Annotated in this window: 53 protein-coding genes (2 of these 53 cut by a window edge); 33 read left to right on the top strand and 20 right to left on the bottom strand. The window is 65.4% G+C overall.

Annotated features, from left to right (window positions below; all coding sequences use genetic code 11):
• The 8 genes from JN280_RS07595 to JN280_RS07560 form a co-directional block, all read left to right on the top strand.
• Window positions 1–289, top strand: the final stretch of a protein-coding gene (locus JN280_RS07595; RefSeq protein WP_202311173.1) for a nitrous oxide reductase family maturation protein NosD. Its footprint begins 1,097 nt before the window's first position; 289 of the gene's 1,386 nt are visible here — the last part of the coding sequence; the start codon falls outside the window, past its left edge; the stop codon is at window positions 287–289.
• A complete protein-coding gene (locus tag JN280_RS07590) occupies window positions 286–1,203 on the top strand; it encodes an ABC transporter ATP-binding protein (protein ID WP_202311171.1) in 918 nt (305 codons plus the stop codon). Before JN280_RS07595 ends, JN280_RS07590 begins: the two co-directional genes overlap by 4 nt.
• Window positions 1,200–2,027 (top strand): ABC transporter permease, encoded by an 828-nt coding sequence (locus JN280_RS07585; RefSeq protein WP_202311169.1) that lies wholly within the window; start codon window positions 1,200–1,202, stop codon window positions 2,025–2,027. The genes JN280_RS07590 and JN280_RS07585 overlap by 4 nt, the downstream gene beginning before the upstream one ends.
• Before the next feature lie 20 nt (window positions 2,028–2,047).
• Window positions 2,048–2,566: a nitrous oxide reductase accessory protein NosL gene (locus JN280_RS07580; RefSeq protein ID WP_202314608.1), complete on the top strand. Its 519-nt coding sequence runs from the start codon at window positions 2,048–2,050 to the stop codon at window positions 2,564–2,566.
• Between the two features lie 277 nt (window positions 2,567–2,843).
• Complete coding sequence (locus JN280_RS07575; protein ID WP_202311167.1) at window positions 2,844–3,836, top strand: FAD:protein FMN transferase; 993 nt, start codon at window positions 2,844–2,846, stop codon at window positions 3,834–3,836.
• Window positions 3,837–3,964: 128 nt separating this feature from the next.
• Entirely contained in the window at window positions 3,965–4,408 is a 444-nt protein-coding gene (locus JN280_RS07570; RefSeq protein WP_202311165.1) for a pseudoazurin, read from the top strand.
• 91 nt (window positions 4,409–4,499) lie between these two features.
• A complete protein-coding gene (locus tag JN280_RS07565; protein ID WP_202311163.1) occupies window positions 4,500–5,732 on the top strand; it encodes an NnrS family protein in 1,233 nt (410 codons plus the stop codon).
• Window positions 5,733–5,894: 162 nt separating this feature from the next.
• Window positions 5,895–6,599 carry a Crp/Fnr family transcriptional regulator gene (locus JN280_RS07560; protein ID WP_202311161.1) on the top strand — a complete coding sequence of 235 codons (705 nt, stop codon included), beginning with the start codon at window positions 5,895–5,897 and terminating at the stop codon, window positions 6,597–6,599.
• Between the two features lie 12 nt (window positions 6,600–6,611).
• Here the strand turns inward: JN280_RS07560 and JN280_RS07555 are convergent, their stop codons facing one another.
• Both JN280_RS07555 and JN280_RS07550 read right to left on the bottom strand, forming a co-directional pair.
• Entirely contained in the window at window positions 6,612–6,875 is a 264-nt protein-coding gene (locus JN280_RS07555; RefSeq protein ID WP_446720815.1) for a DUF1858 domain-containing protein, read from the bottom strand.
• Window positions 6,876–7,113: 238 nt separating this feature from the next.
• On the bottom strand, window positions 7,114–10,167 hold the full coding sequence (locus JN280_RS07550) for an aminotransferase class III-fold pyridoxal phosphate-dependent enzyme (RefSeq protein WP_202311159.1): 3,054 nt from the start codon (window positions 10,165–10,167) through the stop codon (window positions 7,114–7,116).
• Between the two features lie 132 nt (window positions 10,168–10,299).
• On the opposite strand from JN280_RS07550, the gene JN280_RS07545 reads away from it, so the two are divergent.
• Entirely contained in the window at window positions 10,300–10,737 is a 438-nt protein-coding gene (locus tag JN280_RS07545) for an Lrp/AsnC family transcriptional regulator (protein ID WP_202311157.1), read from the top strand.
• A 6-nt stretch (window positions 10,738–10,743) separates the two neighbouring features.
• Here JN280_RS07545 and JN280_RS07540 read toward each other — a convergent pair whose 3' ends face one another.
• The 3 genes from JN280_RS07540 to JN280_RS07530 all read right to left on the bottom strand — a co-directional run bounded on the left by JN280_RS07540 (window position 10,744) and on the right by JN280_RS07530 (window position 13,080).
• Complete coding sequence (locus JN280_RS07540) at window positions 10,744–11,130, bottom strand: RidA family protein (protein WP_202311156.1); 387 nt, start codon at window positions 11,128–11,130, stop codon at window positions 10,744–10,746.
• 351 nt (window positions 11,131–11,481) lie between these two features.
• A complete protein-coding gene (locus tag JN280_RS07535) occupies window positions 11,482–12,153 on the bottom strand; it encodes a glutathione S-transferase family protein (RefSeq protein WP_202311155.1) in 672 nt (223 codons plus the stop codon).
• 93 nt (window positions 12,154–12,246) lie between these two features.
• The gene (locus tag JN280_RS07530) at window positions 12,247–13,080 is read right to left on the bottom strand and encodes a MerR family transcriptional regulator (RefSeq protein WP_202311154.1); all 834 of its coding nucleotides are present in this window, start codon (window positions 13,078–13,080) and stop codon (window positions 12,247–12,249) included.
• A 223-nt stretch (window positions 13,081–13,303) separates the two neighbouring features.
• Between JN280_RS07530 and alr (JN280_RS07525) the strand changes: the two genes are divergently transcribed.
• Both alr (JN280_RS07525) and JN280_RS07520 read left to right on the top strand, forming a co-directional pair.
• Window positions 13,304–14,566, top strand: a complete 1,263-nt coding sequence (gene alr / locus JN280_RS07525; RefSeq protein WP_202311153.1) for an alanine racemase — start codon at window positions 13,304–13,306, stop codon at window positions 14,564–14,566.
• 24 nt (window positions 14,567–14,590) lie between these two features.
• Window positions 14,591–15,844, top strand: coding sequence for a D-amino acid dehydrogenase (locus tag JN280_RS07520; protein ID WP_202311152.1), 1,254 nt, complete (start codon window positions 14,591–14,593; stop codon window positions 15,842–15,844).
• A gap of 321 nt (window positions 15,845–16,165) precedes the next feature.
• Here JN280_RS07520 and JN280_RS07515 read toward each other — a convergent pair whose 3' ends face one another.
• Entirely contained in the window at window positions 16,166–16,921 is a 756-nt protein-coding gene (locus JN280_RS07515; RefSeq protein WP_202311151.1) for an SDR family oxidoreductase, read from the bottom strand.
• A gap of 277 nt (window positions 16,922–17,198) precedes the next feature.
• Here JN280_RS07515 and JN280_RS07510 point away from each other — a divergent pair, with 277 nt between their 5' ends.
• Window positions 17,199–17,570, top strand: a complete 372-nt coding sequence (locus JN280_RS07510; protein ID WP_202311150.1) for a RidA family protein — start codon at window positions 17,199–17,201, stop codon at window positions 17,568–17,570.
• 46 nt (window positions 17,571–17,616) lie between these two features.
• Window positions 17,617–18,855, top strand: a complete 1,239-nt coding sequence (locus JN280_RS07505; protein ID WP_202311148.1) for an amidohydrolase/deacetylase family metallohydrolase — start codon at window positions 17,617–17,619, stop codon at window positions 18,853–18,855.
• A 456-nt stretch (window positions 18,856–19,311) separates the two neighbouring features.
• On the opposite strand, the gene JN280_RS07500 is transcribed toward JN280_RS07505, so the two are convergent.
• Entirely contained in the window at window positions 19,312–21,078 is a 1,767-nt protein-coding gene (locus JN280_RS07500; RefSeq protein WP_202311147.1) for a flavin-containing monooxygenase, read from the bottom strand.
• 116 nt (window positions 21,079–21,194) lie between these two features.
• Entirely contained in the window at window positions 21,195–22,133 is a 939-nt protein-coding gene (locus tag JN280_RS07495; protein ID WP_202311146.1) for a MurR/RpiR family transcriptional regulator, read from the bottom strand.
• A gap of 310 nt (window positions 22,134–22,443) precedes the next feature.
• Between JN280_RS07495 and JN280_RS07490 the strand changes: the two genes are divergently transcribed.
• From JN280_RS07490 to JN280_RS07470, 5 genes are all read left to right on the top strand, one after another.
• Window positions 22,444–23,265, top strand: coding sequence for an ABC transporter ATP-binding protein (locus tag JN280_RS07490; protein ID WP_202311145.1), 822 nt, complete (start codon window positions 22,444–22,446; stop codon window positions 23,263–23,265).
• A 13-nt stretch (window positions 23,266–23,278) separates the two neighbouring features.
• Window positions 23,279–24,124 (top strand): ABC transporter permease, encoded by an 846-nt coding sequence (locus JN280_RS07485; protein ID WP_202311144.1) that lies wholly within the window; start codon window positions 23,279–23,281, stop codon window positions 24,122–24,124.
• An 89-nt stretch (window positions 24,125–24,213) separates the two neighbouring features.
• The gene (locus JN280_RS07480; RefSeq protein ID WP_202311143.1) at window positions 24,214–25,386 is read left to right on the top strand and encodes an ABC transporter substrate-binding protein; all 1,173 of its coding nucleotides are present in this window, start codon (window positions 24,214–24,216) and stop codon (window positions 25,384–25,386) included.
• A 151-nt stretch (window positions 25,387–25,537) separates the two neighbouring features.
• Complete coding sequence (locus JN280_RS07475) at window positions 25,538–26,626, top strand: Gfo/Idh/MocA family protein (RefSeq protein ID WP_202311142.1); 1,089 nt, start codon at window positions 25,538–25,540, stop codon at window positions 26,624–26,626.
• A 224-nt stretch (window positions 26,627–26,850) separates the two neighbouring features.
• A complete protein-coding gene (locus tag JN280_RS07470; protein ID WP_202311141.1) occupies window positions 26,851–28,293 on the top strand; it encodes an amidase in 1,443 nt (480 codons plus the stop codon).
• A gap of 315 nt (window positions 28,294–28,608) precedes the next feature.
• Here the strand turns inward: JN280_RS07470 and JN280_RS07465 are convergent, their stop codons facing one another.
• From JN280_RS07465 to JN280_RS07455, 3 genes are read right to left on the bottom strand one after another with little or no spacing between them, the layout of a single operon-like run.
• The gene (locus JN280_RS07465; protein ID WP_202311138.1) at window positions 28,609–28,998 is read right to left on the bottom strand and encodes a VOC family protein; all 390 of its coding nucleotides are present in this window, start codon (window positions 28,996–28,998) and stop codon (window positions 28,609–28,611) included.
• Window positions 28,999–29,026: 28 nt separating this feature from the next.
• Window positions 29,027–29,653, bottom strand: a complete 627-nt coding sequence (locus tag JN280_RS07460) for a transcriptional regulator (RefSeq protein WP_202311136.1) — start codon at window positions 29,651–29,653, stop codon at window positions 29,027–29,029.
• Entirely contained in the window at window positions 29,650–30,531 is an 882-nt protein-coding gene (locus JN280_RS07455; protein WP_202311134.1) for a LysR family transcriptional regulator, read from the bottom strand. Before JN280_RS07455 ends, JN280_RS07460 begins: the two co-directional genes overlap by 4 nt.
• 220 nt (window positions 30,532–30,751) lie before the next feature.
• Here JN280_RS07455 and JN280_RS07450 point away from each other — a divergent pair, with 220 nt between their 5' ends.
• The 3 genes from JN280_RS07450 (at window position 30,752) to JN280_RS07440 (ending at window position 33,569) form a co-directional block, all read left to right on the top strand.
• Complete coding sequence (locus JN280_RS07450) at window positions 30,752–32,248, top strand: CoA-acylating methylmalonate-semialdehyde dehydrogenase (RefSeq protein ID WP_202311133.1); 1,497 nt, start codon at window positions 30,752–30,754, stop codon at window positions 32,246–32,248.
• Window positions 32,249–32,743: 495 nt separating this feature from the next.
• Window positions 32,744–33,043 carry a hypothetical protein gene (locus JN280_RS07445; protein ID WP_202311132.1) on the top strand — a complete coding sequence of 100 codons (300 nt, stop codon included), beginning with the start codon at window positions 32,744–32,746 and terminating at the stop codon, window positions 33,041–33,043.
• A 220-nt stretch (window positions 33,044–33,263) separates the two neighbouring features.
• Window positions 33,264–33,569, top strand: a complete 306-nt coding sequence (locus JN280_RS07440; RefSeq protein ID WP_202311131.1) for a hypothetical protein — start codon at window positions 33,264–33,266, stop codon at window positions 33,567–33,569.
• Between the two features lie 61 nt (window positions 33,570–33,630).
• Here the strand turns inward: JN280_RS07440 and JN280_RS07435 are convergent, their stop codons facing one another.
• Window positions 33,631–34,290, bottom strand: coding sequence for a GntR family transcriptional regulator (locus JN280_RS07435; protein ID WP_244743074.1), 660 nt, complete (start codon window positions 34,288–34,290; stop codon window positions 33,631–33,633).
• Window positions 34,291–34,408: 118 nt separating this feature from the next.
• Between JN280_RS07435 and JN280_RS07430 the strand changes: the two genes are divergently transcribed.
• The 11 genes from JN280_RS07430 to JN280_RS07380 all read left to right on the top strand — a co-directional run bounded on the left by JN280_RS07430 (window position 34,409) and on the right by JN280_RS07380 (window position 49,711).
• Entirely contained in the window at window positions 34,409–35,302 is an 894-nt protein-coding gene (locus tag JN280_RS07430) for a dihydrodipicolinate synthase family protein (protein WP_202311130.1), read from the top strand.
• A gap of 129 nt (window positions 35,303–35,431) precedes the next feature.
• Window positions 35,432–36,694 carry an NAD(P)/FAD-dependent oxidoreductase gene (locus tag JN280_RS07425; protein WP_202311129.1) on the top strand — a complete coding sequence of 421 codons (1,263 nt, stop codon included), beginning with the start codon at window positions 35,432–35,434 and terminating at the stop codon, window positions 36,692–36,694.
• Window positions 36,695–36,872: 178 nt separating this feature from the next.
• Entirely contained in the window at window positions 36,873–37,874 is a 1,002-nt protein-coding gene (locus JN280_RS07420; RefSeq protein ID WP_202311128.1) for a 4-hydroxyproline epimerase, read from the top strand.
• A 439-nt stretch (window positions 37,875–38,313) separates the two neighbouring features.
• Entirely contained in the window at window positions 38,314–39,216 is a 903-nt protein-coding gene (locus tag JN280_RS07415) for a branched-chain amino acid ABC transporter permease (RefSeq protein ID WP_202311127.1), read from the top strand.
• 4 nt (window positions 39,217–39,220) lie between these two features.
• Entirely contained in the window at window positions 39,221–40,609 is a 1,389-nt protein-coding gene (gene livM, locus JN280_RS07410; RefSeq protein ID WP_202311125.1) for a high-affinity branched-chain amino acid ABC transporter permease LivM, read from the top strand.
• Window positions 40,609–42,258: an ATP-binding cassette domain-containing protein gene (locus tag JN280_RS07405; protein WP_202311123.1), complete on the top strand. Its 1,650-nt coding sequence runs from the start codon at window positions 40,609–40,611 to the stop codon at window positions 42,256–42,258. Before livM ends, JN280_RS07405 begins: the two co-directional genes overlap by 1 nt.
• Window positions 42,258–42,986, top strand: a complete 729-nt coding sequence (locus tag JN280_RS07400) for an ABC transporter ATP-binding protein (RefSeq protein WP_202311121.1) — start codon at window positions 42,258–42,260, stop codon at window positions 42,984–42,986. Before JN280_RS07405 ends, JN280_RS07400 begins: the two co-directional genes overlap by 1 nt.
• A gap of 18 nt (window positions 42,987–43,004) precedes the next feature.
• Window positions 43,005–43,352, top strand: a complete 348-nt coding sequence (locus JN280_RS07395) for a DUF6867 family protein (RefSeq protein WP_202311119.1) — start codon at window positions 43,005–43,007, stop codon at window positions 43,350–43,352.
• 151 nt (window positions 43,353–43,503) lie between these two features.
• Complete coding sequence (locus tag JN280_RS07390) at window positions 43,504–44,619, top strand: branched-chain amino acid ABC transporter substrate-binding protein (protein WP_202311117.1); 1,116 nt, start codon at window positions 43,504–43,506, stop codon at window positions 44,617–44,619.
• Between the two features lie 250 nt (window positions 44,620–44,869).
• Complete coding sequence (pyc, locus tag JN280_RS07385) at window positions 44,870–48,328, top strand: pyruvate carboxylase (RefSeq protein ID WP_202311116.1); 3,459 nt, start codon at window positions 44,870–44,872, stop codon at window positions 48,326–48,328.
• 216 nt (window positions 48,329–48,544) lie between these two features.
• Entirely contained in the window at window positions 48,545–49,711 is a 1,167-nt protein-coding gene (locus JN280_RS07380; protein ID WP_202311115.1) for an MFS transporter, read from the top strand.
• Window positions 49,712–49,758: 47 nt separating this feature from the next.
• On the opposite strand, the gene JN280_RS07375 is transcribed toward JN280_RS07380, so the two are convergent.
• The 7 genes from JN280_RS07375 to JN280_RS07345 all read right to left on the bottom strand — a co-directional run bounded on the left by JN280_RS07375 (window position 49,759) and on the right by JN280_RS07345 (window position 56,109).
• Window positions 49,759–50,598: a transporter substrate-binding domain-containing protein gene (locus JN280_RS07375; RefSeq protein ID WP_202311114.1), complete on the bottom strand. Its 840-nt coding sequence runs from the start codon at window positions 50,596–50,598 to the stop codon at window positions 49,759–49,761.
• A gap of 30 nt (window positions 50,599–50,628) precedes the next feature.
• Window positions 50,629–51,798 carry an alanine racemase gene (gene alr / locus JN280_RS07370; protein WP_202311113.1) on the bottom strand — a complete coding sequence of 390 codons (1,170 nt, stop codon included), beginning with the start codon at window positions 51,796–51,798 and terminating at the stop codon, window positions 50,629–50,631.
• Window positions 51,798–52,553 carry an ABC transporter permease gene (locus JN280_RS07365; RefSeq protein WP_202311112.1) on the bottom strand — a complete coding sequence of 252 codons (756 nt, stop codon included), beginning with the start codon at window positions 52,551–52,553 and terminating at the stop codon, window positions 51,798–51,800. The genes alr (JN280_RS07370) and JN280_RS07365 overlap by 1 nt, the downstream gene beginning before the upstream one ends.
• Before the next feature lie 11 nt (window positions 52,554–52,564).
• Window positions 52,565–53,242, bottom strand: a complete 678-nt coding sequence (locus tag JN280_RS07360; protein ID WP_202311111.1) for an ABC transporter permease — start codon at window positions 53,240–53,242, stop codon at window positions 52,565–52,567.
• Window positions 53,242–54,051 carry an ABC transporter ATP-binding protein gene (locus JN280_RS07355; protein WP_274609069.1) on the bottom strand — a complete coding sequence of 270 codons (810 nt, stop codon included), beginning with the start codon at window positions 54,049–54,051 and terminating at the stop codon, window positions 53,242–53,244. Before JN280_RS07355 ends, JN280_RS07360 begins: the two co-directional genes overlap by 1 nt.
• Before the next feature lie 89 nt (window positions 54,052–54,140).
• The gene (locus tag JN280_RS07350; RefSeq protein WP_202311110.1) at window positions 54,141–55,046 is read right to left on the bottom strand and encodes an AraC family transcriptional regulator; all 906 of its coding nucleotides are present in this window, start codon (window positions 55,044–55,046) and stop codon (window positions 54,141–54,143) included.
• Window positions 55,047–55,221: 175 nt separating this feature from the next.
• Entirely contained in the window at window positions 55,222–56,109 is an 888-nt protein-coding gene (locus JN280_RS07345) for a LysR family transcriptional regulator (RefSeq protein WP_202311108.1), read from the bottom strand.
• Between the two features lie 106 nt (window positions 56,110–56,215).
• Between JN280_RS07345 and JN280_RS07340 the strand changes: the two genes are divergently transcribed.
• Window positions 56,216–57,259 (top strand): NmrA family NAD(P)-binding protein, encoded by a 1,044-nt coding sequence (locus tag JN280_RS07340; protein ID WP_202311105.1) that lies wholly within the window; start codon window positions 56,216–56,218, stop codon window positions 57,257–57,259.
• Here the strand turns inward: JN280_RS07340 and JN280_RS07335 are convergent.
• Window positions 57,187–57,288: the 3' portion of a DUF3309 family protein gene (locus JN280_RS07335; RefSeq protein ID WP_202311103.1), read on the bottom strand. Its footprint extends 57 nt past the window's final position; 102 of the gene's 159 nt are visible here — the last part of the coding sequence; its start codon lies beyond the right edge, outside the window — the gene reads right to left on this strand; the stop codon is at window positions 57,187–57,189. The genes JN280_RS07340 and JN280_RS07335 overlap by 73 nt on opposite strands.

Below are 57,288 nucleotides of genomic sequence, written 5' to 3'. Positions count from 1 at the left end.
CGGCACGCGATCGCTCGACTGGTCGAGCGGCGGCCGCGGCAACTACTGGAGCGACAATCCCGCCTTCGACCTCGACGGCGACGGCGTCGCCGACAATCCGTACCGGCCCAACGACATGATCGACAAGGTGCTGTGGGAGGCGCCGGCGGCGAAGGTGCTGGTGAACAGCCCGGCGGTGCAGGTGATCCGCTGGGCGCAGGCGCGCTTCCCGGCGGTTTTCCCGGGCGGCGTGGTCGACAGTCATCCCCTGATGAAGCCCGCCGGCGCGCGGGCAACGGAGCGGCCATGAGCATCAATGTCGAACTGAAATCGGTCAGCCGGCACTTCGGCCAAGTCAAGGCGGTGGACGGCGTCTCCTTCTCCGCCGGCCCCGGCGAGGTGATCGCCCTCGTCGGGCACAACGGCGCCGGCAAGACCACGCTGATCAAGCTCATGCTCGGCCTGGCGCGACCCAGCGCCGGCTCCGTCTCGGTGCTCGGCGAGGATCCGGCCGCCGGCGACGCCGCCGTGCGCCGCCGCCTCGGCTACCTGCCCGAGAACGTATCCTTCAATCCGGCCCTGACGGGCCGCGAAGTGCTGCGATTCTACGTCCAGCTGAAGGGTGGGAAGAGGCGCGCCGAAGACGCCCTCCTGGAGCAACTCGGCCTCTCCCATGCAGCGGACCGGCGCGTCGGCACCTATTCGAAGGGCATGCGCCAGCGGCTGGGGCTCGCCCAGGCCATGATCGGCACGCCGGCGGTGCTGCTGCTGGACGAGCCGACGACGGGGCTCGATCCGGAACTGCGCCAGCAGTTCTACCGCATCCTGCGCGAGATGCAGTCATCGGGAGCAACCGTGCTCCTGTCGTCCCACGCGTTGAACGAGCTGGAAGGCAATGCCAGCCGCGTCGTCATCCTGAATGAGGGGCGCAAGATCGCCGACGGGTCGCTCGACGAGTTGCGTCACATCGCGCGGCTGCCGACCAGGATCCGCCTGAAGGCGGCGGATGGCGGCGCAGAGCGGCTGAGGGCGTGGATGGGGTCCTCTCCCCGGCTGCGGCAGATCAACGGCCACATCGTCGAGATCGACGCCACGCCGGAGGACAAGGCCGCCTTCCTCCGCCGCACCGCCGGCGAGGACGCTCCCTTCGAGGACCTCGACATGGTGCCGCCCGGTCTCGACGAACTCTATGCCCATTTCCTCGCGGGGAGAGCGTCGACATGAAGACGATCCTGTTGCTGGCGTCCAAGGAGATCCGCGAGGCCCTGCGCAACCGATGGGTGCTCGCCGCCACGGCGCTGCTGGCCGTTCTCGCGCTCACCCTCGCCTTCCTTGGCAGCGCACCCACCGGCACCGTGGGGGCCGGCGCCCTCGACGTGGTGGTGATCAGCCTCGCCAGCCTCACCATCTTCATAGTGCCGCTGATCGCGCTGCTCATCTCCCACGATGCCATCGTCGGCGAGATCGAGCGGGGCACCATGACGCTGCTTCTGAGCTATCCGGTCGGGCGGCGGCAGGTGCTCGTCGGCAAGTTCCTGGGCCATATCGCCATTTTGGCTTTCGCCACCTGCGTCGGCTACGGGCTCGCCGCGCTTGCCCTGCTGGCGGCCGGAAGGGCAGACGGCGGAGGGTGGAATGCCTTCGCGGTGATGACGGCTTCCTCCGTCCTGCTCGGCGCCGTCTTCGTGGCCATCGGCTACCTGGTCAGCGCGCGGGTGCGCAGCCGCGAGACCGCCGGCGGCATCGCCATCGGCATCTGGCTCGTCTTCGTCGTCATCTACGACATGGCGCTGCTCGGCGCGCTGGTCGCCGACCAGGGGCGCTTCGTCGCCGGAGGCGTGCTCGACGCATTGCTTCTGCTCAATCCCACCGACGCCTACCGGCTTCTCAATCTCACGGGCTCGGCCGACATCGCCGCCGCATCGGGCATGGCAGGCGTGGTCGAGCATGCCGCGCTGGGGCCGGGCGCACTGATTGCTGCGCTCGCGGCGTGGATTGCCGGGCCGATGGCGCTGGCGGCGCTCGTCTTTTCAAGGAGGGAGCTGTGAACCCACGATTTGCCATCACGATGCTGGCCGGGCTGCTTGCGCTCGGCGCATGCGGGCCGGAGACGGAGAACGCGCCGGCGCCATTCGCCATGACCGAGGATGCGATGGGCCGCTATTGCGGCATGAACGTGATCGAGCATCCCGGGCCGAAAGGCCAGATCATCCTCGCCAGATATGACGAGCCGATCTGGTTCTCCTCCGTCCGCGACACAATCGCCTTCACCCTCTTGCCGGAAGAACCCAAGGACATAAGAGCCATATACGTCTCCGACATGGCCAGGGCGGCAAGTTGGGAGGACCCGGGAGGGGACAACTGGGTCGACGCCAGGCGGGCCTTCTTCGTCGTCGGCAGCGACCGCATCGGTGGCATGGGAACCGTCGAGGCGGTGCCCTTCTCCGACGAGCGGAAGGCAGCCGATTTCGCGAGGGACCATGGCGGCGAGGTCGTCCGCTTCGACGAGGTCCCCCGCGATTACATATTGGAACCGCAGGCGGCGGGCGACGAGGTGTCCACGATCGCCGGCGGCGACGGCAATTGATACCAACAGTCGATGAGATCGACTGTTGGAGCGCGCGACCGCGCGCCGCGCCCGTTGGCGCGAAAGCCGCCGCATCGGCCCGAAAATCGTCCTCGATTTTCGGAAAGCACGATGCGCCGACGCAAAGTGTTAGAGCGTCCTTTGCGCGTCCAAAAGACGCGCGGCGCTCTAATCGGCCCGGAGGGGCCGCGCCGGCGATTGAGGCCGCGTGGATGCGTCAGCATCCACGCCCACTGGATGTGCCAACATCCAGTGCCACTAGTATGAGAGGATCGCCATGAACTCCTGCATCTCACGCCGCCGCTTCATCGGCATCAGCGCGGCCGCCGCCGGCATGGCATTGCTTCCGTTTCGCGGCATGGCGGCACCGCAGGCGGTGACCTGGCAGGGTCAGGCCATGGGCGCGAAGGCTTCGCTCGTGATCCACCATCGCGACCGTGGGATGGCGTCGAGGCTGGTGGATGCGGTGGTCGCCGAGGTCAGACGGCTGGAGCGGATATTCAGCCTCTACCGGGAGGATTCCGATCTGACGCTTCTCAACCGGCGGCGGTTTGCCGTCGCGCCGGCACCGGAACTCGTTGATATACTGCAGGCATGCCGCGAGGTCTGGGCTCTCACGCAAGGGGCGTTCGATCCCACCGTGCAGCCGCTCTGGGACGCCTATCGAGCCCACTTCTCCGAACCGGGCGCTTCCGCTTCCGGACCGGCCGCCGGGATCGTTCGCGAGCGCCTCGGCCTGGTCGGCCTCGACAGGCTGGCCTGGTCTCGGGACCGGATCGAACTGCCGGTTCCCGGGTCGGCGCTGACGCTCAATGGCATCGCGCAGGGCTATGTCACCGATCGCGTGGTCGAAATGCTGAGGGCCGCAGGCATCGAGCGCTCCATGGTTGATATGGGCGAAAGCCGCGCGATCGGCACCGCGCCGGGCGGCAGACCCTGGCGTGTCGGCATCGCCGATCCCGAGCGCCCGGATACCGTCATCGACGTGCTGGACGTGGAAGACCGCGCCGTCGCGACGTCGAGCCCGTTCGGCTTTCGCTTCGATGAAGGCGGCAGGTTCAGCCACATCATCGATCCGCGCAGCGGCACGACGCCGCAGCGCTACGCGAGTGTCACGGTCGTCGCCGGCGGGGCGACGCTTGCCGACGCGCTGTCGACCGCCTTCAGCCTGATGGACGTGGACGGCATCACGTCGGTTGTCCGCGACAGGGCGGATGTCGAGGCACATCTTTTGTCGCATGACGGGCGGCTGACCCACATCAGGTTCTGAACGAGGGCGAAGGCCCGCGTCGACGAGGCGACATTCACCACAAGTTTGCGCTGGCTCAAAGTCGACCGGCGGGACCGGCGGTAAAAGCCATGCAACGGCTCGGCCGTTGCAAAACGAAAGGCAAGAATATGAGACGCGCATTCATCGCCACGACGACAATAGCCGCCCTGCTGGCGGCCGGCACCGCCTATGCGGCCGACCATCAGGTCCAGATGCTCAACAAGGGTGAGCGTGGCGTCATGGTCTTCGAGCCGGAATACATCGAAGCCGCCCCGGGCGACACGGTGACCTTCGTTCCCACCGACAAGGGGCACGATGCTGCAAGCATCAAAGGCATGCTTCCAGAAGGAGCGCAGCCCTTCAAGGGTGAGATCGGCAAACCCATAACCATCACCATCGACAAGGAAGGCGTCTACGGCGTCAAATGCGTGCCGCATTACGGCATGGGCATGGTGGCGCTGATCGTCGCCGGCAAGCCCGTGAACCTGGAAGAAGCCAGGAAGGTCAAGCAGCCCGGCAAGGCGAAGGCCGTGTTTGGCGATCTGCTTGCCAAGGTTCCAGCGGGTAGTTGAGCGCGCCAGGCTCGACCCTGCCGGGTGGCAATGCCGCCCGGCAGCCCTGATCACCAGCTGTTTCAACCTCCTTGCATCCAGGGCATCTGAGATGGCAATCCCGCGCACGAGGCCGGGCAACTATCCGGCAATCCTTTCCTACGGCTTCCGCCCCTTCTTCCTCCTGGGCGCGCTTTATGCCGGCGTCACGATTCTGTTCTGGCTGCCGCTGTTCCACGGGACGGTCGACACGGCGAGCCTGTTCGCTCCGGTGGACTGGCACATCCACGAAATGCTGTTCGGCTATGCCGGCGCGGTGATAACCGGCTTCCTCCTCACAGCCATCCCCAACTGGACGGGGCGCCTGCCGGTCCAGGGGGCGCCGCTGGTTATGCTCGTGCTGCTCTGGCTCGCCGGGCGATTCGCCATATTCTTTTCGGCCACGATCGGCTGGACCGCCGCCATGGCCGTCGACGGCGCCTTCCTGATCGCGGTTGCCGGCGCGGCGGCCGTCGAGATCGCGGCGGGCCGCAACTGGCGCAACCTCAAGGTCCTGGCGCCGGTCTCGGTGCTGTTCGCCGCCAATCTCCTGTTCCATCTCGAGGCCCATTTCAACGGTGTCTCGGATATCAGCCGTCGCCTCGCCATCGGCGCCATCGTCCTGCTGATCATGATCATCGGCGGGCGCATCACGCCGAGCTTCACCCGCAACTGGCTCGTGCGCGCCAATCCCGGCCGTCTGCCGGTTCCCTTCTCGCGTTTCGATGCCGCGACGATCCTCCTGTCCGCGCTCGCGCTCACGGCCTGGACCGTCGTCCCCGATCACCCCGCCACAGGGACGGCGCTGGTCGCGGCCGCTCTTATCAACGCGGCAAGGCTGGCGCGATGGGCAGGCGACCGCACCGTCAGGGATCCGCTCGTCCTGGTCCTGCATCTGTCCTATGCCTTCGTTCCGATCGGCCTTTTGCTCACCGGCCTGGCCAGCATCTTCCCGCAGGCCGTGCCGGCCGCCGCCGGACTTCATGCCCTGGGTGTCGGGGCGATCGGATGCATGACGCTGAGCGTCATGGTGCGCGCCACGCTTGGCCACACTGGCCGGGAACTGCGCGCCGGCGCGGACGGATGCGCGGTGTTCGGCGCGATTCTCGCGGCTGCGGTCCTGCGAATATGCGCCGCTTTCCTTCCCGAACAGACGGCCCTGCTGCATCTGTCCGCCGCGGCCTGGACGATAGCTTTCCTGGGATATGTCCTGCTCTTCGGCGGAATGCTGCTTCGACCGCGGCTGCGGGTCGGGGAAGAGGAAGGCCGGAATGTTCTCGCCCGGTTGATGACGAAGCGGGCCTGATATCGCCGGTTGACAAAACCGACTGGCGGAGCGTCCGACCGCGTGGTCCACGCCTGCTGGTATCAGGCATCTCCGTCGCGCAAGCTCGGCGCGCGACATCGTTTGCTTTGCAATCGGGCGCGTCGGAGGTTACGGACATTCGGGAAGCTGGGGATTCCCGATATGAGCCGTCTCGACCGCTCGCTGATATCAGGCATGCCGTTGTTCCAGGGGCTGGGACCGGCCGAGCTCGACCGTATGGTCGGCCAAGCCCGTTCGCTGCGTGTCGCGAAAGGCCAGCCCGTGTTCGAATACGAGCAGGAGGCGCATTCCTTCTTCCTGCTGCTGGATGGCCATGTCCGTGTCGTCAAGATCACCCCGGACGGCCAGGAAGTCATCGTTCGTTACATAAGCCCCGGCGAACTGATGGGCATCGCCCATGCCCTCGGCCGGACCACCTATCCGGCAAACGCCATTGCCGCGATCGACTGCGTGCTCCTGGCATGGCCCAGCCAGCTCTGGGCTGAGTTCGCCGCCACCTATCCCAGCTTCATCGCCAATGCGTACAAGACCGTCGGCGAGCGGTTGCAGGATGCTCATGCCCGCGTTGTCCAGATGTCGACCGAACAGGTGGACCAGCGCGTGGCGCACGCATTGCTCAAGCTGGTGAAGCAGACCGGGAAACAGACCGACGACGGCCTCCTGATCGACTTCCCGATCAGCCGGCAGGACATAGCGGAGATGACGGGGACGACGCTGCACACGGTGAGCCGCCTTCTCGCCGCATGGGAGGAAAAGGGACTGGTCAAGAGCGGCCGGCAGAAGGTGACAGTGGTCGAGCCGCATCGGCTGCTGATGCTCGCGGAAGGCCGCACGCCCAAGGCTTGACGAGCCGGTCGCTCAGGAAGAAACCGCACTTTCCAGTTCGCGGCGTAGTTCGACTTCATCCAGCCCGTGCTCTCGCGCAGCGTCCGGGATCGTGTGGAACGAGGCGATGGGGCAGCCGACGCACAGCATGCCGTGGCGAAGGAAGACACGGATGGTCGACGGCCATCTGCGCATCACCTCGTCCACGGTCATATCGTCACTGAAAAGGTCCATGGCCGCCACCGCTACCGCATCGGTCCGTTTTCGATCTTCGGAAAGAACGATGCGTCGATTCAAAGTGTCGGAACGTCCGTTGCGCGTCCGAAAGGACGCGCGGCGCTCCAACGGTAGCGAACATATCTAAGCGCTCAGCGGTGGACCTTCGTTGCGCAATGGCAAACTCGGCGCAACACGGCCGAGAATGGCGGAGCTGTGCCGAAACGGCCCCGTCAGGCCCTCCGCCCACCGGCGATCCAGCGCGCGTCGATGCCGCTTGCGGTCCTGAGGCCGCTGCCGGCGCCGGGATTGCGTGCGGCTACCCGCCTGAAGCCAGGACGTCCCTGAACGTCTCGTCGAGCACGTCGACCAGATGATCGGCATCGGCCCGGCTGAAGATCATCGGCGGGCGCATCTTGAGCACATTGTCGTGCGGCCCCTCGGTGCCGATCAGCACGCCGCGGGCGCGCGCGCCGTCATTGACGCGGCGCGCCAGCGACGTCGCCGGCGTCTTCGCCGCGCGGTCGCTCACCAGTTCGATGCCGAGGAAAAGCCCCATGCCGCGCACGTCGCCGATCACCTCGTAACGCGCCTGCATCTGCCGGAAACGCGTCACCAGATAGGCGCCGATCTCGGCCGCATTGTCGCGCAGGCCATCGCGCTCGATCACGTCGAGCACGGCGAGGCCGGCAGCGCAGGAGACAGGGTTTCCCCCGAATGTGTTGAAATATTCCATGCCGTTGTCGAAAGCGTCGGCAACCTCGCGGGTCGTCACCACCGCCGCCATCGGATGGCCGTTGCCGATCGGCTTGCCCATGGTGACGATATCAGGCGCGACGCCCTGCGTCTCGAAAGCCCACCAGTGGCTGCCGACGCGGCCGAAGCCGACCTGCACCTCGTCGGCGATGCACACGCCGCCGGCGGCGCGCACCATGGCATAAACTTCCTGGAGATAACCCTCCGGCAGGAACACCTGGCCAGCGACGCTGGGGATCGATTCGGCGATGAAGAATCCGGGCGCGCGGCCTTGCGCTGCCATCTCGGCGATCTTTTCGGCCACGCTTTCGGCGAAGCGTTTCGCGATCTCTCCGGCGGGCCATTCCCGCGGCGCGCGATAGGCGTCGGGGATTGTCGCCTCGAACACATTGGGCTTCCGTCCCTTGCCGCCCTTGCGTTTGTATTTATAGGGGCTGAGGTCGATCAGTTCCTGCGTGGTGCCGTGATAGGCCCAGTCGAGAACGATCGCCTCGTCGCGGCCGGTCGCGGTGCGCGCCATGCGCAGCGCCAGGCTGTTCGCCTCGCTGCCGGAGCAGGCGAAGGAGGCGACGGTCAGTCCATCAGGCAAGGTCGCCGTCAGCCGCTCGGCATAGGTGACGATGGCGTCGTGCAGATAGCGCGTGTTGGTGTTGAGCTTGCGCGCCTGGAGGGCGATCGCCTCGGCGACGTCGGGGTGGGCATGGCCGAGATGGCAGACATTGTTGAAGCAGTCGAGATAGGCACGGCCGCGTTCGTCGATCAGCCATACGCCTTCGCCACGCACGAATTTGATCGGCTCGGAATAGGAGATCGAGAGATTGGGCAAGAGCGTCGCCCTGCGCGCCTCGACGATTTCCGTGCGTGTCCTGCCGGTCTGCTTGAAGGCCTCACCCGGGATGCCGGCGAGGTCGGCGGCGTCGGGGAACAACTCCCGCCAGACGTCAAGGTAGCGCGCCTCGCCGACGCCGAGAATGTCGCGCGCGGCAAACCCCGGATCGGTCGAGATCTGGAAATGGAGATGCGGCGCCCAGCCGCCATTCTCGGCCGGCGGGCCCATCTCGCCGACCAACGCGCCGGCCTCCAGCCGGTCGCCCGGCTTCAGCCTGGATATCGTCTCATGGGCGAGATGGCCCCAGAGCGTGGTGAAGGGCGGGCAGCCTTCGGGCGCATGGTCGAGCGCCACCATGCAGCCATAACCCAGCGGGTCTTTCTCGATCTCGACGCTTTTCACCTTTGCTTCGAGCGGCGTGCAGACCCGGGTGCCTTCAGGCATGAACAGGTCCAGGCCGAGATGGCGGTCGCGGCGCGTCCCCTCGATGAAACGCGAGCGGAAGATGTCGCTGGTATAGACGCTGCGCGCCTCTCCCCAGGGTCCGATGCCCAGCGTTATGCCGTTCCCGGTGCAATAGGCGTCCCACCACGCGCCGGCTTCCTGAGGCCGCTCGGCGGCGGACGCCACCGTCATCGGATGGTCGGGATCGCCATAGGGCACGAGCGCCTTGGCGAGCGTCGCGGGGTGCTTATCGAGTACAGGCGCGAAACCGCGGCGGTTCTCGGCGATCCAGCGGATGATCACCTTGGCGCCGGGGGCGGCGTCGAAGCCGCAGGCATGGCGCAGGATCGCAGTGGCGAAACCGGGCTTCATCGCGTCCAGGCGCCGAAGCAGCCGCCAGGCCGGCGCCTCGCTGACAGCGAGATAGGGGTTGTCGGTGGTCCTATCGCCACGGGCAGCCGACATGGTGACGCTGATCACCAGCCGCATGGCGACGAGGTCGAAGAGCAAGTCGAGTTCTTCCTCCTGCAGCGGATACTCCGCATGGAAACCGGCGGCGAGCCGCGCGGCGGCGCCGATCGGATCCTCGACGTCGAGCATGGCATAGGCCGCCGCAACCGCCACTTCGGCGATCAGAGGGGCGTGCAGCGCATCGCCGAAATCGATCAGCCCGGACACACGGTCCGGCCGGTCCGGATCGACCAGCACATTCCAGTCATTGGCATCGTTGTGGATGACCTGGGCGCGCAGCCCGGGCAGGCGCGGCGCCACGGTCGTGTCGAAACGATCGAGGAAGCGGACGAGCAGGGCGCGATCGGCTTCGTCGCGGATGAAATGGAGGCGAGAGCGTGAATCGCCCGCCCGCCTTATGTCCCAGTCGAAGCTGCGCAGAGCGCCCGGATGGATGAAGCCCTGCAGGGCGCGGTCGAGCCGGCCGAGCATGGCGCCGAGGCTCTCGAAAAGTGCCGGTCCCCGTGTTGTTTCTGCCAGCGGTTGTCCGGGCAGCCAGGAAACGAGGCGCAAGGCATGACGCGCGCCCGACGGGCCGGCGACTTCGCCGAGCACGGCACCGCCGAGCGTCTTCCTCAGACGCGGCGCGGCGAGGCCGGGCGCGGTGCGGGCGAGATGGTCGAGCAAGGCCGTCTGGAACGCGCTTTCGACATCGGGCTCGCTGGCGTTCACGATCTTCAGGATCCAGGCCTCGTCGCCGACGGCCAGGCGGAAATTCTGGTCGCGCTCGCTGTCGAGCGGGCTCGCCATGCCGTCCAGACCGAAATGCCGCAGGGCCAGGGCCTGGGCCTCGTCGGTCGAGAAGGAGGGCGCGGGGTGGGTAACGTCGGTCATCGGCGTCCGCATTTGTTGTCTTACGCAAACTTGGCACGGGTTGTAAAATCGGGCATCCGGCATAATGCCGGTTCGTCAGGCATTGTGGCTGGCAGAACCGGCATATTATCGGAAAACGAAAAGGCATCCTTCATGCGGGAACTGGACGCCAAGGACCGCGACATCCTCGCCATATTGTCGAAGGAGGCGCGCATTCCGCTGAAGGCGCTTGCCGCGCGCATCGGGCTTTCGCGCAGCGCGACCACCGAGCGCGTGGCGCAGTTGGAAAAGAGCGGCGTTATCCGTGGCTACCGCGCCGATATCGGCCAGATGGACGAGGGCCTCGTCGCCGCCCTCTTGCTGGTCACGCTGGTGCGCACGCCCTCGATCGGCATTCTCGACCAACTCGCCCGACATGCGGAAGTCCGGCGGGTCTCGTCGGTGAGCGGCCAGCTCGACCTCGTCGTGGAGGTCGAGGTGTCGTCGATCGACCGGCTGAACACGCTGCGCGACGCCATCGCCAGCCATCCGGGTGTGGAGGACCTGACGACGCTGATCGTGCTGCGCCGGGATATCGACCGGACGAGCTGAAGGTTGTCACGCCTTCGCGGCGATGACCTCGACCTCCACCTTGAACTCGGGGCGCGTGAAGCCCGACACGATCATGAGCGTCGAGGCGGGCGCCGGTTCGGCGAACAGCCTGTCCCGCACCTCCATATAGGGCTTCATGCAAGCGCGATCGGTGACGAAGGCATTGATGCGCACGACGTCGGCGAGCGACATGCCGTCCTCCTCCAGTATGCGCGCAATGCTGGCGAAGCAAAGCTCGGCCTGGGCGCCGGCATCGTCGGGAACGACGTCGTCGGCCGATATGCCGAGCTGCCCCGAGCAGAACAGCAGGCGGCTGCCGGCGGCGACAGCGACGCCATGGCTGTAGCGGGCGAATGGGGCGCGCAGCCCGGCGGGGGTCAGATGTCTCAGCATTCCTGTCTCCTGTGAATGATCGTTCCTGGCAGGCCGCGGCCGGCAGGTTTCGGCAAAGTATCCCACGGGGTTCCGACAAGAGAAGACTGAGCAGGTGAAGCGTGGGCGAGCCACGCAAGCCTGCTTGGCGGTCCAACTCTGACGTCTTGCACTGAAGGCGTAGGCCCGCTCCAGGGTGGAGGGCCGTCGCCCGCTGCGATCAGGCCGAGTAGCTGCGATGCGGACGTTCCTGACATCGGTGTTGAGCAATGGGCGCGATTTCGGTGGCTTCACCACTCTCACCGCTACGCGGTCTATCGCCCGTTGGGATTGCGAAAGTCGGCCGGGCGCGAACGCCCGGCCCTGATGGCCTTACGCGGCAAGACCGGCCTGGGAAAATCCCATCCGCTCGGTGAAGGGGGCCTCGGCCTCCAACTGCTCGACAAATGCAGGGGTTGTCAGGAGCTGCCTGAAATAGCCCGACAGTGCCGGATAACGACCGGCGGATATGGATTCGCCCAGATAGTGAAACAGCACCAGGTTCGCGCCGACGGAAATGTCGGCGATGGTTGCTGTTTCCCCGACCAGCCACCTGCCGCTGATCTCGCCTTCCAGATACTGGAAGTAGCGGGGCGCGACGTTGGACAGCGCGTTGTCCGTCACGGCAGTGTCCGGTGTTCCGCCCCGCATGGGCGCAACCACGCGCTGGTGAAAGAGCGGGTGCATCACATCGCGGAAGAAGGCGCCCATATAGGCCTCGAACCATATGGCGCGGCCGCGCAATCGAGGGTCGGCCGGGGTAACGGGCGTCTCGGAGTATTTCGCATCCAGATACTGAATGATCGCGCCGCTGTCGGGCAGGGTGAAATCGCCGTCCTCGATCACGGGGATGAGACCGGTCGGGCTGAGCCGGGCCCAGTTTTCGGGCAGGGTGTCCGGCATGATCGGAATGACCACATTGAGGTCGTGGTCGATTCCCTTGGCGCGCAGGGCCAATTGGACCTTGCGGGTATGTACGGAAAGTGGAACGCCGTAGAGTTTCATGGCTTGGTCCTTTCGTGTCGGGAAGATGTACATGGCCGCCCGCGCGCGTCCCGGCGGCAGACGCGGGTGTTCGGCAAAAAGCGGATTGCGGGTTCAGGCGGTGGCGGCGACCGGGAACTGGATTTCTACCAGCGCCTTTTCGAAGCCCGGCGGTTCGAGCACCGGTTCCAGGAAGATTTCGCGGCTTGGGCCGGTAATCGAATAGCCATTGGCTTCGATCCAGGTACCGATGGCGCCGAATGCGGCATGGCTTTCCGGGTTCGTGCCCTGGCGCACCACGGTCGCCGCGGTCTTGATCGCCGGCAGGTTCTGAGGCGAGAAGGTGAACCCGTCGACGGTCAGTCCGCGCTCGCGGGCACGTGGCAGCAGGTAGCCTATGGTGAGATCCAGCCGGTCGGAATCCGGGTCGTTGCGCGCCAGTACTACCAGATTGCCCCGGCTGGAGGGGCGCAGCCCGGCCTGGCCCGCCGCCGCCACCGCGGCCACCAGCGGGCCGGCCTCCTCGAAACCGGCGACGCTATGATGCGTGGCGAGGATCGGCTGGGACGGCAGCGATTTGGCTACGACATCGTAGCCGGCCGAGCCGCCTTGCCGGTCGATCTGGGCGATGCGGCTCTCGATATGCCGCAGCCTTTGTTTCTCAACCTGGATCGCCTGTTCGGTTTCCGTCTTCTTGAGCAGCAGCATCCCGCGTAGCGCTTCGGGCGAAACGGCCTCCTCGAGCAGCGAGCCGATCTGTTCGAGCGTCAAGCCAAGATCCTTCAGCGCAAGGATTGCGTTGAGCCGCGGCAACTGGCGGATCGCATAATAGCGGTAGCCGCTTTGCTGGTCGGTGTGTTCGGGGCGCAGCAACTCCAACTGGTCGTAGAACCGCAACTGGCGGGTGGACACCTGCGCGATCTGGGCAAATTCGCCGATCCTGAACATGGCAACATCCTCGCAAATCTTGCTTCGGATTGTTTCATGCGGGCTTGACGCGGGGTCAAAGTCAAGCGCTTGCCAAATGCAGGATGTCATTCATGGCATGTCGCAAGACGGCAATGGCCTCGACCGAGCCATTTGTCATGGTCGACGCCAATGACGGCAACGGGTCGGAGCGGGCATTCCAGGTCGGGTAGCAGGCGTCGGATTTTCGCCGCTGCGCGTCCCGATGGACGCGAGGGGGTCTAGGTCGTCCCTCGCCATTGCGCGCGTCGACGCACGGGGCTACCAATGGGCCAATCGAGGGACGGCTGAGCTGAAGACGTTTTCCGACGCTGCGACCGAAAGCACCGAGAGCTCCGGAACGGGCGCGGGCGGCACGCCCGCGACGCGGACAGGCGCGGCCAATGCCGGAGCGATCCTCACCATCGACCTCGGCGCGATCAGGGAAAACTATCGTCGGCTCGCAGCCAGGGTGGGCGGCGCGACGCGATGCGCCGGTGTCGTCAAAGCCGACGCCTACGGGCTCGGCGCGGCCGAAGTCGCCCCCGCGCTTGCGCGGGAAGGCTGCCGGACCTTCTTCGTCGCGCATGTCGAGGAAGGCCTCGTTCTACGCGGGTTCCTCGGTGCCGGGCCCGACATCTACGTCCTCAACGGACTACCGCCCGGCGCCGAGCCCGATTGCGCCGCCCGTAATCTCGCGCCGGTCGTCAACAGCCTGGAACAGCTCACCGCCTGGCGTCGTCTGGCGGCGCGACGTGGGACAAAGCTGCCCGCGGCGCTGCAGATCGACAGCGGCATGGCCAGGCTGGGCATGTCGCCCCGCGAGGTTAACGTCGCGTCCAGCGATCCCGGCACGCTTGATGGCATCGAGCTCAGACTGGTGATGAGCCATCTCGCCTGCGCCGACGAGCCGGCCAGCCCGGCCAACGAGGCGCAGAGGCTCACTTTCGAGCGGCTGGCGGCGATGTTTCCCACCGCACCCTGGTCGCTCGCCAATTCCTCGGCGATCTTCCTCGGGACGGCCTATCATTTCGATCTTGCCCGGCCGGGCGCCGCGCTTTACGGCATCAATCCGACCCCGGGCAAGCCGAACCCGATGCGACCGGTAGTCCGGCTCGCGGCCAGGGTGATCCAGACGCGGGAACTGCCCGGTGGAACCGGCGTCGGCTACGGCCATATCCACAGGACCGAGGGCCCAATGCGCGCGGCCACGATCTCGCTCGGCTATGCCGACGGCTGGCCCCGCCACGCGGCGGCCGGCGCGTTTTACAAAGGCGTCCGCCTGCCCTTCGCCGGCCGCGTCTCGATGGACAGCATCATCCTCGACATCTCGGCCTTGCCATCAGGCGCACTCGCTGCCGGCGACCTGGTCGAACTGATCGGCGAGCACCAGGCGGTCGACGATGCGGCTCGGCTCGCCGGAACCATCGGCTACGAGATCCTGACCGGCCTCGGCCACCGCTTCCACCGCCGCTATCTGGACGACTGACACCACGCATCCGGGGGACGACCCATGAAGATCCTGGTTCTCGGCAGCGGCGTAATCGGAACGACCAGCGCACATTACCTGGCCGAGGCGGGCCATGAGGTGACCGTCGTCGACCGGCAGAAGGGAGCTGGACTTGAGACGAGCTTTGCCAATGCCGGCGAGGTATCGCCGGGTTACTCCTCGCCATGGGCCGGGCCGGGCATCCCGGTGAAGGCGATCAAATGGCTGTTGATGCGGCACGGGCCGCTCGTCGTGAGGCCGCGCGGGGATCCCCATATGTGGATCTGGCTGCTCAAGATGCTGGGGAATTGCACGGCCGCCCGCTACGCCGTCAACAAGGCGCGCATGGTGCCGATCGCCGAATACAGCCGCGACCGGCTGCGCGAGCTGCGCGCCGCCACTTGCATAAGCTATGACGAGCGGAGCCAGGGCACGCTGCAACTCTTCCGCACGCAGGCGCAGTTCGACGGCACGGTCGGCGACATCGAGGTGCTGAAGAAGTTCGGCGTACCCTTCGAGCTTCTCGACCCGGCCGGCTGCATCGCCGCGGAGCCGGCGCTCGCCGGCGTCAAGGAAAAGTTCGTCGGCGGCCTGCGCCTGCCCGAAGACGAGACCGGCGACTGCCGCATGTTCACAGAGCGTCTGGCGGCCCGTGCCGCCGGCCGGGGCGTCACCTTTCTCTACGACACGACGATCGAGCGGATCGAGGCGGACGGCGCGCGCATAACGGGCGTGAAGAGCAGCGCGGGACCGCTCGCCGCCGACGCCTACCTGGTGGCGCTGGGCAGCTATTCGCCTGTCATGCTCCGGCCGCTCGGGCTGTCGATCCCCGTCTATCCCGTGAAGGGCTATTCCATCACCGCGCCGATATCGGACGCCGAGGCCGCGCCGGTCTCGACCGTCATGGACGAGACCTACAAGGTCGCGATCACCCGGCTCGGCACCCGCATCCGGGCCGGCGGCACCGCGGAGGTCTCCGGCTACGACCTCAGGCTCCACGACGCGCGGCGCGACACTCTCACCTATTCCGTCGGCGACCTCTTCCCGCGCGGCGCCGACCTGTCGAAAGCCTCGTTCTGGTGCGGCTTGCGGCCGATGACGCCGGATGGCCCGCCGATCATCGGCGGCACAAGATACGCCAATCTCTATCTCAACACCGGGCACGGAACGCTGGGCTGGACCATGGCCTGCGGCTCGGGCCGCGTCATCGCCGACATCATGTCGGGCAAGGCGCCCGATATCGATGTCCGCGCCCTGGCCATGTCGCGATACGGTTAGCGGGCATTGGAAAATGACCGCTTCGCCCTGTGTCGCCCTCACCGTTCTGCCGGACGCCCGGCCGGGTCCCCGCCGCTTCGCAGCGTCCCGGCTGCTCACCTCCGCAGCCGGGGAGAGAGCGGATCGGGTCCGCGCCTTCTCCGATGGCTGAGGTTTCCGATTGGCCAAATCCGGGGAACAAGCCTCTCTCTCCCCGCTTGCGGGGAGAGATGTCCGGCAGGACAGTGAGGGGCAACCCGGGTGCGGCCGCACCGCCATCCCCTCGCCAATTCTGGTCGAAGCGATTTGGCTATTTGGACGACACCCTGGAGTGCCGCGTGTTCAGGAAATCTGCTCCAGGAACGGAAGATTGCCTGCCGTCAGCCCGGCATCGACGGTAAGCGCAGCGCCGGTGATCCCGCTTGCCGCAGGCGAAGCGAGGAACGCCGCCGCCCTCGCGACCTCCGCCGGCTCCACCAGCCGGCCGAGCGGATAGAGACCGCTGACGACGCCGAGGATCTCCGGCTTCCGGGCGATGCGATGGTCCCAGGCGCCGGTCCGGATCGAGCCGGGAACCACGGCATTGGCCCTGATGCCGTTGCGTCCTTCCTCAGTCGCGATCGCCCGCATCCAGGCGGTCAACGCGGCCTTCGCCGCGGAATAGGCGGGGTTGCCGCAATGGAACATCGCATTGACCGACGTCACGAAGACGAAGGCAGCGCCCGACGGCTGGTTGCGCATGGCGGGCAGGAAGGCCTGCGACAGGAGCGCCGCGCTTCGGAAATTCAGGTCGACCTCGCGATCGAGCGCCTCCGGCGTCACGGCGGCCAGCGTCTCGGCGCGCGTCCAGCCGGCATTGGAAATCACGGCGGCGGGCACGCCCGCGCTGAGGGTCCGCGCGGCGAAATCGGCGACGGCGGCGTCGTCGAGAAGGTCGAAGTGGCTGGCCTCGGCGATGCCGTCGGCCGAGAGGTCCACGCCTTTCCGATCACAGGCCACCACACGCGCTCCGCAATCTGCCAGCACCTTGACGAGCGCGCTTCCCACTCCGCCGCCGGCACCGGTGACGATCACGCTATGCCCGCCGAAATCGATCATGCCCGTTCCTCCCCTGCTGCGCCGCCGGATCGCCGCCGATACAGGATGCTGGTGGCCGTGTAATAAAGCAACATGGCGATCAAAAATTTGTTGCTTTCCAACAATGCACCATGACGGGCGCCTCGAACTGACATAGATTGCCGGCAAGGGAAAGGCGCAAGGGGCTCCAGCCAAGAGAGGGGACCGTGGGGATCGGCGTCGAAGACGATGCCGGCCTCGGCGGTTTCCGGCGATACGCCCCACGACACAGGATCGAGTGTTCGAGAGGAGGCAGACCGTGCCCAGGCAGTGTTTCGGAACCTCCCACGTGCCGCTGTCGCCGGCGGTGAGGGCAGGCGATTTCGTCTATGTCTCCGGCCAGGTTCCTGTCGATGGCAACGGGGTCGTGGTGAAAGGCGGCATCATCGAGCAGACCGAACAGGTGCTCGACAATGTCGCGGCCACGCTGTCGCTCGCCGGCTGCACGATGGACGACATCGTGAAGACCACCGTCATCCTGGAGGACGCGCGCGACTTCGGCGCCTTCAACGCCGTCTATGCCAGATACTTTCCAGACAACCCGCCGGCGCGCACGACCGTCGAGGCGCCCCTTATGATCGACATCAGGATCGAGATCGAGGCGGTCGCGTACAAGCCGCTCCGGGCCTGAAACGCGGCGCAGCTGCCGCCGACATTATGAGGGAGGAAACCGGGCCATGCAGTATGAACTCCTCCTGAAGGGCGGGCGTGTCGTCGACCCCGCTTCCGGCCTCGACGCCTTGCGCGACGTCGCGATATCCGGCACCTGCGTCGCCGCCATCGATGCCGATATCCCGCCAGACCGCGCGGCGCGCGTGATCGACGCCTCCGGCGCCGTCGTGACGCCGGGGCTCATCGACCTTCACAGCCACGTCTATTGGGGCGGCACCTCGCTCGGCGTCGACGCCGACCGGCTGGCCGCCAGGAGCGGAACGACCACATTCATCGACGCAGGCAGCGCGGGCGCCGGCAACTTCCTCGGCTTCCGCCGCCATGTCATGGAACGGTCGAAGGTCCGCATTCTGGCCTATATGAACATCTCCTTCGCCGGCATCTTCGGTTTCTCGCGCACGGTCATGGTCGGCGAATGCGGCGACCTGAGGCTGTGCGATCCGCGCGAGGTGGTGGCGGCGGTGCGCGCCCATGAGGACGTGGTCGTCGGCGTCAAGGTCCGCTCCGGCCGCATCGCCGGCGGTACCAGCGGCATCGCCCCGGTCGACCTCGCGCTCGAGGCGGCCGACAGGGTGGGACTGCCGCTGATGGCCCATATCGACGAACCGCCTCCCGGACGCTCGGAAGTGCTGCCCCGGCTGCGCCGGGGCGACATCCTCACCCATTGCTTCCGCCCGTTCCCCAATGCGCCGGTCTTCGCATCGGGCGCCGTGCGCCCCGACATGCGCCTCGCGCGCGAGCGCGGCGTCGTCTTCGACATCGGCCACGGCATGGGTTCGTTCGATTTCGAGGTGGCGCGGGCGATGCTGCGCGACGGACTGGCCCCCGATGTCATCAGCAGCGACGTCCATCTCTACTGCGTCGACGGCCCGGCCTTCGACATTCTCGTGTGCATGTCGAAGCTGCTGGCGCTCGGCATGCCCTTCACGGATATCATCCGCGCCGCGACCCAGCGCCCGGCCGAAGTGATCGCCCGGCCGGAACTCGGCCGGCTCGCGGTCGGCGCGCCTGCCGACGTCGCGGTGCTGCGGCTGCAGCCGGGCCGCTTCAGCTTCGTCGATTCGGGCGGCGCCAAGCTGGTGGCCAAGGAGAGGCTGACGTCCGACGGCATCGTCGCCGGCGGCGTCTGGTGGCCGAACGAAACGGCCGGCGACGCTTCCGAGACGGAACGTTACCAGCCGCTGGCCCGCAGCACGCATATCGACGTGGTGTGCGATCATTTTGGTTGCGGCGGGCAGAGGTGACCGGGCCGGCATCTTGGCGGGGTGCGTCCTTCGAGGCTCGCCCTCTCAAAGGATGCGCCTTTCGTGGTGACATATTGCGGGCTCGCACCTCAGGATGAGGAAGGTCGGCGCTACCTATGAACGGTGCATAGGCTCGAAGATGTCTTGATGCAGCCTTCGGAAGGGCCGGCATGAGGCTCGCTGCACCGGAGTCCCCGGAGGAGAGTAATCGCCCGGGTCTCCGTCATCCCCCGCGTCTCCGTCATCCCCCGCGTCTCCGTCATCCCCCGCGTCTCCGTCATCCCCCGCGTCTCCGTCATCCCAGTGTCTAGGACCCAGCTCTTCGAGCCCAAGCACCGTGTTTAGGTAGCGCCAACTTTCCTCATCCTGAGGCGCGAGCCCGCAACACGTCGCCTCAAGAGACGCAGCCCCTGCGAGGGCGAGCCTCGAAGGACGCACCACGCTCATGCCCCCCGATCAATAAACCGGAGTAGCAATCCCCTCCATGCGCGCCTTGAGCTGGAGGGCGACGAATTTCGAATAGAAGCGCGACAGCGCGAGATTGCCGCCGTGGAACCAGAGCCCCTCCTGCGCCGTCGGCTTCCACATGTTGCGCAGTTCGCCCAGCCACGGGCCGGGATCGTTGCGCACGCCCGAGCCGAGGCCCCAGCACGGCCCGACCTTGTCGGCCACCTCGCGCGAAACGATCGCCGCCACCGTCTCGTGCATCGACTGGTAGCCCGTGCAAGAGACGATCACGTCGGCCGCGAGTTCGGAGCCGTCGTCGAACTGGATACCCTTCGGCGTCAGCCGCTCGACGGCCACGCCGCTGCGCACCGTAATCTCGCCGGCGATGATCAGTTCCGAAGCGCCGACATCGATATAGTAGCCAGATCCCGTCCGGTAAGCCTTCATCATCAGCCCGGTCTCGTCGTCACCGAAATCGATAGCGAAGCCGGATTGGCGCAGGCGGTCGTAGAAGTCGGCGTCGCGAACCCTGATCCTGTCGTAGAGCGCTTTCTGGCTTTCAGGAAGCAAGGCGAAGGGCGTCGAGGCGACCATCATATCAGCCTTGTCGGTGCCGATGCCGCGGGCGAGCGCCTGCTCGGAATAGATCTCGAAGCCCAGCTCCGTCAGCGTGTCCGACTTCACCACGGTCGTCGGCGAGCGCTGGATCATGGTGACGTCGGCGCCGCTCTCCCAGAGGTCGACGCTGACGTCGTGGCCCGAGCTCGCCGCGCCGATGACGGCACAGGCTTTGCCGCGGAAACGCCGCCCGTCGGCATACTGGCTGGAATGCAGGAGCTCGCCCTCGAAAACGTCGGCGCCTGGCAGGTCGATCATCCTCGGCGGTCCATAGGCCCCAGTGGCAAAGACGAGATGTTTCGGCTTCAGCACCACGCGTTCGCCGGCGCGGTCGACCTCGACGGTCCAGCTCTTCTCGCTATCGTCATAGGCGGCGGAAAGGCAGGTGGACGAGGTCCAGCAATTGAGCTCCATCACCCGCGCATACATTTCCAGCCAGTCGCCCATCTTGTCCTTGGGCGTGAAGACCGGCCAATGCTCGGGAAAGGGCATATAGGGCAGATGGTCGTACCAGACCGGATCGTGCAGCACGAGCGAACGATAGCGGTTGCGCCAGGAATCGCCGGCGCGGGCATTCTTCTCCAAGATGATGGCCGGCACGCCGAGCTGCCGCAGCCTTGCGCCGAGCGCCAAGCCGCCCTGGCCGCCGCCGACGATCAGGCAGTAGGGCTGCTCGGTCGAGCCGAGCGCGGCCTCCTCGCGGCGACGGCGCTCCGACCAGGTTTCCCGACCGCGGTCGGCTCCGTGCCTGACGCCGAGCGGCCGCCCGGCGCCCTTCTTTTCCTCATGCCCCTTGAACTCGCTTATCGCTGTGAACAGCGTGCGGCATTTGCCGTCGCGAAGCCTGAGAATCCCCTCGCCGCGCGCCACCGCGGTCTCGAAGGTGAACCACGCCTCGACGCCGCTGTTCTCCACGGTCGCCTCGCGGGAAAGGCTCCAGGCGGAGGGCAGTGTCCCGTCCAGCGTCGCCTCCAGCATCTCGATGATGGCCGCCCGGCCTTCCATGGTTCGAATGTTCCAGGTGAAGGCGAGCAGGTCGCGCCAGTAGCAGTCGTCGAGGAAGAGATCCGCTGCCGCTGCCGTGTCGCGCGCATCGAGCGCGGCGGCGAAGGCTGCGAGCCAGGCGCTCGCCTGCCTGGTCGGTGCGGTGTCGGACATGTCTCCCCCCCTTTATTCGCACGGCCGCATCGCGGCCAGAGATTTCGTTCCAGCGGTCTCGACCGCCCGCAGGCGTGAAGCCGAGCGACCCGCTGATGCCGCGCCGGCCATCGGCATCAGTCCCCGAGCGGTTCCATCTCCTTGCCCGCGCGGTGGAGCTGGATCGTGTATTTTATCCGGCGCAGCGTCTCGCGGGCCGGTGCGTCGAGCCTGTAGCCGGCGGCGACCGCCATGAGATCGATGACAGCCAGGAAGGCGAAGCGTGAGGCAGTCGGCTTGAGCGTATCGGGATATTCGGGAACGGCGACCGTCAGCCTGACGTCGCAGATGCGCGCAAGGTCCGTGTCGGGCGCCGTAACGCAGATGGCATTGGCGCGATAGTGCCTGGCGAGTTCGACCGCCTCGATCACCTCGCGTGTGCGCCCCGTCGCCGAGATCGCGATGACCAGGTCGTTCGGCTTCAGCGTCGATGCCGTCATGCGCATGAGATAGGGGTCGCTGTGGGCGCTGACGGTGACGCCGTAGCGGAACAGCCGGTACTGGGTCTCCTGCGCCAGCGCCGAGGAGGATCCGCCGAGGCCGAACACGGTGACCTGGCGCGCCTTGGCAATAAGCTCCGCGGCCTCGGCGAGCTCGGCCGGATCGAGCTGCCGCTCCGCCTCGTCGAGCGCCCTGCGCGCTTCGCCGAAGACGGCGCCCCAGAACGGCATGCCGTTGTCGGGGCTCGGCGTGGGCGGCTTGCTCAGATAGAGCTGCCCGACGACGAGACTCTGCGCGAGCTTGAGCTTGAAGTCGCGCACCCCGTCGCATCCGATAGCGCGGCAGAAGCGTGTGACGGTCGGCTCGCTGACGCCGGCCTTTTCGGCGAGTGCGGCATTGGAGGCGTCGACCGCGAATTTCACGTCGTCAAGAACGACATCGGCCACGCGGCGCTCGGCCGGCCGCAGGTCCGCATAGGAATCCTTCACCAGCGAGATGATGTCGGGGATGCGCCCGCCATGACCCGGCGTCTCATAGTCCTCGGCGCTGCGCCGTCCCTCGTCAGCCTCGCTCATGAAGAAGCTTCATCCTTTGCCGTCGGTCGATCCACCGCATTCCCTTAGCATTGTCCGGACCTCCGCGTCCCCGCCTGCCGGTACGCCGGGGAATACGGCGCTCAAGATATGAGCCGGCCAAACTATGTAGGAAAGCTACATGATTTTCAAGAATCGAAAAAGACATATTTTTCAAGTGATTGATGGGTACATCGTGCGATAGCTCGACCTGGCTGGCCGGTCTCTCCTTGACAGAAAAGTAGGATAGTTACAGACTGACTTTGGTGGAAGGGCGATCCGCTGGATTATCGCGCAATCTCCAGGGGGGAGTATGAACGCGGGCGATGGAACAGTCTCCAAGCTTGCCGTCCGTGCGGCGACCAAGGTCTACCACACGGCCTCCGGCGATCTGACGGCGCTGGAGGGCTGCAGCCTGGATGTCCGGGCCAACGAGATCGTGTCGATCGTCGGCCCCTCCGGTTGCGGCAAGACCACGCTGCTCTGGTCGATGTCCGGCCTGCACGGGCTGAGCGCCGGAGAGATCGCGCTCGACGGCAAGCGCATCGACGGCCCGCATCCGGACATCGGTATCGTCTTCCAGGAGGCCAACCTCCTGCCGTGGCGCAACCTCGACGCCAACATCAATTTCCCCTTCGAGATCAAGGGCACCCGGCCCGATCGCGACTGGATCGCCCATCTCCTCGAACGGGTCGGCCTCGACGGCTTCGGCGGCAGGTTCCCGCGCGAGCTCTCCGGCGGCATGCAGCAGCGCGCCGCGATCGTGCGCGCTTTGTCGCTCAAGCCTTCCGTCCTCTTGATGGACGAGCCGTTCGGAGCGCTGGATAGCTTCACCCGCGACGAGATGAACCGGCTGGTGGAAGAGATCTGGCTCGACCGGCCAACAACGATCGTCTTCATCACACACAGCATCGAGGAGGCGATCTTCCTCTCCGACCGGGTCGTGGTGCTTTCGCCACGGCCGGGACGCGTGGCCAAGGAATACAAGGTGCCTTTCCCAAGGCCGCGCTCGATGGAGATCATGGCGACCAAGGAGGTCTTCGACCTCACAAACGCGATCAAGATGGACATCGTCGGCGGGCGCACGAGCCCCGCCGGGGCGCGCCAGCGTGGCAATGCCGAGACGGTGAATTGAGGAATTCCAGGCGATGAGCAGCGACGCGATACCGGAGTTCCACAAGGCCAAGGCGGGCGACGGCCAGGATGTCAGCCTCACCAATCTTTCCGCCTTCTCCAGCGGACCGGGTGTCAACTCGGGTCGCGAGATCGCCGCGATCCTGGCCGTCGCGGTGGTGGTGATCGGCGGTCTCGAATTCGCGCTGCGCTTCCTCGAAGTGCCGCAATATATCATGCCGCCGCCGAGCTTGATCGCCCAGGCCCTGGTCACCGAGTTTCCGCTGATCCTTCCCCATCTCGGCCACACGCTGGTCGAGCTCCTGTCGGGTTTCGCGATCGGCGCGCTGGTCGGGCTGGTGCTGGCGGCGGTCGTGACGCAGTTCCCCTTCGTGGAGAAGATCGTCGCGCCTTATATTTTGCTGCTGGTGACGACGCCGATGCTGGCGCTTGTGCCGCTGCTCATCCTGCGCTTCGGCTTCGGCTACACGCCGCGCATCATCGCCGTCGCGCTCGCCGCGGGGCCGATGGTGATGATCAACGCCGCCACCGGTTTCCGCCGGGTCGACAGCGCCAAGATCGCGCTCGCCCGCTCCTATGGCGCCAGCACGCTGCAGATCTTCTGGAAGATCAGGGCCCCGATGGCGCTGCCGATGATCCTCGTCGGCCTGATGATCGGCGCGATCTTCGGGCTGCTGACGGCGGTGGGCGCGGAGATGGTCGGCGGCGGCTTCGGCCTCGGCAACCGGCTCACCACCTATTCGTCGATGATCCAGATGCCGCAGTTCTTCGCCGTGGTGCTGATCCTCTCGATCCTCGGCATCCTGATCTATGTGCTTTTCTTCCTCATCGGGAAGAAGTGGGCGAGCTGGGAGGCGTGACCAGCAGGATGCGCCTCCGGGAGGCTGGCGCGAGAGCGGAGTGAATTGCACGCCGGGGCGCGACATCCGTCAACAAGAAGGGGAATGCCATGAACGAAAGCTCCATCAAGGCCGGCCTGACAGCCGGAATGAACCGCCGCTATTTCCTGCAGGTCACCGGCGGAGGCCTGGTAACCGCGACCGCGCTCGGCGCCTCGGGTTATCTTTCCCGGGCGCAGGCCGCGACCTATGAGAAGTTCACCTGGATCTCGCCGCGCGGCACGCTGGAAGTGCTTGACGACTATCCCTATTGGGCTGCCAGGAAGATGGGCTATTTCGGCGACCTCAATACCGACATGCAGCCCGGCCCCTCGGACGGCACCGCTACGGTGAAATTCGTCGATGTCGGCCAGGCCGACATGGGCTTCCCGTCGCCCGGCGTGTTCTCCTTCGCCATCCAGAACGGCATGAAGCTGACGTCGGTGTTCCACATGGGCGCACGCGACACCTTCAGCTTCGCCTTCCGCAAGGGTGAGGGCTCGAGCGACCTGAAGGCGCTGGAGGGCAAGACGGTGCTGCTCGGCTCCGCCGCCTGGCAATCGATCACAGATCCGCTGCTCGCCTCCCAGGGCGTCGATATCAAGAAGGTGAAATATGTCGAGGCCGGCTGGCCGACCTGGGGCACCGCGCTTGCCGGCGGCCAGGGCGATGCCGCTTTGTCCTGGGAGGGGCTGCGCGCCGAATGGATCGCGACCGGCCTCAAATTCGACTACTGGCTCGGCGTGCAGAAATCGAGGCTGCCGGCCAACACCTTCGTCGTGCGGACCGCCGACCTCGAAGATCCGGACCGCAAGGCCTTTCTCGAGAAATATCTGCGCGGCTGGGCCATGGGCCTCGAATTCGGCTATCAGAACCCGCGCGCCGCGGTCGAAGCCGTGTTCGAGCAGTTCCCCACGCTCGCCAAGAATCTCGGACCGCAGCTCGGCACCACGTCCATACTGCAGCAGATCAACGTCTTCCGCGGCGACATGGACAAGCGCAGCGGTTGGGGCTGGCACGACATGGCGAGCTGGCAGGGCTTCTTCGACGAGATCCACAAAATCGGCCAGATCACCAACCCGGTGAAGGCCGAGGATGTCTGCACCAACGATCTGATCGCGCCGGCCAACGACTTCGACAAGGCCAAGGTGAAGGCCGACGCCGACGGCTACCAGCTCTCGGAAGGCTTCACCGCGCTCGATGTCGAGAACATCAAGGCGCATATGTTCGACGACGCCGTCTGAGGCAGGAATGCATCTCGGGCGGACGGCCCTTGCCGTCCGCCCGGCCGATAGCCGCAGCGACCGGCGCCGCGCGCATCCGCCACATGAAAGAGGCGACGTTGGGCCGGCCTGACGTTGTCGTGACTGCGATTGCAGCAATCAGGAGGAAAGATTGTCCGACAAGGTAAAAGTCCTCGTGGTCGGCCTCGGCAATATGGGGGCCTCGCACGCCAGCGCCTATCACCGGCTCGACGGGTTCGAGATCGTCGGCTTGATGAGCCGCTCCATCAAGAGCAAGAAGATCCCGGCGGAGCTTTCCGGCTATCCGCTCTATGAGGATTTCGACGAGGCCTTGAAGGAGGCCAGACCCGACGCCGTCTCCATCAACAGCTGGCCCAACACCCATGCCGAATATGCGCTGAAGGCGATCGACGCCGGCTGCCATGTCTTCATGGAAAAGCCGCTCGCCACCAACATCGAGGATGCCGAGAAGGTGGTCGCGGCTGCGCGCGCCAGGAACTGCAAACTGGTGCTCGGCTATATCCTGCGCGTCCACCCGTCCTGGATAAAGTTCATCGAAATGGGCAAGACGCTTGGCAAGCCGCTGGTGATGCGCCTCAACCTCAACCAGCAGAGCAGCGGCCCGGCCTGGCACTGGCACAAGAACCTGATCGATTCGCTGATCCCCATCGTCGATTGCGGCGTCCACTATGTCGACGTCATGTGCCAGCTGACGGGGGCCAGGCCCGTGCGGGTGCACGGCATCGGCGCGAAGCTCTGGCCCGAGGCAGCCAAGCAGAATTACGGCCATCTGCACGTCACCTTCGACGACGGATCGGTCGGCTGGTACGAGGCCGGATGGGGCCCGATGATGAGCGAGATCGCCTATTTCGTGAAGGATGTGGTCGGCCCCGAGGGCGCGGTCTCGATCGTCGCCGGCCAGTCGGAAAGTGCTGCCAAGGACGCGGACGAAGTGTCCGACTCGGCCGACATCGACCGCCACACCAAGACCGATGCCATCAAGATCCACCACGCCAAGGTCGATGCGGACAAGAACTTCGCCAAGCCGGACGAGATCTTCAGCATGGAGGACGAGCCCGGCCACCAGGAGCTGTGCGATCGCGAGCAGCAATTCTTCCTGCGCGCCATCCGCGAGGACCTCGATCTGTCGGAATCGATGGATGCCGCGGTGAACAGCCTGCGCATCGTGCTCGCCGCCGAGCAAAGCATCGAAGAGCGGCGCGCCATCGATCTGGCCTGACACAAGCCCCCGGCTGCATCAGCGCGGTTGCGGCCGGGTGTGATCAGTTCCGTTCACGAACGGCAAGGCGGGAGGAAGCGTCAGGCCGTGCCTCAGGCACGACCGCTGCTGGAACGCATCGATAGGGACGCGCGACAAGCGCTCTGACATTTTGGGTCGACGCATCGTGCTCTGCGAAGATCGGGAACGATTTTCGGAGCAATGCGGCAGGAGGAGAGAAGACCATGGCCACCGTCACCGACAGCTTGCTGAAGACCTATGCCGAGTCCGATGCGCTCGGCCTTGCCGGCCTCGTGAGGCGCAAGGAGGTTTCGCCGGCCGAACTCGTCGAGGCCGCCGCCACACTGATCGACCGGCTGAACCCCAGCCTCAACGCGGTCATCCACCGCCTCTACGACATGGGGCGCGCCGCGGCCGCCACGATCGACCGCGACGCTCCTCTGGCCGGAGTGCCCTTCCTGCTGAAGGAACTGGCGTCGTCCTGGACAGGCGCGCCCAACACCAACGCCTCGGTCTATTTCAAGGACTTCGTCGCGACCTTCGACACCGAGGCCGTGCGGCGCATGAAGGCGGCCGGCCTCAATCTGGTCGGCAAATCGAACGCGCCGGAGAACGGCTGGTCGATCTCCACCGAGCCGAAGCTCTATGGGGCGACACGCAACCCCTGGAAGGCCGACATCACTGCCGGCGGGTCGAGCGGCGGCACGGCGGCGGCGGTCGCCGCGCGGATGGTGCCGATCGGTGAGGCGAGCGACGGTGCGGGGTCCATCCGCATCCCGGCATCGTGCTGCGGCGTCGTCGGGCTGAAGCCCTCGCGCGGACGGGTCACGCTCGCCCCTTTCGGCGACTTCTGGTACGGCGGCGCCTATTTCCTGTGCTGCTCGCGCACAGTGCGCGACACCGCCGCCTATCTCGATGCATTGGCGGGCGCCCTGCCGGGCGACCCCTACACACCGCCGACACCTGGTGAGAGCTGGATTTCCCTCTCGGCCAAGGCGCCGAAGAAGCTGCGCATCGGCTACACGGTCACCCCGCCCAACGGCACGCCGGTCGGCACCGAGCCCAAGGCCGCCGTGCTCGCCGCGGCGAAGGCGCTCGAGGCGCTCGGCCATGAGGTCGAGGAGCACGACATGGCGCTCGATACCAATGCGGCCTGGAAGACCTATACCGACATGACCTGTGTCCAGACCGCAGCGATGTTCGCCGCGTCCGAGCAGTTCGTCGGGCGGCCGGTCACGAAGAACGACGTCGAGCCGGTGACCTGGGCGATCATCGAGCGCGGCCGCGCAACCGGCGGCATCGCCCACATCGCCGATGTCGAGCAGATCCGTCAGTTGAGCCGCGCCATCGCCGGCGACCTCGCGCCATACGATCTGTTCGTCACGCCGACGCTCACGCAGCTGCCGCGCCCGGTCGGCTACTACGACATGTCGGAAACCGATCTCGACCGCTACAATGCGAAATGGACAGACTCCGTCTTCGCCTTCCCCTTCAACATCTCTGGCCAGCCCGCCATATCGCTGCCGCTGCACTGGACGGCGGACGGCATCCCGGTCGGCGTGCAGATGGTCGGCCGCTACGGCGACGAAGCGACAGTGCTGGCGGCATCCGTGCAGCTCGAGCAGCAGATGCCGTGGAAAGACCGCCGCCCGCCGGTGAGCGCGTAGGAGACGATCGCAGGTTGGCGCCGCCAGTGATGCCGGCATCATCTCGGATGCGTCCCTTCGAGGCTCGCCCGCGAAGGTAGGTCCGCCAACAGTCAGTTCCCAGCGGGCCTGCACCCCAGGGTGAGGCCCTGTGGCGCCGGGGCCGCACAACCGGGAAGCACCGAGGTCGGACGAGGATATGGCACCACGGGTCCTCATCCTGAGGTGCGAGCCCGCAAGGCGTCGCCGGGAAAGCGCATACCCGGCGAGGGCGGGACGCACCCCGGAAGAGGCCGGCATCAGGCGCCAGCCTGCGAAGTTCATGCGGCGTCCAGACTACTTCAGCGAGCGCGGAGCCTCGACCGTCTGATACATCGAGATGGTATGGCCATCGGGATCGGCGATCTCGGACGACCATCCCCCGGGAGCGTGGCTCACCGGGGTGACGATGGTGGCACCCTTGGCGGCAAGGCCTGCGACGACATCGTCGATGCCGCCGTCGGGCAGGTCGAAGACCACGATCGGCGAATTGCCGGGCCGCGATTCCATCTTGAAGAAGATCAGGTCGACGTCGTTGGCGGTCCTGGCGATCAGCCAGCTATTGCCTTCGCCGTCATCCTCCATGCGCTGGACCTCCAGGCCGAGCACGTCGCGATAGAAGGCTTCGGTCCTGTCGATGTCGGAGACATAGTAGCAGATGGTGCCGATGCGGCTCTTGCCGAACATGTGCCTACTCCTTGTTGGCGGTTGAACATTACTCCTGTTGCCGTCGGATCGGATTTCGTGAGCGGCCGATGACAAAAATATGCCCGTCGGGATCATGGCTGGCGAGGAAGGCCCCTTCGCGGCGCACCAGCTTGAGCAGGGATCGCCGGATTCGGCCGAAAGCCAGCGCCCCGGCGAGGCCGGGGATCTCCTCGAAGCGATGACCGCCGGCGGCGCGCCAGCGCCGCTTGATGTCGGCGATGCGTTGCCGCAGGGCCGGGTCCGAGAGGTTCTGGAGCCAAGCGATCTCCTGCCTGTTGTGGCCGGTCAGCGCGAGCAGCGCGGTGGTACGCAGTGCCGCAGGAAGCTGCGTCACGAAGCGTGTCGGCAGGACGTCCCGCTCGGCCGGCTCGACAGTTGCTGCCGGCGCGCAAAGCGTTTCACGTCGCCGGCGCCTGATCGCCGAACGGGCATCGAAGGCGGCGCGCTTGCGCAGGGCCCCTTCGAGCCAGCGCCGGTTCCCGATGTCGGAGAGGTCCGTGCGCCCCGCTTCCAAGGCCGCGAGCAGGATTGTCTGCAGCAGGTCCTCGGCCTCGTCGGCCCTTCGCGTGCTGCGCTTCGCCTGGCGCAGCAGTTCGGCATAGGGCCGGCGCAGCGATTGCAGCGAGGCCGTCATATGAACAGCGCCCTTTCGCGCTCCACCGCCTTGCCGATAAAGGCCGCGACAAGCTGGACGCGGCGCATCGGTCGCACGCTCTCGTGATAGACCAGCCAGTAGGCCCGGCGTATGGGCGGTATCGCCGACACCGGCACCAGCTCGTCATGCATGCGGGCGATGAAGGCGTGCAGGATGCCGATGCCCGCGCCCGAGCGCACCGCCTCCACCTGGCCGAGGGCAGACGAGATGCCGAACCCGGCATTCCAGGACGGGCTGAATTCGGCGGCATAGTCGAGCGACGGGCTGATGACGAGGTCGGGCACATAGCCGACGAGACGATGCTGGCCGAGTTCGGCCGCGTCGCGCGGCAGGCCGTGCGCCGCGGCGTAACCGCGGGAGGCGTAGAGGCGGAGCGAATAGTCGACCAGCTTGGCCGCGACCAGCCGGCCTTCGAGCGGCCGCTCGACGGTGATCGCGATGTCGGCCTCGCGCCGCGACAACGAGAAGGAGCGCGGCACCGGCACGAGCTGGATGGTCAGGTCGCGATGCTGGGCGGTCAGCGCGCCGAGCCTCGGCGCCAGGAAGGTCACGCCGAAGCCGTCGGGCGCGCCGATCCGCACCGTCCCCGAAATATCGTCGCCTTCACCGGTAATCTCGGCCCGCGCCGCGATCATGTCGGCTTCCATGCGCTCGGCCACCGAAAGGAATCTCTCGCCCGCCGGCGTGAGCTCGCTGCCGGTTGTGAGGCGGCGGAACAGCTTCGCCTTCAGCGCCTGTTCCAGCGCCGCGATGCGCCTCGAGACCGTGGCATGGTTGAGTTCGAGGCGACGCGACGCGCCGAGTATCTGTCCGGAACGGGCAACGGCAAGGAAGACGCGGACGTCATCCCAATTCATGTTGGAAGCCTCCCGTCCATCCTCGGAACTGGTTCGCCGAGCCCCGCGCAAACCAGGAGCACCGCAAGCTACCATTTGCGACAAATGATGCACAGAGTCTTCCGGTCCTATATTTTCCGCACAACGGATGCGATTCCCCTCGCGTTGCCAAGCGTCGCGCGAAGGCAGACAATGAAGCCAGCCTCGAACCGGGCAAGTCAGCCAATCAGGGAGAGAAACGATGGTCGAATACGGTCATTTCATCGGCGGCAAGCGCGTCGCCGGCACCAGCGGCCGCAGCCAAGACGTCATGCAGCCGATGGACGGCTCGGTGCGCGGCACGGTCGCGCTCGCTTCCGCAGCGGAGCTCAGGGCGGCGGTCGAGAATGCCAAGGCGGCACAGCCGGCCTGGGCGGCGACCAATCCGCAGCGCCGGGTACGCGTGCTCATGAAGTTCCTGGAACTGGTCAATCGCGAATATGACGAGCTCGCCGAGTTGCTGGCCCGCGAGCACGGCAAGACAATCGCCGACGCCAAGGGCGACATCCAGCGCGGCCTCGAGGTCGTCGAAGTCTGCATCGGCGCACCGCATATGATGAAGGGCGAGTTCACCGACGGCGCCGGCCCTGGCATCGACGTCTACTCCATGCGCCAGCCGCTCGGCGTCGTGGCCGGCATCACCCCCTTCAACTTCCCGGCGATGATCCCGCTGTGGAAGATCGCTCCGGCGATCGCCTGCGGCAACGCCTTCATCCTTAAGCCGTCGGAGCGCGATCCCGGCGTGCCGCTGAGGATCGCCGAGCTGTTCCTCGAGGCCGGCCTTCCGGCTGGCGTGCTCAATGTCGTCAACGGCGACAAGGAAGTGGTCGACGCCATCCTCGACGATCCCGACATCAAGGCCGTAGGCTTCGTCGGCTCGACCCCGATCGCGCACTACATCTACAGCCGCGGCTGTGCCGCCGGAAAGCGCGTGCAGTGCTTCGGCGGCGCCAAGAACCACATGATCATCATGCCCGACGCCGACATGGACCAGACCGTCGACGCCCTCATCGGCGCCGGCTACGGCTCGGCCGGTGAGCGCTGCATGGCGATCTCGGTGGCCGTCCCCGTCGGCAAGGAGACGGCGGACCGGCTCGTCGAGCGGCTCGTTCCTCGCGTCGAGAGCCTGAAGGTCGGACCGTCGACCGATTCCTCGGCCGACTTCGGACCGCTGGTAACCCGGCAGGCGCTGGAGCGCGTGAAGGGTTACGTCGATCTCGGCGTCAAGGAAGGCGCCAAACTCGTCGTCGACGGACGCGGCTTCACCATGCAGGGCTACGAGAACGGCTTCTATATGGGCGGCTGCCTGTTCGACGAAGTGACGCCTGACATGCGCATCTACAAGGAAGAGATTTTCGGCCCAGTGCTCTCGGTCGTGCGCGCCCCGACCTACGAAAACGCCATCAAGCTCGCCAACGAGCACGAATATGGCAACGGCGTCGCCATCTTCACCCGCGACGGCGATGCCGCGCGTGACTTCGCCAGCCGCGTCCAGGTCGGCATGGTCGGCGTCAACGTGCCGATCCCGGTGCCGATCGCCTACTACACCTTCGGCGGCTGGAAGGGTTCGGGCTTCGGCGACCTCAACCAGCATGGCTCGGATGCCTTCCGCTTCTACACCAAGACCAAGACGGTCACCTCGCGCTGGCCGTCGGGCATCAAGGACGGGGCGGAGTTCGTCATTCCGACGATGAACTAACGCCCGACGCTTCCTCGGTTGCGTGTCCTCGCCGCAAGGCGGCTGCGGGCGCGCGGCGGGGGCATCAAGGACGGGGCGGAGTTCGTCATTCCGACGATGAACTAACGCCCGACGCTTCCTCGGTTGCGTGTCCTCGCCGCAAGGCGGCTGCGGGCGCGCAGCGGGGGCATCAAGGACGGGGCGGAGTTCGTCATTCCGACGATGAACTAACACCCGACGCTTCCTCGGTTGCGCGTCCTCGCCGCAAGGCGGCTGCGGGCGCGCGGCGGGGGCATCAAGGACGACGGAGTTCGTCATTCCGACGATGAACTGAATTTCGATCTGGTTGATTTCCTCAACGGCCTGGGCCTTCGCCTGGGCCGTTTCCGTTCGTGCCGTAGAGCCGATGTGTTCCAGCTAAATCTTTCGTGATGGAACATGCGCCGAGCGGACCGGATTAGCGTTTGTCGGCATCGGCCGACAGCCAGCAACGCAGCGCCGCAGGGAGATGTCGATATGACACGCGCACCCTTGATTTTCATGACCGCCGCCGCGGTACTGTCGTCGGGAGCGGCCTTCGCCCAGCCTCCGACCTGCGGCCCGCGTGACGCGCTCGCCAGGAGCCTCGCCGAACAATACCGCGAGAAGCCGCAGGCGATCGGCGTCGTCGACGCCAAGACCGTCGTCGAGGTCTTCGTTTCGGAGGCGGGCACGTGGACCATCATCGCGTCCGACACGGACGGAAACAGTTGCGTCGTTTCGGCGGGCGAAGGATGGGACAACGCCGCTGTTGTCGCTCGGCTTCCCGATGGCTGAGCGAGCGTCCATCGGCGCCCGGTTCACGCGGCTCTTGCGGTTTGCCGGGCGCAACACCATATATAGGAACATAAAGGGAACATTGTTCCCGATTGTCAGACCGGAAATGGAAGGAGCGACGGGAATGAAGACGTCGACACCGGCCTGGATCGTTTCGGTGGGGTGAGGACGCCGGATAGTGCCTCGCTTTGCCGGAGCGTGATGGCAAAGGAGGTGCCTTATGGCACGTTTTTCATTGACAAGATGGATCGGCTTCGCAGTGGCGGTGGCCGTCGTATCTCCTTCCGCCGCTCATGCGCAAGTGATCTGCCTCGATCGTACAGCCCTGGTCGACAGCCTTTCCGCGAGGCTTCACCAGCGGCAGTTCGGGTACGGTATCGTCAGCGACACCGTGGTTGTCGAACTCTACACCGCGCCCGACGGCAGTTGGACGGTCGTCATGACCGACGTGTCAGGCAGGGCCTGTATCCTGGCGATCGGCCAGGGATGGCAGACCACACTCCCGGCCCCGGGGGACGATGCCTGATCATCGCTAGGGGATCGGACCCGAATGCGGATACCCGTTCGCGCGTCCGGCCGCTCTGGCCTCACCGCCCGGCCGCGACCTCCGCGTGGAGGCGCAGCAGCGCCATCAGATGCTCCGCCTTGAGGGCGGCGGAGTTCTCGTCGCCCTCCACGATGGCCCGGATCAGCGCGACATGCAGCTCGGCGGATTCCGCAAGACCGGTCTCGGCCTTGTAGCGGAACCAGAACCTGCGGCTATGGGTCTGGAGCGGCGCGGCCATGCGCGCCGCGAAGGGATTGTCGGCCGCGCGCGCCATCACCTCGTCGAGCGCCTTGTCGGCCTCCAGAAAGGCGATAACGTCACCCGCGACGACGGCATTGTGCATGGCGAGCGCGGCGCGCTGGAAATCACCCGCCGCCTCGCGCCGCACGAAGCGGGCAGCGGAACGGGCGAGCACGATCTCGAGCCCGCGGCGGGCATCGATCACACGCAGCCAATCGCTCGCATGGAGCGGCGCGATGGCAAGTCCGGCGCGCGGACGGATGTCGACCAGCCCCTCCCAGGCGAGCCGCTGAAGCGCCTCGCGCACCGGCGTCCGGCCGAGCCCGATGCGCTCGATGAGCGCTCCCTCGGTCGCGACACTGCCAGGTGCCAGCTCAAGCGTGACGATCATGCGCTCCAGCGCGCGATAGGCTTTCGCCGCCACAGGCTCGAAGGCGCTCGTTGGAATTTCGTCGGCCAAGCTGCTTAGTCCACGCGACACTCGATTGATATATCAGGCCCTATACCAGCCGACGCCGACGCTTGACAACAGTCTGTGCAATGAGATATATCAGCAATATATCAGAAGGAGAGCAATCATGTGGGCCGGTGTATTCCCCGCAGTCACGACCAAGTTCACCATGGACGACCAGCTCGACCATGCCGAGATGGAGCGCTGCTTCGGCCTGATGATGGATGCGGGCTGCGACGGCATCATCGTCTGCGGCTCGCTCGGCGAAGGGCCGATGCTCTCGCATGACGAGAAGCTCGAGGTTTTTGCAACCGCGCGCAGGGTCGCCGCCGGCAAGCCCGTTCTGGTCACCGTCAACGAAGCCGCAACGCGCGATGCAGCCGCGCTCGCCAGGCGGGCGGCCAAGGCCGGGGCCGACGGCCTCATGGTCGTGCCGAGCCCGATCTACCACACCAACGAGCAGGAGACGGTGGCCACGCTCCGCGCCGTCGCCGAAGCCGGCGACCTGCCCGTCATGATCTACTCCAACCGGCTCGCCTATCGCGTCGACGTCACCGTCGACCTCATGGAGGAGCTCGCCGCCGACAAGCGCTTCGTCGCCGTGAAGGAATCGTCCGACGACATCCGCCGCTCGACCGAGATCATCAACCGCCTTGGCGACCGCTACGACCTGTTCACCGGCGTCGACAACCTTGCCTTCGAGGCCCTGTCGGTCGGCGCCATCGGCTGGGTCGCCGGCCTGGTCACCGCCTTCCCGCGCGAGACGGTCGCGATCTACAAGCTCATGAAGCAGGGACGCCGCGAGGAGGCGCTTTCGATCTATCGCTGGTTCCGGCCGCTGCTCGACCTCGACGTCTCGACCTATCTCGTCCAGAACATCAAGCTGGCGGAAGTGCACGCGCTGGGCTCCAACGACCGCGTGCGCATGCCGCGCCAGCCGTTGGCGGGCGAGCGCCGGGCCAAGGTGGAGAAGGTCATCAAGGACGCGCTCGCCGTTCGTCCGGAACTGCCGCGCTTCTGACCGGTCAGCAATCGACGGAGCGCCTCTCATGCCCCCTCACCCGGCCTGCGTGGAGCCTGTCCTCGGGCTTGCCGCAGGACAGGCTCCATCAAGGCCGGGCGAGGGGGCGGCGACGGCCACGCAACGCGCATGACAACCGATAGCCATCCCGACATCATCGTCATCGGCGCCGGCATCGTCGGCATCGGCGCCGCCGCCTTTCTCGCCGAGGCCGGCCACAAGGTCACGGTCATCGACCGCACCGGCATCTGCGAGGAGACCAGTTCCGGCAATGCCGCAGCTTTCGCCTTCTCCGACGTACTGCCGCTCGCCCACAAGGGCATGATCGGACAGGTGCCGAAATGGCTCGCCGATCCGCTCGGGCCGCTATCCATTCCCCCCGCCTATCTGCCGAAGCTGCTGCCCTGGCTGTTCCGTTTCTGGCGGGCCGGATCGAGTGCGTCCTATGAACGGAGCCTCGGCGCGCAGGCCGCGCTGATGAGGCTCGCCGAGGTCGAATGGATGGACCTCTTGGACCGCTCGGCCACGCGCGGCATGCTGCGCGAGGACGGCTCGCTGGAGCTCTATGAAAGCGAGGCCGAGTTCCGGTCGTCGCTTCCAGGCTGGGCCGTGCGCGACCGCTTCGGCATTTCCTATCGTCACCTGGAAGCGCATGAGCTGCCGGACTACCAGCCCGGTCTCGCCGGAACCTTCTCGCGCGGCACCTTCGTGCCCCATTGGAAGACGGTAGGCGACCCGAAGCTTTTCGGCCAGGCGATCTGGAGTTACGCTGAACGGAACGGCGCGACCTTCATGCGCGGCGACGTCGGCCTGGCCATGCAGGCGAAGGACGATCGCGTGCTCGTCCAGCTTCGCGAGGGCCGCACGCTCACGACCCGGCGGCTGGTGATCGCCGCCGGCGCATGGTCGCATCGGCTGGCCCGTCATTTCGGTGACCGCATTCCGCTCGAGACGGAACGCGGCTACAACACGACCCTGCCGAAGAAGGCGTTCGACGTCAGGCGTCAGCTCATCTTCTCGGGCCACGGCTTCGTCATCACCCCGCTCGACACGGGCCTGCGCGTCGGCGGCGCCGTCGAGTTCGGCGGCCTCGACCGGCCGCCCAATTTCGCCCGCTCGAAGGCCATGCTGGCAAAGGCTCAACGCTTCCTGCCCGGACTTGATGCAAGAGGCGGACGCGAGTGGATGGGCTTTCGCCCGTCGCTGCCCGATTCCCTTCCCGTGATTGGCCGCTCGCGCAACGACGCCAAGGTGCTCTACGCCTTCGGCCATGGCCATCTCGGTTTGACGCAGGCAGCAGCGACGGGGCGATTGATCCGCGATCTCGTGATGGGGCAGACTCCGCCGATGGATTTGTCGCCGTTCGATCCGCAACGCTTCCATGGCCGATAGAGCGACCGACTGCCGGACGATCGGCAAGGCAGTCGGAGTGCGCGATTGCGCCACGCCGTCGGCGCGAAGAGCCGGGCAGCAAAGGGCGCCGGCGATTGAGGCAATGCGAATGCGTGGGCATCCACCTGGCCCGGGTGCCGGCATCCAGGCATACTGATAGAAGAGGCATCGAGGCATCATGGCGCGTCACACCTTTACCTGTATCGATGGGCATACCTGCGGCAATCCGGTCCGGCTCATCGCCGGTGGCGGGCCGCTGCTCGACGGCTCCAGCATGATGGAGCGCCGCGCCCACTTCCTCGCCGAGTTCGACTGGATCCGCACCGGCCTGATGTTCGAGCCGCGTGGCCACGACGTCATGTCCGGCTCGATCCTCTATCCGCCGACCCGGCCCGATTGCGACGTCGCGATTCTGTTCATCGAGACGTCGGGCTGCCTGCCCATGTGCGGCCACGGCACGATCGGCACGGTGACCATGGCCATCGAGAACGGCCTGGTGAAGCCGAAGACGCCGGGCGTCCTGCGCCTCGACACGCCCGCCGGCCTCGTCGTCGCGGAATACAGCCAGGTCGGCGAATATGTCGAGGAAGTGCGCATCACCAACGTGCCGTCCTTCCTCTACGCGGAAGGGCTGACCGTCGACTGCCCCGTGCTCGGCGAGATCAGCGTCGACGTCGCCTATGGCGGCAATTTCTACGCCATCGTCGAACCACAGGAGAACTATCGCGACATGGCCGATCACTCGGCCGGCGACCTGATCGCCTGGAGCCCGATAGTGCGCGAGCGGCTCAACGAGAAATACTCCTTCGTCCATCCCGGGAATCCCGCCATCAACCGCCTGTCGCATATGCTTTGGACCGGCAAGCCGCTCGATCCGCAGGCCCATGCGCGCAACGCCGTGTTCTACGGCGACAAGGCGATCGACCGCTCGCCGTGCGGCACCGGCACCTCGGCGCGCATGGCGCAGCTCCATGCCAAGGGGCGGCTGAAGGCCGGCGACGATTTCGTGCACGAATCGATCATCGGCTCGCTGTTCAAGGGCCGCGTCGAAAGCGAGACGACGGTCGCCGGCAGGTCCGCCATCGTCCCCTCGATCGGCGGCTGGGCACGCATGACCGGCTACAACACGATCTTCATCGACGACCGCGATCCCTTCGCGCACGGCTTCGTAGTCAAATAGTATAATGCCATCGGTCGATAAGATGCCCGTTGGCGCGAAGCCAGGCGGCCCGGAGGGGCCGCGCCGGCGATTGCGCCAGCATTCACCGGGCCCGGATATGTCAGATCCAGTGCCGTTGGCATTAATGTCTAGACATAGCGGCGAGGGCAATCGCTTGCCTTGCGCAAACTTTCCCCACTGATGGCCCGATGCGAAGCGAAATCTTCGAAATTGCGCCGAAAAACCGACCCATTCGTCAAGGACATTGCCTTGGGCCAATGCTAGCTTCCGCGATAGTCCAAGAGCCGGAAGACGCAAAACACAAGGCCGGCCTTGACGCTTGGGAACGCGTCCATCGAGCAAATTTGACGTTGCAATCCGGGCTCGAGACTTTAGGACTAGGAGAAATTACGAAAGGAATGCGACCGCGAGGCGACATTCCCAGGGGAGCGGCCTACACATGGAATACTTCGTCCAGCAGCTTATCAACGGGCTGACGCTGGGATCGATCTATGGGCTGATCGCGATCGGCTACACGATGGTCTACGGCATCATCGGCATGATCAACTTCGCCCATGGCGACGTCTTCATGATCGGCGCCTTCATCGCCCTGATCGTCTTCCTCATCCTCGTCAGCCTGTTCTACGCTGTTCCGGTGGCGATCGCGCTGCTGATCATGATGATCGTGGCGATGCTTCTGACCAGCCTCTACAACTGGACGATCGAGAAGGTTGCCTACCGGCCGCTGCGCGGTTCGTTCCGCCTCGCGCCGCTGATCACCGCGATCGGCATGTCGATCGTGCTGTCGAACTTCGTGCAGGTCACGCAGGGCCCGCGCAACAAGCCCATCCCGCCGATGGTCTCGCAGACCTACAGCATCGGCGGCATCACCATTTCGCTGAAGCAGATCATCATCGTGGTGGTTACCGCCGCGCTCCTGGCGGTGTTCTGGTATCTGGTCAACAGGACGGCCCTCGGCCGCGCGCAACGCGCCTGCGAACAGGACCGCAAGATGGCGGCGCTGCTCGGCATCGACGTCGACCGCACGATCTCCATCACCTTTATCATGGGCGCGTCTCTCGCGGCCGTCGCCGGGACGCTGTTCCTGATGTACTATGGCGTGGTGGTTTTCTCGGACGGCTTCGTTCCGGGTGTGAAGGCATTCACCGCCGCAGTGCTCGGCGGCATCGGCTCGATCCCCGGAGCGGTGCTTGGCGGTCTGTTGATCGGCTTCATCGAGAGCATGTGGTCGGCCTATTTCTCCATCGACTACAAGGACGTCGCGGCCTTCTCGATCCTCGCGATCGTGCTGATCTTCCTGCCCTCCGGCATCCTCGGCCGGCCTGAAGTCGAAAAGGTCTGACGCCATGGTCGCCATAACGGACGCCCGCGCCGACACCGCCAACCTCTATGCCCGCGCGGTCCGCGAGGCCATCTATGCCGGCGCCATTGCGTTCGGCCTGTTCGTGCTCCTCGTCGGGCTGAAGACCGACCAGAACATCCGCAACGAGCTCATCCTGGTCCAGCGCTGGGGACTGCTCGCGATCGTGGTCGGCCTGGTCATGGTCGGCCGCTTCGTCGCCATCGCCTTCGTGCAGCCGGCGATCGCGCGCGCCAAGGCCCAGCGGGCCGCGGCGCCCGCCGTCGTGGCCGAGCCGGGCTTCGTAAGCCGTAACTTCAGCAAGCTCGCCATCGTCGCCCTCCTCCTCTACCCGGTGGTCGTCGTATCGCTCGTCGGCTTCCAGGGATCGCTGAAGTGGGTCGACAATTTCGGCATCCAGATTCTCATCTATGTGATGCTGGCCTGGGGCCTCAATATCGTGGTCGGCCTCGCCGGCCTGCTCGACCTCGGCTATGTCGCCTTCTACGCCGTCGGCGCCTATGCCTATGCGCTGCTCGGCACCCATTTCGGCTGGTCGTTCTGGATCCTGCTGCCGGCCGCCGGCATCATGGCGGCGTTCTGGGGCGTCATCCTCGGCTTCCCCGTGCTCAGGCTGCGCGGCGACTATCTGGCGATCGTGACGCTCGCCTTCGGCGAGATCATCCGCCTGGTGCTGATCAACTGGCGCGAGGTCACCAACGGCTCGGCCGGCATCTCCGGCGTGCCGAAAGTGAGCTTCTTCGGCCTCTTCACCTTCAACGTCTCCGACCCCAACTATGTCGCCAAGGTGTTCGGCATCGCCCAGTCGGGTGCCTATTACAAGATCTTCCTCTACTACCTGATCCTGGCGCTGGCGCTGCTGACGGCATTCGTGACTATCCGGCTGCGCCGCATGCCGGTTGGCCGCGCCTGGGAAGCGCTGCGCGAGGACGAGATCGCCTGCCGCTCGCTCGGCATCAACACCACCAACACCAAGCTGACCGCCTTCGCCATCGGCGCGATGTTCGGCGGCTTCGCGGGGGCCTTCTTCGCTGCCCGGCAGGGTTTCGTCAGCCCCGAGTCCTTCGTGTTCCTGGAATCGGCGATCATCCTGGCCATCGTAGTCCTGGGCGGCATGGGCTCGCTGCCGGGCATCGCAGTCGCGGCGGTGGTGATGGTCGGCGGCACCGAGATCCTGCGCGAGATGGAATTCCTGAAGATCATCTTCGGCCAGGGTTTCACGCCCGAGCTCTACCGCATGCTGCTGTTCGGCCTCGCCATGGTGATCGTCATGATCTGGAAGCCGCGCGGCTTCGTCGGCAGCCGCGAACCGACCGCGTTCCTGCACAAGCGCAAGGCGGTCTCGAGCTCCTTCACCAAGGAAGGCCACGGCTGATGGACACGACGACGACGCACCCGATCCTCAAGGTCGATCATCTGTCGATGAAGTTCGGCGGCCTGATCGCCATTGGAGACCTGTCCTTCGAGGCCAAGCGCGGCGAGATCACCGCGCTGATCGGCCCCAACGGCGCCGGCAAGACCACGGTCTTCAACTGCATCACCGGCTTCTACAAGCCGAGCGAGGGCATGATCACGCTGACCGGCCGCGACGGCGGGCAGTTCCTGCTGGAGCGCATGCCCGACTTTCAGATCACCGCGCACGCGAAGGTCGCGCGAACCTTCCAGAACATCCGCCTGTTCTCCGGCATGACGCTGCTCGAGAACCTTCTCGTGGCGCAGCACAACATGCTGATGAAGGCGTCGGGCTTCACGGTACTCGGCCTGCTCGGCATCGGCGGCTACAAGAAGGCCTCGCGTGAATCGGTCGAGCTCGCCCAGTTCTGGCTGGAGAAAGCGCAGCTGATCGATCGCGCCGACGATGCCGCGGGCGACCTGCCCTATGGCGCGCAGCGGCGCCTGGAGATTGCGCGCGCCATGTGCACGGGGCCGGAGCTGCTCTGTCTCGACGAGCCCGCCGCCGGCCTCAACCCGCGTGAATCGCTGGCGCTCAACGCGCTGCTCAACGACATCAAGGACACCACCGGCACCTCGATCCTGCTGATCGAGCACGACATGTCGGTGGTCATGCAAATCTCCGACCATATCGTCGTGCTGGAATACGGGCGCAAGATCTCCGACGGCGACCCCGACTCCGTGAAGCACGACCCGCGCGTCATCGCCGCCTATCTCGGCGTCGACGACGAGGAGATCACCGAAGTGCTGACCGAGGTCGGCGACGAGCACGTGATCCAGGAGCTCGACGTCGAGCCGGATCCCGCGCATGGGCCGAGCGCGTCGTCGTCGATGTTGGCCGGCGCGGTTTCCGACACGATCGGCCACGCCGACCCGCAGGGCGAATTCGTGAAGGTCTCGCCAGGGGCCTCGCGGGCGGAACTTGCCGAGGAACATGCCAAACGGCAGGCCGAGGCGAAGGCGGCCGAGGCCGCGAAGACAGCCAGCGCACCAAAGACGGCGGCGCCCAAACGGGCTGCGAAAGCGAAGACCTCCGGGAAGGCTCCGGCGGCGAAGACATCCGCCGCGCAACCCTCATCGACGCCGAAGGCACCCGTGCCGACCAAGGCGGCGCCGAAAGCGGCAACCGCTTCGAAACCGGCGGCGAAAGCCAAGGCTCCCGAGAGCGCCGCGGCAGTGAAGCCGCCCCGGGCGAAGGTCGCCCCGGCGCCGAAGACGTCGGCCACAAAGGCCGCCGCGGCGCCGAAACCCGTTGCAGCCAAGCCGCAGGCAAAGGCGAGCCCGGCGCCCGCTGCCTCGGCCACGGTCTCGAACAGGCTGCCGGCGCCGCGCGGCGGCAGGCCCGACGATCTGCTGCTCATAAAGGGCATCGGGCCGGTCAACGCGAAGAAGCTCAATGAGCACGGCATCTTCCATTTCGACCAGATCGCTGCCTGGAAGAAGGCCGACATCGTCGCGGCCGAGGCTTATCTCGCCTTCGACGGCCGCATAGCGCGCGAAGACTGGGTCGGCCAGGCGAAGAAACTGGCGAAGGCTCCGGCCGGGGTCGCGAAACGCGGGGGACGTAAATAATGGCCGCAGGCCCACTTCTCAGCGTCAGGGGCGTCGAGACCTACTACGGCAACATCCGCGCCCTGAGCGGTGTCGATGTCAGCGTCGAGCAGGGCGAGATCGTTGCGCTCATCGGCGCCAACGGCGCCGGCAAGTCGACGCTGATGATGACCATCTTCGGCAGTCCGCGGGCGCGTTCCGGCACCATCACCTTCGCGGGCGCCGACATCACCCAACTGCCGACCCATGAGATCGCGCGGCTCAGGATCGCCCAGTCGCCCGAGGGACGGCGCATTTTCCCGCGCATGACGGTGCTGGAGAACCTGCAGATGGGCGCCAGCCTCGACAACCTCAAATATTTCGACGAGGACGCCGAGAAGATCTTCGCGCTTTTTCCCAGGCTCAAGGAACGCATCTCGCAGCGCGGCGGCACGCTTTCGGGCGGCGAGCAGCAGATGCTGTCGATCGGCCGGGCGCTGATGGCGCGACCGAAGCTGCTCTTGCTCGACGAGCCGTCGCTTGGCCTCGCGCCATTGATCGTCAAGCAGATCTTCGACGCCATCAAGGAACTCAACCGGTCTCAGGGGCTCACCGTGTTCCTGGTCGAGCAGAACGCCTTCGGCGCTCTGAAGCTCGCCAATCGCGGCTACGTCATGGTCAACGGCAAGGTGACGATGAGCGGCACGGGCAAGGATCTCCTCGCCGATCCCGAAGTGCGCGCCGCCTATCTCGAGGGCGGGCGCCACTGATCCGGAGGAATGTGGAACATGCAGGGTATTCTTTACGAGGAAGCTTCCTTCTGGCAGTTCGTCTTTGTCACCTGTGTCCTGGGGGGCGGGGCGGCGTGGATGACGGGGCGGGCCTGCGCCCAGACATGGCGCCCGTATCGGGCGCTCGTCGTCTACCTCCTGGTGCTCGGCATCGCGGTGCGCTTCATCCATCACGCACTGTTCGAAGGCACCATGTTCACGGCACAGTTCTACATCGTCGATACGATCGTGCTGCTCGTCGTCGGCACACTCGGCTATCGCTTCACACGCACCAGCCAGATGGTGACGCAATATCACTGGCTCTATGAAAGAGCCTCGTTGCTGAGCTGGAAGACAAAGGGCTGATGGGAACCAGCCGCCAAGAATCGCGTCCGATTCCGCCAAGATGAATCGGGCGTGACAACTGCCTGAAAATCGGCAAACTTACCACTTCTGCGATAGGGTGGGCATCGCTGAAAGTGTCATCCACGCCCACTCAGCCAATGGGAGTGTATCAATGAAGAAGTCACTGTTGTCCGCGGTTGCGCTGACGGCGCTCGTAGCGTTCGGCGGCAGCGCGTGGGCCGACATCATGGTCGGTGTCGCGGGTCCGATCACCGGGCCGAACGCCGCCTTCGGCGCGCAGCTGCAGAAGGGCGCCGAGCAGGCCGCCGCCGACATCAATGCGGCCGGCGGCATCAACGGCGAGCAGATCAAGGTGGTGATCGGCGACGACGTCTCCGACCCGAAGCAGGGCATCTCGGTGGCCAACAAATTCGTCGCCGACGGCGTGAAGTTCGTGGTCGGCCATTTCAACTCGGGCGTGTCGATCCCTGCATCCGAGGTCTATGCCGAAAACGGCATCTTCCAGATCACGCCGGCCTCGACCAACCCGACCTTCACCGAACGCGGCCTGTGGAACACCTTCCGCACCTGCGGCCGCGACGACCAGCAGGGCGCCGTGGCCGGCGCCTATCTGGCGGAGAACTTCAAGGACGCCAAGGTCGCGGTCATCCACGACAAGACGCCTTACGGTCAGGGCCTCGCCGACGAGACCAAGAAGGCGCTCAATGGCGCCGGCGTCACCGAAGCCATGTACGAAGGCATCAATATCGGCGACAAGGACTTCTCGGCCCTGATCGCCAAGATGAAGGAAGCTGGCGTGTCGGTCGTCTACTACGGCGGCCTGCACACCGAAGCCGGCCTGATGATGCGCCAGCTCGCCGATCAGGGCCTGAAGGCGACCTTCATGTCGGGGGACGGCATCGTGTCGAACGAGCTCGCTTCGATCGCCGGCGACGCCGTCAACGGCACGCTGATGACCTTCGCGCCGGATCCGCGCAAGAACCCGGCCGCGAAGGAGATCGTCGAGAAGTTCCGCGCCGCCGGCTTCGAACCGGAAGCCTATACGCTCTACGCCTACGCCGCGCTGCAGGTCATCGCCGAGGGCGCCAAGGCCGCCGGCGACACCGACCCGCAGACGGTCGCCGAAGCAATCAAGGCCAAGGGGCCGTTCAAGACCGCCATCGGCGAGCTCGGCTTCGACGCCAAGGGCGACATCACCCGTCCGGACTACGTCATGTATGAATGGAAGAAGGGTGACGACGGCAAGTACAGCTACTTCGAGAAATAAGCCGATCCAGCACGGCTGACCAAGATGCCCGGCGTATCCGCGCCGGGCATTCTCTTTGTGGGCGGATCGCCCGGCTTAATTCGTTTGCACTGCAGCATTTTCCGGCTAATCATGCGCTGTCCCTGACGCCAAGCAGGCTTGCGTGGCCTCGCCCCGCTCCACCTGCCTGGCCTCTTCTCTTGCCGCGGGTCTTGTCGGAAAGCCGTGGGGCACTTTTCCGATACCTGCATTGGTACCTGGAGCCTTTTCCTTGCCGATCAGCAAAATCCTCGTCGCCAACCGTTCCGAGATCGCGATCCGCGTCTTCCGTGCCGCGAACGAACTCGGCATCAAGACCGTCGCCATCTGGGCAGAAGAGGACAAATATTCGCTGCATCGCTTCAAGGCCGACGAATCCTATCAGGTCGGCCGCGGCCCGCATCTTGCCCGCGATCTCGGCCCGATCGAGAGCTATCTCTCGATCGACGAGGTGATCCGGGTGGCCATGCTGTCGGGCGCGGACGCCATCCATCCCGGCTACGGCCTTCTCTCCGAAAGCCCTGAGTTCGCCGAGGCCTGTGCCGCCAGCGGCATCATCTTCATCGGCCCGAAGCCCGAGACCATGCGCCGGCTCGGCAACAAGGTGGCCGCGCGCAACCTGGCGATCGAGGTCGGCGTTCCGGTGGTGCCGGCGACCGACCCGCTCCCGGACGACATGAAGCTTGTGGCCGGGATGGCGGCCGGGATCGGCTATCCGGTGATGCTCAAGGCGTCCTGGGGCGGCGGCGGACGCGGCATGCGTGCCATCCGCGGCGAGGCCGACCTGGCGCGCGAGGTGACCGAGGCGAAGCGCGAGGCCAAGGCCGCCTTCGGCAAGGACGAGGTCTATCTGGAGAAACTGGTCGAACGGGCCCGCCATGTCGAGGTCCAGGTGCTGGGCGACACGCACGGCAACGCCGTGCATCTGTTCGAGCGCGACTGCTCGATCCAGCGCCGCAACCAGAAGGTCGTCGAGCGGGCCCCGGCGCCCTATCTCGACGATGCCAAGCGCGCCGAGCTTTGCGGCCATGCGTTGAAGATCGCGCGCGCCACCGACTATGTCGGCGCCGGGACGGTCGAGTTCCTGATGGATGCCGACACCGGCGAGTTCTATTTCATCGAGGTCAATCCGCGCATCCAGGTCGAGCATACCGTGACCGAGCAGGTGACCGGCATCGACATCGTCAAGGCGCAGATCCACATCCTCGACGGCTTCGCCATCGGCACGCCGGAATCGGGCGTGCCGGCGCAGCACGACATCCGCCTCAACGGTCACGCGCTGCAGTGCCGCATCACCACGGAAGACCCCGAGCAGAACTTCATTCCCGACTATGGCCGCATCACCGCCTATCGCGGTGCGACTGGTTTCGGCATAAGGCTCGACGGTGGCACCGCCTATTCCGGCGCGGTGATCACGCGCTATTACGATCCGCTGCTGGAGAAGGTGACGGCCTGGGCTCCGACCGCCGAAGAAGGCATCGCTCGCATGCATCGCGCACTGCGCGAATTCCGCATCCGCGGCGTGGCGACCAACCTCACCTTCCTCGAAGCGATCATCACGCACCCTGCCTTCCGCGACAATTCCTACACGACGAGGTTCATCGACTCGACACCGGAACTGTTCGCCCAGGTGAAGCGCCAGGACCGCGCCACGAAGCTGCTCAACTATCTGGCCGACGTCACCGTGAACGGCCATCCGGAGACGCGCGGAAGGCCCGCGCCGAACCCCGATGCCGCGGCTCCCGTCATCCCCTGGTACACCGCGCCGATCCCCGACGGCACGAAGCAGCGGCTGGACGCGCTGGGACCGGAGAAATTCGCCTCCTGGATGCGCGACCAACAGCAGGTGCTCGTGACCGACACCACGATGCGCGACGGTCACCAGTCGCTGCTCGCCACCCGCATGCGCACCTTCGACATTGCCCGCATCGCCGGCACCTATGCGCGCGCGCTGCCGCAGCTGCTCTCGCTGGAATGCTGGGGCGGCGCCACCTTCGACGTCGCCATGCGCTTCCTTACCGAGGACCCGTGGGAGCGGTTGGCGCGGATCCGCGAGGCGGCGCCCAACCTGTTGCTGCAGATGCTGCTGCGCGGCGCCAACGGTGTCGGCTACACCAACTATCCCGACAATGTGGTGGAGCATTTCGTCGCCCAGGCCGCCGCGGCCGGCGTCGATCTCTTCCGCGTCTTCGACTGCCTGAACTGGGTCGAGAACATGCGGGTGGCGATGGATGCCGTACGCGCCGAAGGCAAGCTGTGCGAGGCGGCGATCTGCTACACCGGCAACATCCTCGATCCGGCGCGCGCCAAATACGACCTCCGCTATTATGTCGAGCTGGCCGGAGAGCTCGAGAAGGCGGGGGCCAACATCATCGCGGTCAAGGACATGGCCGGTCTCCTCAAGCCGGCGGCCGCCCGCGTGCTGTTCAAGGCGCTTCGTGAAGCGACCGACCTGCCGATCCATTTCCACACGCACGACACGTCGGGCCTGTCGGCCGCCACCGTGCTGGCGGCGGTCGAGAGCGGCGTCGACGCCATCGACGCGGCCATGGACGCGCTGTCCGGCAACACCTCGCAACCCTGCCTGGGCTCGCTGGTCGAGGCGCTGAAGGGATCGGATCGCGATCCCGGCCTCGATCCCGAATGGATCCGCAAGATCTCCTTCTACTGGGAGGCGGTGCGCAACCAGTATGCCGCCTTCGAGAGCGACCTCAAGGGACCGGCCTCGGAAGTCTACCTTCACGAGATGCCGGGCGGACAGTTCACCAATCTCAAGGAGCAGGCGCGCTCCCTGGGACTTGAGACGCGCTGGCACGAGGTTGCGCAGGCCTATCACGATGTGAACCTGATGTTCGGCGACATCGTCAAGGTCACCCCCTCCTCCAAGGTCGTGGGCGACATGGCGCTGATGATGGTGAGCCAGGACCTGTCGGTCGCCGATGTCGAAAACCCTGCGCGGGACATCGCCTTCCCCGACTCCGTTGTCTCGATGCTGCGCGGCGATCTCGGCCAGTCGCCGGGAGGCTGGCCGGCGAAGCTGCAGAAGAAGGTGCTGAAGGGCGAAAAGCCGATCACCGCCAGGCCCGGATCGCTGCTGAAACCAGCCGACCTCCCAAAGGCGCGCAGGGAGATCGAAGGAAAGCTTGGCAGGTCGCTTTCCGAGTTCGAATTCGCTTCCTGGCTGATGTATCCGAAGGTCTTCACCGATTTCACCGGCGCACAGGAAACCTACGGCCCGGTCAGCGTGTTGCCGACCCCGGTCTATTTCTACGGCATGAAGCCCGAGGATGAGATCTTCGTCGACATCGAGCGCGGCAAGACGCTGGTCATCCGCTGCCTGGCGGTCGGCGACGTCGACGAGAAGGGCATGGTCACGGTCTTCTTCGAACTGAACGGCCAGCCCCGCCGCGTGAAGGTGCCCGACCGGGCGCATGGCGGCTCCTCCGCCAAGATCAGGCGCAAGGCGGAAGCGGGCAATGAGGCACATATCGGCGCTCCGATGCCCGGCGTGGTGTCGACGCTGGCCGTCGTCGCCGGACAGGCGGTGAAGGCGGGCGACGTGCTGCTGTCGATCGAGGCCATGAAGATGGAGACGGCGCTCCATGCCGAGCGCGACGGCACGATCGCCGAGGTCCTGGTGCGTGCCGGCGACCAGATCGACGCCAAGGACCTGCTGGTGGTTTACGGGTAGCGGACGGAGAACAGGTCTTTCTCCTGCCGCATTTCCGGCGGATCGCACCGGCGCTGCTTTCCCCTCGCGGATCCCATGTCCGCGTGGGAAAGCTGCGAGCCGATCCAAGACCATGGACATGAATCACCGGCTCCGTGGCCCAATGGCACGCCTGCCGGTCGCCTTGACTGAACGCTAAACCGATTTAGTCTCGCCGCCCGCAACCGGGATATCCTCATGGACGCTTCGATCAGACTTGCTTCGGCCGTGCGCGGCCGGTGGGCCGTCGCGGCGATGTTCTTCGTGAACGGATTCGTCACGGGCAGCTGGGCCCCGCAGATTCCAGTGTTCCTGACGCGGCTCCAGATCAGCGAATTCACGCTGGGGTTGCTGATCCTGCTGTTCGGACTGGGCGCGCTGATCGCCATGCCCGTTTCCGGCTACCTGATGTCTCGTCACGGCTCGGGCAACGTGACGCTGGGTTTCGGCTGCGTCGTCGTCGTCGCGCTGCTCCTTGTCGTGCTGGCCCCGAACGTGCCCGTGGCCGCCCTCGCCATGCTCGTTTTCGGCGGCTCGATCGGCGCAATGGACGTCGCCATGAACGCCAACGCGGTGGCCGTGGAGAAGAAGCTCTCCCGGGCCGTCATGTCGTCCTCTCACGGTTTCTGGAGCCTCGGCGGCTTCGCCGGCGGCGGACTTGGCGGTTTCGCCATCCAGAGCTACGGGTCCCTGCCCCACGCGGCGGTCGTCAGCCTGATCGCGGCCGCCATCCTCGCGGTCGCTGCCCGCCATGTCGTCACCGAGGACAAGCCGGTCGCCCACGAGCATCACAAATTCGCGCTGCCGAAGACCGCGACGGTCTATCTGGTCGGCCTGATGGCGCTGTTCAGCATGGTGCCGGAGGGCGCGGTACTCGACTGGGCCGCGCTTTACATGAAGCAGGAACTCGGAACCGACCTCGCCACGGCCGGCCTCGCCTATGCGTTCTTCTCCGGCGCCATGGCGCTGATGCGATTTGCCGGCGACGGCGTGCGCAACCGTTTCGGCGCGGTCAACACGCTGCGCATATCGAGCCTGGTCGCGGCATCAGGCATGTTGGTGGGCGCTTTGTCGCCCTGGCCCGCGCTGGCGATCGCCGCCTTCGCGGTTTGCGGCCTCGGCATCGCCAATGTCGTGCCGATCATCTTCTCCGCCGGCGGCAACCAGCCGGGCATGGCCTCGAGCGTCGGCATGAGCGTGGTGACCACAATGGGCTATTCGGGCATCCTGCTCGCGCCCTCGGCGATCGGTTTCGCCGCCGAACACGCCGGCGGCTTCTCGCCCGTCTTCATCACGCTGTCGGGCCTGCTGATCGTGGTCTGCCTGATGGGCCGGCTCGTGCACGCGGCGGATTTCAGGCGTTAGAATCAACCAAGGCACCCTATCTGCGTCTCCCGGGAGAACGGTACGAATTACTTCGCCGCTAGATCGGCCCCGAACCACTTCAGGCTGAGCTTGCTGAGTGTTCCGTCGGCGTTGGCCGATTTGATGGCGTCGTTGAATCGCTCGGCCAGATCCGTATCCTGCTTGCGCAAGCCGATTCCGACTCCAGGACCGAACAGGCCGCCGGATATCATGGGACCGTACAAAGCGGTGGTCGCTCCGTCCTTGGAGTCGAGGAACGCCTTCCAGACCGAATAGTCCGCCAGTCCGCCGTCGATGCGGCCCAACACCAAGTCGAGGTTCAGGTTGTCTTGGGTGTCATAGCTACGAACATCGACGGAATCGTCGAAATACTGGCGGACGAACGCCTCGGCGTTGGTCGAGCGCTGCACGCCGATCGTACGCCCCTTCAAGTTGGACTTCAGCGACGTCAGGATCTGTTTGGCTGCGGCGTCGTCGGAAGAGAGATCGACCTTGGCGTTCGTGTCCATCGCAGGGACGCCAAGCGTCTTGCTGACGACAAAGTAGTTGGAGGTCAGCGCATAGGGTTGGGAAAACGCGATCACCTGCTTGCGCTTTTCGGTGATCGACATGCCAGCCATGATGGCATCGTACTTCCCGACATTGAGTGCTGGAATGATGCCGTCCCAATTCTGAGCGACGAAGTCGCACGTCAGGTCCGCGCGCCGGCAAAGCTCGAGGCCGACATCGACATCGAAGCCAATGGCTTTTCCTGAGCTATCGACAGCGTTCCAGGGAGGAAATGCACCCTCGGTCGCGATCTTGATGGTTTTGCTGTCGGCTGCATGCACCGGACCGCAGACAAAGGCTGCGAGCAAGAGTGACATCGCTGCTCTGAACGCATTCATTTCGAGTTCCCTTATGTTTGCTTTGAAATTTCAGACGTAGACACGCCGGATATGGTCCCGGAGCTGGGCATAGAGACCGACGACGTCGGTGCCCCATTGGGCGGCGACCTCTTCCTGCGTAATCGTTTGGTTCCCTTGCTGTCCAAGCAGGAGCACCTGGTCGCCGAACCGCGCATCAGGAACGTCCGTCAGATCGATGCGCAGGTGTTCGAGATGTGCGGGAGGAAGCAGGCGCGCACGCCGTCCCCTCACCAATGCTTCCGCCTGGTCTGGAACCTGACGCGGAAATCCGTCCCCCCATCCCATGCCCAGCACGCCGATGGTCATGCTCGGCCGAAAACCCGGTATGTCAGGTGTCGGGCCGAGGGAAGCATCGATCCGCTTGACGGAAACGAGGCATGTCGAAATGGCCTTGAGCGCCGGCCGTAGGATGACGGGCCGTATGGGTCGATCCGTCTCGGGGAGACCGACAAACAAGGCTCCGGGATCGACGGCATCGAAATCCATCCCGGGATAGCGAAGCACACCTTCAGTGCTCGACATCATGGCGATGGGCGGACGGGTGCCGGCCGCCTCGGCTTCCTGTAGAATCCGCTGCAGGCGAGCGAATTGCTCGCCCGCGGAAGGCTTCGATGTGGGCAACTCGCTCAAATGGGCGTAGAGGCCCTGCACTTCGACGTTGTCACAGGCGTGCGCGGCCGAGAGAAGTCGACCGATCTCCTGCGGCGTAGCCCCGGCCCTGAAGAACCCGAGATCCGCCTTGACGAAAATGCGGGTGATGCTCATGGCCGCACGCCATCGCTCCAGTTCGTCGAGATTGGAGACGGTGATGGTGAGTCCGAGTGACTCGATTGTTTTCGCCGATGTCGGGAGAGGACCGGGATAGAGCAGAACCGGCAGGTCGATACCCGTTTCCCTGATGGTCATGGCGTCCGGCAACGAGGCGACAGCAAAGCCGTCGGCTCCCTCCGCCGCCAAGGCGCAGGCGACAGGCCCCGCTCCGCAGCCATATCCATTGCGCTTCAAGCAGGCGAAAATCTTCACCGTTCCGGGCAGATGCGCGCGCAGTTCACGATAGTTGTGCCGGATCGCGCCGAGGTCGATCTCGTACCAGGTCCCGCGGTCGACAGTCGAAGACGGGAACGCTGCGCTTTGCGGGCCGGGAGCCGATCGCTGCGACGAGGAACAGTCGGTTTGCATCAGGATGCCTGGTGAGGCACGAGGGATTGTCTGCTGCTGTCGATTGGCCCGGCACCAGGCTCTTCGAGAGGCGCGCGCCTTTGGTGACGTGTTGCAAGCCGCTCGAGATGGCGAGAAATGCGCACGATGACGAAGGTAAGGGCGAGATAGATCAGCGCCGCGCAAATGAAGACCTCGTAGGGAGAGAAGGTCTGTGAGACGACCTTGCGGGCCGTGCCGGTGAGTTCCATCAGCGTGATCGTGCTGGCAAGCGAGCTTGCCTTCAGCATGAGCACCACTTCATTCGTATAGGCCGGCAGGGTGATGCGGAGCGCTGCGGGCAGGACGATGCGGCGTGTTCTGAGGCCATAGGACATGCCCAGGGCCTTGGCCGCTTCGATTTCACCTACCGGGACCGCGCGAATTCCGCCACGCAAGATCTCGACGGTGTAGGCAGCGTTGTTCAACGAGAGGGCGATCAGCGCGCACCAATAGGGTTCTCGCAGCAGCACCCAAGCGTGGCTTGTCCGGATCCAGCCGATCTGCCCTACGCCGTAGTAGATGAGAAAGAGCTGAACGAGCAGCGGTGTTCCACGGAATACGAAGGTGTAAAGAAGAATCGGGCGAGACAGAAACGATGAAGTCGATGCTCGCAGCAATGCGAGCGGCAGGGCGATAACAAAGCCGAGTATCAGCGCCAGAACCGTCAATTGCGCCGTGAGGACTGCCCCTTTCAGGAGCGTCGGGAAGACTTCGAGAACCAGTGTCCAGTTCATCGCAATCTCCGTCAATTGGCGAAACGAATGCCGCGGCTGACGCGACGTTCCAGCATTGTCAGGCCGAGCAGGGAGACTGACGTGAAAAGAAGGTAGAGGGCGGCGGCCGTTCCATAGAATGTCAGCGGGTCATGTGTGGAGCCTGCCGCCATGCTCGCCTTGCGCATCAGGTCGTCGAGACCAACCACGGACACCAGGGCGGTGTCCTTGAGGAGAACCAGCCAGAGGTTGCCGAGACCTGGAAGCGCATAGCGCCACATCTGTGGAAGGATCACGAGGCGCCACACCAGCCTTTTAGGCAGGCCGAGAGCATAGGCGGCTTCGATCTGCCCGGGAGGCACTGCGGTGATCGCCCCTCTGCAGACCTCCGAGGCGTAGGCGCCGAAGACGACGGTCAGCGCAAAAACACCGGCCGAAAAAGCATCGATCTCGATGTAGCGGCCGAACAGAGCCGTGAGCGCGACGGTGCCGCCAAAATACAGAATAAGGATGACAAGCAGTTCGGGAACGCCGCGAACAATGGTGGTGCAGCCATTGGCAAACCAATTCAGGGCACGTGATTTGGCAAGCTTCGCCATGGCCCCACATAGGCCCAAGATAGTCCCTGTCGCCAAACTCAAGGTTGCCACCTGAAGGGTCGTCACCGCTCCCTTCACAATTTGTTCGCCGAAACCCTGGAGCTCGATCATCACCGAACTCCCAAGTGACGAGCCGACAGGAATTGGCGGAGCCGAGGCGAAGAAGGGTTCGTAAAGACGTGTTCCGGCGGCCCCTCTTCTTCAATTTCGCCTTGGTGGAGGAAAAGAATGCGATTGGACACCTGCCGGGCAAAGCCGAGTTCGTGGGTGACAATCAGCATCGTGCGCCCCTCGTCGGCGAGCGAGCGGATGACCTTCAGAACCTCTCCGACCAATTCGGGATCGAGCGCGGAGGTCGGCTCATCAAACAGGAGAATCTCGGGCTCCATGGCAAGAGCACGCGCGATGGCGACCCGCTGTTGCTGTCCGCCTGAAAGGTGGGCGGGATATTCTTGGCGCTTCGCGGCGAGCCCAACCCGCGACAACAGCTCTTCCGCCCGCTCGATAGCGTCCTGTCTTCGCAGGCCAAGAACATGAATCGGGGCCTCGATGATGTTCTCGGTAACGGTCTTATGGGACCAGAGATTAAACCCCTGGAACACCATTCCGAGTTTGACACGGAGCGTATTGATCTGACGTCGGCCGGCGAGACCGGGATGGATTCTCACATGCTCACCGTTGATCCAGATCTCGCCCTCGTCGGGCTCGTCCAGAAAATTGAGACAGCGCAACAACGTGCTTTTGCCGGAGCCGCTGCTGCCGAGGATAGAGATCACGTCGCCACGATAGGCGATCAGAGAAACGCCTTTGATGACCTCGAAATGACCGAAACGCTTTTTCAGATTGTGGAGACGCAACGCCTCGACACGTCCGGATGGGCGCACATGAACGCTTCCCGCAATGGACATTGCTTCAACCATCGACCCCTCGATATTTCCGCCGAGGGTGCCGCGAATTGCCGGACTACACTTGCACCGGATTGACGGACTTGTAGGCGATGATCAGAAAATCATTGGCTGGGCGCTATGCGCCAGGAACCGCGATAGCGAACCGGCGTAGTGCCGACTTCCCGGCGGAAAGCATTGGACAAATGGCTTGAGCTTGAAAAACCGCACGTTAATGCGATCTCGGTTACCGACATCGAGGAATGCCTCAAATGCTCCTTCACCTTCTCCAGCCGACGCCGATAAATGTAGGCGTGCGGCGGGCATCCGAGGGACTGCTTGAAAGCGCGGCAGAAATGGGGAACGCTCAAGCCGGCCACATCGGCGAGCAACGAAAGAGACATGTCCGATGCCATGTCCGCGTCGATTTTCTCGATGACACGGTTCAATACTGCTGGCGACAGGCCGCCTTTGGACGAGCGCGGGACGTAGCTCAGGCGGCGCAAAAGCTGTGCGAAAATGGTTGTTGCATAACTCTCCACGAGCAATGTACTCATCGGGTTACGCTCACCAATCTCGGCTCCGATGCCGCGTGCGGCGTTCATGATGATCGGATCCTCGAAGCCGAGATCGGGCGAAAGACGCGCCATGTTTTCGGAGGGAACCCGACCGGCGAGGCATTCCACGAAGGCTTGTGCGACGGATATCGAAAGATAGGCCGCGGTCGAGGCCCCGACTTCCCACCCCTTCCATGTGCATCCCGCCGGAACGAAGAGCACCGCACCCGGTTGTCGCCTGACGAAGCTGGCACGCCGGCCATGGACAAAATACTCTCCGCTCTCGGAATTGCCTTGCAGATTGAGAAGGATGAGGTGGCTCTCCGAGGAGAAAGCCGTTTCTTCTTTCTTCAATCCCGTGCGCCGCACCAGATCGGCGCGAATTCCGCCCCAGGATTTTTCCTTATGAATCAGGGTAAGGCAGTCGCCGTGCTTGAAGACCTGTCGCAGCCCGGATTTTTCTACGGCAGGCAACAAACTCCGTTCCTTTCCTGGCACGCTGTGAGCGTAGGGACACACTGATCCTCTGCGGATTCCAGCAGAGAGAACGGTGGCGTTGAGTCACTAATTTTCCCAACTCCATAGCATCTGGACAGCTCATTGCGCCACTTCCGCGATGGCTGTGGACAGGTGCCGAACGCCCCCCAGACTATCCAGCCGCATAGTGTTTCAATGCCTCGAACAGGAAATCGGCGACGCGTCGGATGCGCGGGCTGGTGCGCACGTCGCGATGCATGGCGAGCCACATCGGCAGATCCGGCAGCGGTAGATCCGGCAGCACGATCTCGACCAGCGGCTCGGCCGCGGCGAGCGACCGCTGCGCGAAACCGATGCCGTTGCCCGCCTTGACCGCCTCCCAGAGCACGATCTGGTTGTCGGTCCGCAAGCGGAAGGCGTGCCGGTCGATCGTGACGCCGAGACGTCCGAACTCCCGGATGATATCGTCGGCGCGATCATATCCGATGAGATCGTGGGAGAGGAGGTCGTCGGCCCGTTCCGGCCGCCCCCGGCGCGCGATGTAGGATCTCGCGGCGCAAGCCGTCAGCGGCAGATCGGCGATCTTGCGGGCGACAAGTTCGCTCTGGGTCGGCTTCACCATGCGCACGGCGATATCTGCATCGCGGCGCAGGAGATTCTCGACCTGGTTGGAGGCGACGAGCTCCACTTCGATCTCCGGCTCCTCGACCGCCAGCCGCGCGAGCATCGGCGGCAGCACATAGGCCGCGACGATCTCGCTCGCCGCGATGCGCACCGTGCCCGCAACGGCTTCCGTCGTGCCCAGCGCCAGCCGGGAAAAGGCCGCGGCCCGAGCTCCGACCTCGCGCCCGCGCTCCAGAAGCGCCGCGCCGCTCTCTGTGAGCTCATAGCCGCCGCGGCCGCGCCGGAACAGCACCACGCCAAGCGCTGCCTCCAGCTCTGCGACATGGCGCCCGAGCGTCGGCTGGCTCGTGGACAGTCTGCGCGCCGCCGCCGACAGGCTGCCGGCTTCGGCGACAGCGACAAAGCTCCTGATGAGGTTCCAGTCGAGGTCGGTCACGGGTCTATTCAATCTTGAATATCGTCGCGTCAATCATATGGAATTTCCATTCATTCGCAATTGGCCGATGCTGGCTCCGTCGAAAACACCGTGATGGAGACGAGACATGGAAACCGTTGTCGTTCTGGGCGCTGCTGGCCGGGTCGGCGATGCGGCCGCGCGTGCCTTCACCGCCGACGGCTGGCGTGTGAAGGGAGTGGCTCGCAACGCCAAGACATCGGCGCTCGCGCCGGGCGTCGAACCCCTCCGGGCCGACGCCTCCGACAGGGCCTCCCTGATCGAGGCCTGCAGCGGCGCCGACGTGATCGTCAACGCGCTCAACCCGCTCTACACGGAGTGGACCGAGAAGGTCATGCCCATGGCCGAGAATGTGATTGCCGCGGCAAAGGCCGTGGGCGCGACCCATATGCTGCCAGGCAACGTCTACAATTTCGGCTACGACATATCCGTCGGCACGACCGAGGAAGCGCCCGAGATCGCCTCGACCGAGAAGGCCGAAATCCGCATCGCCATGGAGGCCCTGTTCCGCAGGGAAGCCGAACAGAACGGGGTGCGCACGCTCGTCCTCCGGGCGGGCGACTTCTACGGCGGCACGAAACCGCAAAGCTGGCTCGACCTCATCATCTTGGCGCGGCTCGGGAAGAACATCTTCACCTGGGGCGGCCCGATGGACATTCCCCATGCCTTCGCCTATCTGCCCGACCTCGGCCGCGCCTTCGTCGCGCTCGCCGGCAAGCGTCGGGAGTTGGGCACATTCGAGCGCTTCCACTTTGCCGGCCACACGCTGTCGGGCAACGAGATGAAGGCGGCGACGGAGGCCGCCGTCGGCCGGCGCCTGAGGTCAGCCACCGTGCCGTGGATCGCCTTGCGCGCGGCCGGTCTCTTCAGCCCGATGATGCGCGAGGTGGTCAGAATGTCTTATCTCTGGCGCACCCCGCATTCGCTCGACGGCGGCAAGCTTCAGCGGCTGGTCGGAGATCTGACCGTCACGGACCCTGTCGACGCGCTGCGCCAGGCGATCGCTGACCTCGATCTGGACCATGCCGCCGCATGGCGGCGTGAGAGCCGGCATTCGGTTCAGATACGCCCCATCAGGACGAGGATCAGCAATACGACGAGCACGACGCCAAGGATGCCCGAGGGGCCGTAGCCCCAGCCGCGCGAGTAGGGCCATGCCGG

The organism is Mesorhizobium sp. L-8-10, from assembly GCF_016756635.1.
Classification (GTDB): Bacteria; Pseudomonadota; Alphaproteobacteria; order Rhizobiales; family Rhizobiaceae.
This window is presented reverse-complemented; position numbering and strand designations above follow the sequence as displayed.

Coding starts and splice junctions, on each gene's coding strand:
- JN280_RS07590 (WP_202311171.1), top strand. CDS start 286: ATGAGCATCAATGTCGAACTGAAATCGGTCAGCCGGCACTTCGGCCAA.
- JN280_RS07585 (WP_202311169.1), top strand. CDS start 1,200: ATGAAGACGATCCTGTTGCTGGCGTCCAAGGAGATCCGCGAGGCCCTG.
- JN280_RS07580 (WP_202314608.1), top strand. CDS start 2,048: ATGCTGGCCGGGCTGCTTGCGCTCGGCGCATGCGGGCCGGAGACGGAG.
- JN280_RS07575 (WP_202311167.1), top strand. CDS start 2,844: ATGAACTCCTGCATCTCACGCCGCCGCTTCATCGGCATCAGCGCGGCC.
- JN280_RS07570 (WP_202311165.1), top strand. CDS start 3,965: ATGAGACGCGCATTCATCGCCACGACGACAATAGCCGCCCTGCTGGCG.
- JN280_RS07565 (WP_202311163.1), top strand. CDS start 4,500: ATGGCAATCCCGCGCACGAGGCCGGGCAACTATCCGGCAATCCTTTCC.
- JN280_RS07560 (WP_202311161.1), top strand. CDS start 5,895: ATGAGCCGTCTCGACCGCTCGCTGATATCAGGCATGCCGTTGTTCCAG.
- JN280_RS07550 (WP_202311159.1), bottom strand. CDS start 10,167: ATGACCGACGTTACCCACCCCGCGCCCTCCTTCTCGACCGACGAGGCC.
- JN280_RS07545 (WP_202311157.1), top strand. CDS start 10,300: ATGCGGGAACTGGACGCCAAGGACCGCGACATCCTCGCCATATTGTCG.
- JN280_RS07540 (WP_202311156.1), bottom strand. CDS start 11,130: ATGCTGAGACATCTGACCCCCGCCGGGCTGCGCGCCCCATTCGCCCGC.
- JN280_RS07535 (WP_202311155.1), bottom strand. CDS start 12,153: ATGAAACTCTACGGCGTTCCACTTTCCGTACATACCCGCAAGGTCCAA.
- JN280_RS07530 (WP_202311154.1), bottom strand. CDS start 13,080: ATGTTCAGGATCGGCGAATTTGCCCAGATCGCGCAGGTGTCCACCCGC.
- alr (WP_202311153.1), top strand. CDS start 13,304: ATGGACGCGAGGGGGTCTAGGTCGTCCCTCGCCATTGCGCGCGTCGAC.
- JN280_RS07520 (WP_202311152.1), top strand. CDS start 14,591: ATGAAGATCCTGGTTCTCGGCAGCGGCGTAATCGGAACGACCAGCGCA.
- JN280_RS07515 (WP_202311151.1), bottom strand. CDS start 16,921: ATGATCGATTTCGGCGGGCATAGCGTGATCGTCACCGGTGCCGGCGGC.
- JN280_RS07505 (WP_202311148.1), top strand. CDS start 17,617: ATGCAGTATGAACTCCTCCTGAAGGGCGGGCGTGTCGTCGACCCCGCT.
- JN280_RS07500 (WP_202311147.1), bottom strand. CDS start 21,078: ATGTCCGACACCGCACCGACCAGGCAGGCGAGCGCCTGGCTCGCAGCC.
- JN280_RS07495 (WP_202311146.1), bottom strand. CDS start 22,133: ATGAGCGAGGCTGACGAGGGACGGCGCAGCGCCGAGGACTATGAGACG.
- JN280_RS07490 (WP_202311145.1), top strand. CDS start 22,444: ATGAACGCGGGCGATGGAACAGTCTCCAAGCTTGCCGTCCGTGCGGCG.
- JN280_RS07485 (WP_202311144.1), top strand. CDS start 23,279: ATGAGCAGCGACGCGATACCGGAGTTCCACAAGGCCAAGGCGGGCGAC.
- JN280_RS07480 (WP_202311143.1), top strand. CDS start 24,214: ATGAACGAAAGCTCCATCAAGGCCGGCCTGACAGCCGGAATGAACCGC.
- JN280_RS07470 (WP_202311141.1), top strand. CDS start 26,851: ATGGCCACCGTCACCGACAGCTTGCTGAAGACCTATGCCGAGTCCGAT.
- JN280_RS07465 (WP_202311138.1), bottom strand. CDS start 28,998: ATGTTCGGCAAGAGCCGCATCGGCACCATCTGCTACTATGTCTCCGAC.
- JN280_RS07460 (WP_202311136.1), bottom strand. CDS start 29,653: ATGACGGCCTCGCTGCAATCGCTGCGCCGGCCCTATGCCGAACTGCTG.
- JN280_RS07455 (WP_202311134.1), bottom strand. CDS start 30,531: ATGAATTGGGATGACGTCCGCGTCTTCCTTGCCGTTGCCCGTTCCGGA.
- JN280_RS07450 (WP_202311133.1), top strand. CDS start 30,752: ATGGTCGAATACGGTCATTTCATCGGCGGCAAGCGCGTCGCCGGCACC.
- JN280_RS07445 (WP_202311132.1), top strand. CDS start 32,744: ATGACACGCGCACCCTTGATTTTCATGACCGCCGCCGCGGTACTGTCG.
- JN280_RS07440 (WP_202311131.1), top strand. CDS start 33,264: ATGGCACGTTTTTCATTGACAAGATGGATCGGCTTCGCAGTGGCGGTG.
- JN280_RS07430 (WP_202311130.1), top strand. CDS start 34,409: ATGTGGGCCGGTGTATTCCCCGCAGTCACGACCAAGTTCACCATGGAC.
- JN280_RS07425 (WP_202311129.1), top strand. CDS start 35,432: ATGACAACCGATAGCCATCCCGACATCATCGTCATCGGCGCCGGCATC.
- JN280_RS07420 (WP_202311128.1), top strand. CDS start 36,873: ATGGCGCGTCACACCTTTACCTGTATCGATGGGCATACCTGCGGCAAT.
- JN280_RS07415 (WP_202311127.1), top strand. CDS start 38,314: ATGGAATACTTCGTCCAGCAGCTTATCAACGGGCTGACGCTGGGATCG.
- livM (WP_202311125.1), top strand. CDS start 39,221: ATGGTCGCCATAACGGACGCCCGCGCCGACACCGCCAACCTCTATGCC.
- JN280_RS07405 (WP_202311123.1), top strand. CDS start 40,609: ATGGACACGACGACGACGCACCCGATCCTCAAGGTCGATCATCTGTCG.
- JN280_RS07400 (WP_202311121.1), top strand. CDS start 42,258: ATGGCCGCAGGCCCACTTCTCAGCGTCAGGGGCGTCGAGACCTACTAC.
- JN280_RS07395 (WP_202311119.1), top strand. CDS start 43,005: ATGCAGGGTATTCTTTACGAGGAAGCTTCCTTCTGGCAGTTCGTCTTT.
- JN280_RS07390 (WP_202311117.1), top strand. CDS start 43,504: ATGAAGAAGTCACTGTTGTCCGCGGTTGCGCTGACGGCGCTCGTAGCG.
- JN280_RS07380 (WP_202311115.1), top strand. CDS start 48,545: ATGGACGCTTCGATCAGACTTGCTTCGGCCGTGCGCGGCCGGTGGGCC.
- JN280_RS07375 (WP_202311114.1), bottom strand. CDS start 50,598: ATGAATGCGTTCAGAGCAGCGATGTCACTCTTGCTCGCAGCCTTTGTC.
- alr (WP_202311113.1), bottom strand. CDS start 51,798: ATGCAAACCGACTGTTCCTCGTCGCAGCGATCGGCTCCCGGCCCGCAA.
- JN280_RS07365 (WP_202311112.1), bottom strand. CDS start 52,553: ATGAACTGGACACTGGTTCTCGAAGTCTTCCCGACGCTCCTGAAAGGG.
- JN280_RS07360 (WP_202311111.1), bottom strand. CDS start 53,242: ATGATCGAGCTCCAGGGTTTCGGCGAACAAATTGTGAAGGGAGCGGTG.
- JN280_RS07355 (WP_274609069.1), bottom strand. CDS start 54,051: ATGGTTGAAGCAATGTCCATTGCGGGAAGCGTTCATGTGCGCCCATCC.
- JN280_RS07340 (WP_202311105.1), top strand. CDS start 56,216: ATGGAAACCGTTGTCGTTCTGGGCGCTGCTGGCCGGGTCGGCGATGCG.